This is a genomic window from Pseudomonas sp. R43(2017) (genome assembly GCF_002112345.1).
Taxonomy (GTDB): Bacteria; Pseudomonadota; Gammaproteobacteria; order Pseudomonadales; family Pseudomonadaceae; genus Aquipseudomonas; species Aquipseudomonas kribbensis.
Map to the genome: position 1 here is coordinate 399,556 of NZ_NEHJ01000002.1, position 56,697 is coordinate 456,252.

Consider the following 56,697-nt stretch of genomic DNA (forward strand, 5'->3'; position numbering starts at 1 on the left):
GGGCAGCGCCGCGAGCAAGGTCGTGGCCATGGGCCCGCAGAAACACATCGCGGTCGGCGCCATGCGCGTCGCCCGTGAAAACGGCTTCATGACCGTCAATGTGCAGTTGACCAACACCCTCAACAGCAACAAGACGTTCTACTACCGCTTTGCCTGGCTTGGCGCCGAAGGTTTCCCGATCGCCGAAGAAGAAGTCTGGAAGAGTCAGATGATGTACGGCGCCCAGACCAGCTTCATCCAGGGCATCGCCCCGACGCCGAAAGCCGTGGACTTCCGTCTGGAACTCAAGACGCCTTAAGCCCCACACCCTATTCCCGATTCAGAGAGCATTCCCATGTTTGCACGCTTTTCCTTCATCGCTGTCCTCGCCCTGCTGGCCTCCGGTTGCGCCAACACTTCGCCGACCCTGGGCAGCAAGAACATCAGCTACGGCGACACCAAGGCCGTTGAAACCGTAACCAACGAGTTCGGTTCGACCGACCTGCAGATGATCGCCGAGTCGATGACCCGTTCCCTCGCCCAGTCCGGCATTCTGCAGGGCCGCCCTGTGGTGCAGGTCTACGACGTGAAGAACAAGACCAGCGAATACATCGACACTCGCGAAATCACCACCAGCATCAAGACCCAGCTGATGAAATCCGGTACCGCCCGCTTCGCCAGCGACAACACCGCGATGCAGAGCCAGGTCGACCAGCTCAAGCTGCAAAACCAGAGCGGCCTGTACAAGAAGAGCACCGTGGCCAAGACCGGCAACATGATCGCCGCCAAATACCGTCTTGAAGGTTCGATCAGCTCGATCGTCAAGCGCAGCAGCGACTACAAGGACGTCTTCTACAAATTCAGCCTGCAACTGATCGACGTTGAAAGCGGTCTGGCCGAGTGGATGGACGAGAAAGAGATCCGCAAAACCACGGAGCGTTAATCGATGCGCGCATGGATTGGCATGATGGCCCTGGCTTGCGCGTTCAGCGCGCAAGCGGCCCCGAAAGTCGCGGTAACGGATCTGGCGTACCAGGAGCGCGTGGAGCAATACATCCACATCGTTTCGTCGAAGAACAATTACCGCGAGGGTTACTACAGCTCCAGCGGTTCTTCGAGCTACAACGAATTCGAAGCCAACACCAGTTACATCGAGCAGGCCGAACTGCGCAAATTCACCGGCGACATCAAGGGTGAAATCCTGCGCACCGGCATGTTCCAGTTGATTCAGGGCACGCCTTACACCGCCTCGTCCAAGGGTGACATCTACGATGTGATCAAGCGGATCAAGGCCGGCAACTTCAAGGGTGCCGACTATGTGCTGTTCGGTACGGTTTCCGACATCGACTTCACCCAGGACATGAACGAGCTGGCCAACACCGACAGCTATTCAGCCGTACTGGGCCTGACGCTGGTGGCGGATTTCAGCCTGATCAACACCAGGACCTACGAGATCACCTCGGCCTTCACAGCCATGGGTGAAGCGCAGGACACCAAACTGGTGAACCACCGCGACATCAAGATCTCACTCAACCGCCCACGGGTGGTGCGCGATGTCTCGAAGGCGCTGGGTGAAGACGTGGCCGGACAGCTGAGCATGCAGCTCGGCGGTGGCGGTTACGAGCAACCGCGTGAACCGCAGCAGCGCAACAATCTGCCGCGTGATACGGCGCCGGTGATTCTTCACTGACCGGCTGCCGCAAACGAATAAGGCGACCTGAAAAGGTCGCCTTTTTTATGCCTGCCCGCTTTACGCGGCAGCTTTGCGCAACGTCGCCATGAACGCCGCTGCACCGATGAACAGCCCGGCAAACGTACGGTTCATGCGTTTCTGCTGGGTCGGTGTGCGCAGCAGACGCAGCACCTTCGACGCCAGCCCGGTGTAGCCGGCCATGACGATCAGGTCGACGCAGATCATGGTCACGCCGATCACCACGTACTGGATCAGCAGCGGGGCGTGAGGATTGATGAACTGCGGCAGCACCGCCAGCATGAACACCAGCGCCTTGGGGTTGCTGATGTTCACCAGAAAGCCACGGAACACCAGCGCCATCGGCCGGCCGATCGGGCGTACGGCCGCGTCATCGCTCATGTCCATCGGCAGTGCGCGCCACTGTTTGATCGCCAGATAAACCAGGTAGGCGACGCCGAACCATTTGATCGCATGGAACGCGGTGGCCGAAGCGGTGAGGATTGCGCCGACACCGGCGCCGACGATGGCAATCTGCAGGGCCAGGCCCAGCTGCAGGCCCAGGGCGTTCCAGTAACCGCGCCAGAAACCGTATTGCAGACCGCTGGACATCGACGCAATCGCGCCGGCGCCCGGAGAAAGGCTGATTACCCAACACGCGGCAAAAAACGCCAGCCATGTTTGAAGCTCCATCGCACACCTCGACTCAGACTCGTGACAAACGTCCAAGCTAATGGGATTCGGGCGGGATGACTACCGATTTTTTTCAGGATGTTGCGGCCGCCGACCAACGTGGCCGGCGCCCGATCACTTTTCGAAACCGCTGGAAGGAAACACATCCGACCCGCGCCAGCGTCTTACCGAGCGTTGGAAGAACAGGCTGTTGGGCACCTGCACCATGGCGCTGCCGGTGCCGAGTTCTTCGGCCTCGATCAGCGTGGTGTAGAGCAGATTGATCGCCACCACCCGGCCTTTGACGCCGGGCTTGTCGGTGGTGTCCACCAGCTCCACCACATCACCCAGACGAAACGGGCCGACGGTGAAGATCAGAATCGCGCAGAGCAGGTTCGACAGCACACTCCACATGGCGAAGAACGCCACGGCGGCAACGGCGACGAAACCGGACAACGCCGTCCACAGCACGGTGGCAGAAACACCAAGACGCTCCAGCACGAAGATCAGCGCACTGCCCATGATCAGCCAGCGCAGACCACCACGCAGCGGCATCAGCAACTGCGGCGGGAACGGATACTTCTCGCCCAGCCGCGTCAGGAACCGAGCGACGACACGCTGAGCGAAGTAGCCGGCCAGCAGGATCAGCAGAATCTGCACGCCCAGCCAGATCGGCTCGATCCACACCGCCGGCAGCGGCAGCTTGAACGCCTCCATCAGGACAGCGCCTCCAGCTCCGCCTGCATGGTTTCCAGAGTTTCCAGCGCCTGCATCCACGCCTCTTCAAGCTCGCCTTCGCGGACTTTCAGCTTGGCCTGTTCGGCCAGCAGGTCGCGCAATTCGTTCTTGCGTGCCGGCTCGTAGAGGTCGCTGTCGCCGAGGCTGGCATCGACCTTGGCCAGTTTCTCGTGCAGTTTCCCGAGTTCGGCTTCGAGCTTGTCGGCTTCGCGCTTGTGCGGCGCCAGTTGCTGACGCAATGCAGCGGCGGCCTGGCGCTGGGCCTTCTTGTCGGTCTTGTCCGGGTTGACCGGCGTGTTGCTGACCGGGGCGTTGCGCTGACGGTACTCGACCAGCCAGCGGGCGTAGTCTTCGAGGTCGCCATCGAACTCTTCGACCTTGCCGTCCGCGACCAGGAAGAAGTTGTCGGTGGTGCTCTTGAGCAGATGCCGATCGTGGGAAACCACCAGCACCGCGCCACTGAATTCCTGCAGCGCCATGGTCAGCGCCAGACGCATTTCCAGATCCAGGTGGTTGGTCGGTTCGTCGAGCAGCAACAGGTTCGGCCGTTCCCAGGCGATCAACGCCAGGGCCAGACGGGCCTTTTCGCCACCGGAGAAATTCAGCACCGGCTCGTCGATCCGCGCGCCACGGAAGTCGAAACCACCGAGGAAGTCGCGCAGGGTCTGCTCGCGTTCGGTCGGCGCCAGACGTTGCAGGTGCAGCAACGGGCTGGCCTTGGCATCCAGCGAATCGAGCTGATGCTGGGCGAAGTAGCCGACCACGGTGTTCTCGCCACGGGTCAGACGCCCGGCCAGCGGCGACAGCTCGCCGGCGAGGTTCTTGATCAGGGTCGATTTACCGGCACCGTTGGGGCCGAGCAAGCCGATCCGCGCGCCGGGGGTCAGTTGCAGCTTGACCTTCTCCAGAACGGTTTTCTCGCCATAACCCAGACGCGCATCGGACAGGTCGATCAGCGGGCTGGAGATCTTGGTCGACTCGCGGAACACGAAGTCGAACGGAGAATCGACGTGGGCCGCCGACAGCTCTTCCATGCGCTCCAGCGCCTTGATCCGGCTCTGGGCCTGACGGGCCTTGGTGGCCTGGGCCTTGAACCGGGCGATGTAGCTTTCCATGTGCGCACGCTGCGCCTGCTGCTTCTCGTAGGCCTGTTGCTGCTGGGCCAGACGCTCGGCGCGGGCGCGTTCGAACGCTGTGTAGCCGCCACGGTAGAGCACCAGTTTGCGCTGATCGACGTGGGCCACGTGATCGACCACTTCATCGAGGAAATCCCGGTCGTGGGAAATCAGCAGCAAGGTGCCGGGGTAACTTTTCAGCCACTCTTCGAGCCAGATGATGGCGTCGAGGTCCAGGTGGTTGGTCGGTTCGTCGAGCAGCAGCAGGTCTGACGGGCACATCAAAGCCTGCGCAAGGTTCAGACGCATCCGCCAGCCACCGGAGAAATCTCCTACCTGACGATCCATCTGCTCGTTGGTGAAACCGAGACCGGCCAGCAACTTGCGCGCCCGCGCATCGGCGGTATAACCGTCGGCGCTGTCGAGTTCGGCGTGCAGGCGCGCCAGAGCAGCCCCATCGTGGGCCTCTTCGGCGGCTGCGAGATCACGCTGGACCTCGCGCAGGCGCAGGTCGCCATCGAGCACGTAATCGACCGCCAGACGCTCGAGGGTGTCGACCTCCTGGCGCATGTGGGCGATACGCCAGTCGGCCGGCAGCAGACAGTCGCCCGAATCCGGGTGCAACTCACCGCGGAGCAAGGCGAACAGGCTGGATTTGCCGGCGCCGTTGGCACCGATGAGGCCGGCTTTGTGGCCGGCGTGCAGGGTCAGCTCGGCGTCTTCTAGCAGACGTTGCGGGCCACGCTGTAAAGTCAGGTTCTGAAGTCGGATCATAATGGCGGCGGAGTCTACCAGCTTCGCTCACAACTGGCGCGAGTAGCACGATGTCCTCTGACCTGTGGAGCTTTGCCCTTGCCGTCTACGCCCGTCCCGGCGTGGAGGATGCCTGCCTGCGCCTGCAATCGGCAGGGGCCAGTGTGTGCCTGATGCTGTGTGGTTTGTGGCTGGAACAGCGCGATGCGACCTGCGACGAGGTACGCACGAGGCAGCTTCAAGAGCTGACCATCCCTTGGGACAAAGAGGTGGTTCAACCGCTGCGCGCGATGCGCATGCAGTGGAAAAATCTGGCCGACACCGATCCTGTGCTCAAGGGTATGCGCGAGCAGATCAAGGGGCTGGAGCTGGAGGCGGAGCGCGCGTTGCTGTCGCGACTGGAAGGCGTAGCGCAGGGATGGAAGCGTAATTCGAAGGAATCGAGTGACTGGCTGGAAGAGCTGGCCGGCCCTGCGGCCAACCTGAACCGCGACGCGCTGCAAGTGCTGCGCGTCGCGGCGACCGGCGCTTAGGAAGCGCTGGACGGGTTGCTGGCGACGCTCGACACCGGCGCCGAGGATGGCGTGGTTGCGGTGGTCGAGGTAGTGGCGGCCGATGCAGGTGCTGTGGTTGCAGCCGGGGTTGCCGGAGCGGCAGGTTTGGCAGCAGGAGCGGTGGCCGGTTTGACAGCAGCAGGCTTGGCAGCGGCTGGTTTTTTTACCGCTGGTTTTGCAGCAGGTTTTGCGGCTGGCTTGGCGGCCGGTTTAGCGGCGGTCGCTGGCTTGGCGGCGGCAGTTGCAGGCTTGGCAGCGGCAGCCGGTTTGGCGGCTGGTTTCGCAGCAGGCTTGGCAGCAGCAGGTTTAGCCGCTGCTTTTACCGCTGGCTTGGCCGCTGGTTTCGCTGCAGCTTTGGCAGCGGGTTTGGCTGCAACCGGTTTGGCAGCGGCTTTGGCCGCAGGCTTGGCAGCAGCCGTTCTGGCCGCAGGTTTTGCTGCCGGTTTGGCGGCGGTTCTGGCGGCTGGTTTAGCAGCCGGTTTGGCAGCTGCGGTTTTTGCCGGAGCCGCTTTTGCAGCAGCGGTTCGCGCAGCAGGTTTGGCAGCGGCTGGTTTTGCTGCAGCCGGCTTGGCGGCCGCTGGTTTTGCAGCGGTTGTTTTAGCCGCAGGTTTAGCAGCGCTCGCAGCTGCGGGTTTCTTCGCTGCAGGTTTTGCGGCGGCTTTTACTGGCGCTTTGGCCGGTGCTTTTGCAGCAGGTTTGGCGGCCGCTTTTTTCGTAGGCGCCGCTGCCGGTTTGGCCGAACGCAGGGACAGCGCCTTGCCGACGGCTTCCTGAACACGACCGACACCCTGGGCCAGTTTCAGGCTTTCCTGGGCATCGCGCTTGAGTTGCAGAATGTAGCTGCGGGTGTCGGACTGACGCTCCTTCAGCGCATCGAGCAAGTCTTCGAGTTCCTTCACGGCAGCCTTGGCCTTGGTCTGCGCCTTGGCTTTACCGGCTGTGGCTGCGTCCTGCAATTTGGTGCGGGATTTGTGCAGTTTTTCTTGTGCCTTGCCGCGTTGCTTTTCCAGTTTGGCGAGCAGTTTTTCAGCATCAGCCAAGGCTTGGGAGCAAGCGTTTTCCAGATGTTCGAGCAGGCTGCCCGAGAGCTGTTGGAGTAAATGCAACGGAGTGTTTACAGGCTTCTTGGTGGCCGACATGGTTTACCTCCTGGCTGACGTGAGTGCGGCTCATACTAGACCTCTGCTGCTACCGCCGCTAGGGCATGTTGACAGTATCGAATGCACTCGGTTGCAGGCTCGCGAAAAACTTCTGCACATTGCTCAAAGCAGTTCACCGTTGCAGAGCTTCGCGCTGGCATAATCCACCGCAATTCAGGACGGAGAGTGCCCATGTCGCGCTACCTTTTTTTATCCCTCTGCATGATCTTTTCGGCGGTCCAGGCCGACGAAAAAAACACCGCGAACGATGCCCACGATCTGGCCTACAGTCTCGGCGCGAGCCTTGGTGAGCGGCTGCGTCAGGAGGTTCCGCAACTGCAGATCCAGGCATTGATCGAAGGCCTGCAACAGGCCTATCAAGGCAAGCCGCTCGCCCTGAGCGAGGCGCGAATCGAACAAATCCTGGCCGATCACGAATCGCAGACGGCGGAGCATGCAGCCATGCCTTCGACTGAAGCGGCGATGGAAAACGAGCGACGCTTTCTCACCGCCGAAAAAGCCAAGCCTGGGGTGAAAGAGTTGTCCGACGGCATCCTGCTTACCGAGCTGGCGCCGGGCAATGGTGCGAAGGCCGGCCCCGACGGAAAGGTGCAGGTGCTGTATATCGGTCGACTGCCGGATGGCACCGTGTTCGACCAGAACACTCAGCCGCAGTGGTTCAATCTCGACAGCGTGATCGCCGGATGGCGCACCGCGTTGCAAAACATGCCGGTGGGCGCGAAGTGGCGGTTGGTGATTCCATCGGATCAGGCTTACGGCGCCGACGGTGCCGGCGACTTGATCGCACCCTTCACACCGCTGGTGTTCGAAGTCGAGTTGCGCGGCGCGACCAGTTGATCGCCCAATAAAAAACGGTGCGCTGTTGGCGCACCGTTCTTGTGTCTCGCGGGACCGGTTCAGGCCTGAACCGGATCCTCTTCCTTGTGGGCGGTATGCAGCACTTCGATCAGGCAGTCTTCCAGTTCGAAGCGCTCGTGGAGCAGCCCACCCAGCTCCTTGAATTTTTCGGCAACGCATTTGCCTTCATCGCAAAGATCGTTGAAGGCCAGCAGTTTTTCCGTGATGACATCGATGCGCGGGTAGATCGTCTCGGCCAGTTCCAGGCCACGCTTGTCGTTGAAGGCCTTGGCCTCGCCCGTCAGCTGTTCGTAGATTTCGAAGTGCCCGGCCGACACGTAATCGACCAGTACGCCGCAGAATTCCTGCAAGGGCTTTCGATCTTCGGACAGTGCCTGAGGTTCTGCGCCCAGCTTGTCGTAGGCAGCGATCAGTTCCTCACGCTCCTGGAGCCAGCGGTCGATCAGCAGATGAACTCCACCCCAACGTTCTTGAGCATTCTGACAACTTTCGAGCATGGCGATCTCTCTTCCCTTGTGGGTCATGCTGCCCTACACCTGCGCCCCTTCTTGTGGCTATTGCTTTGAGAGGCGTTCAGGCAGAGCGTCATCGAGCAACACAAATCCAATGACACGTGCGGGCCAGATTATGCCCGCACGCCTGTGGCTTCAAGGTACGCAGGAGAGAAAGTTCATACAAGTGTTTAATCCCTGACCAGCGCCCGGTGCGACGCTTCGCCGCTGAGCGGTCGCTGCAGAGCGCTCCAGGCCAGCCGCAGCAATTGGTAAACCGCAAGGATCGACATCGCGACGAAGAACAGCAGACTCCACTCCGGAATGCTCAGATCGAACAACGTCCAGGACATTTGCGAGCAATCCTCGCTGTCAGTGAACATCCGCGCCAGGGCGCAAAGCCACGGCAGGTGACTGAATAATTCCTCGGTGCCGGGCGCGCACTGTGCCAGATGATGCATCGAATCGCTTTGCAGGAGCACCTGCCGCCATGCCGCCATGGTCGCGCCGAGACTGGCCGCCAGCGCACCGAACCAGTAGAGCGAAAGGCCGAAGCGCCCTGGCCCATGCACCGCTGCCACACCACAGCAGGCGGTGAGAATGCTCAGGAAAAGCCGTTGCACCAGGCACAGGCTGCAAGGCACGAGACCCACCGCGTACTCGAGGTAATAGGAAGCTCCCAGCGCCAGTGTTCCCGCCGTGAAAGCCATAAAAAACAGGGAGCGTGAGCAGGTCAACGACATGGGTTATCCGTAACAATTTAGACAGGCAGTTACGGTAGAGGAAAGGGCCTCGGCCTTTCAAGGCAGGTCACTGGCGACACTTCACCAGAGATGTAGGGAAATCCCGACAGACGCGAGAGGAAAAGATGTAAGCCTCTGTAGGACTCTGCCTCAGAAGTGATACAGCGGTAACTATTCAGTCGAGAAAATGAGCGAGGGAGCGCACTCCCCCGTCCACTCAGGCGTGAGCCTGCACCGGTAAAGGCGCGGCCAGCAGGCGCTCGTCCAACAGTCCCAGACCTTCCTGGAACAACTGGTTGCTGCGCTCGGTATCGCCGAGCCGGGCCAGCAGTCGCGCCAGCTCCGCACAGGCTTCCGGATTGCGCTGCGTGCGCAGGCTGCTTTCCAGATAGTCCCTCGCCTTGCCCCACAGGCTGGCTTGCAGGCACAGTCGGCCGAGCGTCAGCAGCAGGCTCGGGTCGGCGGGATGATCCTTGAGCCAGCCCTCGGCCACCTGCAATTGACGCGTCGGATCACTGCCGCGCACCAGGCCATAGAGGCGCGCCAGGTGGCTGTCGTACTTGCGTTTGAGGGCGCCGCGCAACACCTCTTCCGCCTCGACCTGAGCACCGAGCTGACGCAGTTGCTCGGCGTAGGCCAGTACCAACGGCGACTCCTGGCGCTGTGACGAAGTCAGTTGCTGCCAGGCACGGTTAAGCGATTGCAGACCGACCGCGCCATCTTCTTCGCGATGTGCCGCCAGCGACAGATTCTCTCCCCAGGCGCGACGTTCCAGCTCGGCCAGTTCGGCAGGTGGCAGGACTTTGTCCTTGCGCAGCTCGGGCAGCATGCGGATCACCGCCGACCAGTCACCGCGCTGCTGGTGCAGACGCTGCAACTGACGCAGGGTCTGGACGTTGTGCGGATGACGCTCGCGCATGGCCTGCAAGGTCACCAACGCACCTTCGGTATCGCCACGGTCGGTTTGCAGTTGCGCATGACTCAAGGCAATCGCCAGTTCAGCCTGAGGCTGACGTTCGAGCGCGCGCTCCAGCAGACGATCACTTTCCTCGTAATTGCCTTGCTCGTTGGCGGCACGGGCGGCGCCGAGGTAATACAGCAACGGTTGGCGCTCTGCCTCGGCAGCCCGATAAAGGTGACGCTGGGCGCTGGCCCAGCGACCTTCGGCCAGATCCAGTTGACCGTGCTCGATCGCCACTTGCACACGACGACTGCGGTTGCGGCGCGACCATGGATTGACCACGCCACCCGAAGTCAGCACCAGCTCGACCAGCGCCTTGATGCCCCAGATCAGCAGCCACAACACCGCCACCAGCGCCAACGTCGCCCACAGGCTCGACTCATAGCGGAAGCTTTTGTAGGCCACCAATACGTAACCGGAATGCTCGGCAATCGCCAGACCAAGGGCCGCCGTCGCAGCGATCACCAGAAACACGATGACGTACAGGCGCTTCATGGTGTGGCCTCCTGCGCGGTGGCAGCAGGTTTGGCGAAGGGTTTCACCGAGTCTTCAGCGTTGACGTTACGGCGCTCGAGATAGGCCTGTACCGCACTGAGGGTGCCAGCCAGATCCGGCGTAACAACCGTGACCGGTTGCTTGCTCAACTCCGCCACTTGTTCGAGCATGATTTTGCTCTGCGGGTTGTCCGGGTTGAAATTACCCTTGAGCACGTCCCGCGCTTCAGTCAGTGCCTGGGTGTAGACCGCTGCCTGACCGTTGAGCGCCGCCCATTGCGCCTGCTCCAGAGAGAGACTCAGGGCCAGGCGTACCTGGCTCAGACTCTGCCCTGCCAGCAGCGGCCGTACGTTTTTATCGGCGTTGAAATCGATGCGGATGTAGCGCGAGATCTGATCCCACCACTGCGACCAGCGACTGGCACCGTCGCCATCGGAGGTCAGGCCCAGCAGCGAATCGCCGCGGTCCTTGTACTCGGGCGCCAGCTCGGTGAGCCCGATGACCTGATCGCGCAGCGCGCCCAGCTTCAGGAACAGACCGGTACGATCGGGCTGCTCGGTACTGCGCAACGCCACCAGGGTTTTCGCCACTTGTTCACGCGCGGCAAACGAACCCGGATCGTTTTGTTCCTTCAGAATATCGTCGGCACCCTGCACCAGAGCCTGAGCGCTGCTGATGTCCTGCAAGGCAGAAAGACGCAGGCTGGCCAGACGCAGCAAGTGCTCGGCCTCCGCCAGACGCCAGTCCTTGCGGCTGGCACCGAGGACCGTTTCCAGACGCTGATTGAGGCGCTGCTGATCGCCCTGCAGTTGCGTGACCAGACGCTGGCGCTCGGCGAGCTCGTCAGCGCCCGGCAGTTGTCCGAGACGCTCGGTCAGACGCTGCTCGTTGAGTTTCAGGTTCTGGGCCTGATCATTCAACGCCTGCACCTGACTCAATTGCTCCTGCGTGTTGGCTTGCAGGTGTCGCACCTGCCAGACACCCCAGCCACCCACCGCAACACCGGCGGCGCCGAGCAGCAGCGCGACAATGGCCAATCCGTTGCCTCGGCGCGGTTCAGCGGCCGGTGGCGGTGCATCAACCGGTGCATCGATCACAGGTTGAACGTCATCTTTAGGCAAGGCTGTTTCGCTCACGTATCCATCCTTTGCATTAGAGAACGGGCACGGGATGCTCCCGTAACGCCGTCAGCAAGGCCGCGGCACTGGCGCCGCGACAATCCACAACTGTTCGGGCCCCGGCGGCACGTGCCTGCTCGGCGACCCTTGGGCTTGGAACAAACAACGGCATCTGCGCAAGCACCGGCCAAGTATCACCGGCCAACTGACGCAGGTGCTCAAAACCCTGTCCACTGCTGACCACCAGCCCGTTCAGGCGTTCCGCCGCAATCCGTCGGGGCAGTTCTCGCGGCGGATAGTCCGGCAGGTCACGGCGGTACAGTTCCAGATACTCGACACTAGCACCAAGCGCGCGCAGGCGCTCGGCCAGCAGCTCGCGACCGCCCTCTCCGCGCAGGATCAACACCTGCGCGCCGGGCTGTGCAACGACCTCGAGCAGACGCGGCAATTGCAGCAAGGCTTCACTGTCATCGCCCTCGTCCGGGCAATGCGCATCGAGACCCCGATCCCGAAGAATCTGCGCCGTCGCTGCGCCAACGCTGAACCAGGGCATGGCCGGCACGGCATCGATCAATTGCCCAGCGATGCGCGCCGCCGGCTTGCTGACCACGATCACCGCGCTGTAGCGCGACAATCCGACAAAGGTCTGGCGCATTGTGTCAGAGACCGGCAGCGGCGTGATTTCCAAAAGCGGCAGGCAGCTGCTGAAAATCCCCTGCCCGGCCAGCACCTCGGCCAGCGCCTCGCAATCGTCAGCGGGGCGCGTCAGCAGCAGGCGCCAGGTCGTCACTCGTGACCTGCCTCGCCGTAGACAGCCTTGAGAATGTCGTCGGCACCCTGGCGCAGCAAATCTTCAGCGACTTGCACGCCCAGCGCTTCAGCGTCAGTGCGCGGCGCCCGGGCTTCGGCACTCAACAGCTTGCCGCCACTCGGCTCGCCGACCAGGCCACGCAGCCACAATTGCTCGCCTTCGAGCACGGCGTAGCAGGCGATCGGTACCTGGCAACCGCCATTCAAGTGTTTGTTGAGGGCACGCTCGGCGCTCACACGGTCAGCCGTATCGGCGTGATGCAGAGGTGCGAGCAAGGCGTGGATTTCAGTGTCGGCGCTGCGGCACTCGATACCGACGGCGCCCTGGCCACCGGCGGGCAGGCTATCGTCGACGCTGATCGCCGAGGTGATGCGGTCTTCGAAACCGAGGCGAATCAGACCGGCCGCCGCGAGGATGATCGCGTCGTACTCGCCGGCATCGAGCTTGGCCAGACGGGTGTTGACGTTGCCGCGCAGGAAGCGGATTTCCAGGTCGGGACGACGGGTCAGCAACTGCGCCTGGCGACGCAGGCTGGAGGTGCCGACGATGCTGCCGGCCGGCAACGCATCAAGACTGGAAAAAGTATTGGAGACAAAGGCGTCGCGCGGGTCTTCGCGCTCGCAGATGCAGAACAGGCCGAGACCTTCGGGGAAGTCCATCGGCACGTCTTTCATCGAATGGACGGCGATGTCAGCTTCGTTCTCCAGCAACGCGGTTTCCAGTTCCTTGACGAACAGGCCCTTGCCACCGATTTTCGATAACGGCGAATCAAGCAGCTTGTCGCCGCGACTGACCATGGGCACCAGCGTCACCAGCAATCCCGGGTGGGCTGCTTCCAGACGGGCTTTGACGTATTCGGCCTGCCAGAGGGCCAGTGCACTTTTGCGGGTGGCGATGCGGATTTCGCGAGAGGACATGGATCAATCCGTACTGAATAGATACGGCGGATAATAACAGCTCAGCCAAATCCACTTTGACCTGAATCAGAAACGGCGTGGCCTCCCTGGCCGGCAATGCCTGGTGAAGAGTATGGAAAGCCGCCCGACGCCCTCGGGCTAAAGCCCTTGCATCATTTTGCGCACGCCCGCCACATGGCGGCGGCTGACGATCAGCGCGTCACCGTTCAGGCCCTTTAGGAACAACTGGAAATGGCCCAGCGGCGTACGTTGCAGGCGCTCGATGCGGTCGCGGGCGACCAGCGCATTGCGGTGGATCCGCACGAATCGCTCGCCGAACTCGTCTTCCAGCGCCTTGAGCGGCTCGTCCAGCAGCACTTCACCGGCTTCGTGACGCAGGGTCACGTATTTGTGATCGGCAATGAAATACACCACCTGATCCAGCGGGATCAGTTCGATGCCTTTACGGGTGCGGGCGCTGATATGACTGCGCGGGCCATTGCCGCTTTCGGCGGCGGGACGGGTCAGGGCCGATAGCTGAGCCCGATTCGGACGTTCGGCCCTTTTCAGGGCTTCCTGCAGATGTTCGGTTCTCACGGGTTTCACCACATGGCCCACGGCGCTGGCCTGCAGGGCCTCCAAGGGAAATTCATCGATACCGGAGCAGAACACCACGGCGGGCGGGGTTTCGCGCTCGCACAGCCGGGCAGCCACTTGCAGGCCGTCGAGGCCCGGCATGCGGATATCGAGCAGCACGATATCCGGCTTGTGGCTGTCGATCAGTGCCAACGCCTCTTCGCCATTGGTGGCGCTGGGCTCCAGGACTGTGTAGCCCTCGAGCTCGCTCACCATTCGGGCGAGGCGCTCGCGGGCCAGTGGTTCGTCATCAACGATCAGGACATTCATATTGCGCTGGATTCCTGCGTGAGTCTCGCACAAGGATAGCGTAGACAAGTGGAGTGACGTCCGTCACCGCGATCCACGCTAAGACTAGCGCGAGCGCCAAAAAGTGCCGTACGTCGGCCGGCAATATTTGCCGACACCCGGGACGCACCCCTCGAAGCTCGCGTCTGTCTGCGTTTTACGCAGGGTATGCCGATGGTCAAAACACCCACCCCTCTCTTCTTATAGTCGGCGGCCAGACCTTTGCACGATCCACAGTCGCGCCGACCCTTAGTCCTACTGTAGACGCTCGCCGGGCCGATATTGCTCAATCGGAAAATATCCTTGCGCAAATCCCCCGGAACCGGCGGCGACTATGAACGCAGAGATGAGAAAAAAACGTATCGACCAGTGTCAACGACAGGATTGGCAACCCTGTTATTATCCGCGCCAGCGTTTCACGCCTTCTTTCTTCAAGCCGATACGAGCGAATTCATGAGCACTGACAAGACCAATCAGTCCTGGGGCGGCCGCTTCAGTGAACCCGTCGACGCCTTCGTCGCCCGCTTCACCGCCTCCGTCACTTTCGACCAGCGCCTGTATCGCCACGACATCATGGGCTCGATCGCCCACGCCACCATGCTGGCCAAGGTCGGCGTGCTGACGGATGCCGAGCGCGACAGCATCATCGATGGCCTGAAGACCATCCAGGGCGAAATCGAGGCCGGCCAGTTCGACTGGCGCGTGGACCTCGAAGACGTGCACATGAACATCGAGGCACGCCTGACCGACCGCATCGGCATCACCGGCAAGAAGCTGCATACCGGCCGCAGCCGCAACGACCAGGTCGCCACCGACATCCGCCTGTGGCTGCGCGACGAGATCGACCTGATCCTGGCCGAGATCACCCGCCTGCAAAAAGGCCTGCTGGAGCAGGCCGAGCGTGAGGCCGCGAGCATCATGCCGGGCTTCACCCACCTGCAGACCGCACAGCCTGTGACCTTCGGTCACCACATGCTGGCCTGGTTCGAAATGCTCAGCCGCGACTACGAGCGTCTGGTCGACTGCCGCAAGCGCACCAACCGCATGCCGCTGGGCAGCGCCGCGCTGGCCGGCACCACCTACCCGATCGACCGTGAATACACCGCACAACTGCTGGGCTTCGACGCTGTCGGCGGCAACTCGCTGGACAACGTGTCGGATCGTGACTTCGCCATCGAATTCTGCTCGGCCGCGAGCATCGCGATGATGCACCTGTCGCGCTTCTCCGAAGAGCTGGTGCTGTGGACCAGCGCGCAGTTCCAGTTCATCGATCTGCCGGACCGTTTCTGCACCGGCAGCTCGATCATGCCGCAAAAGAAAAACCCGGACGTGCCGGAGCTGGTGCGTGGCAAGACCGGCCGCGTGTTCGGCGCCCTGATGGGCCTGCTGACCCTGATGAAAGGCCAGCCGCTGGCCTACAACAAGGACAACCAGGAAGACAAGGAGCCGCTGTTCGACGCCGCCGACACCCTGCGCGACTCGCTGCGTGCCTTTGCCGACATGATCCCGGCGATCAAACCGAAACACGCGATCATGCGTGAAGCGGCGCTGCGCGGCTTCTCCACCGCCACCGACCTCGCCGACTACCTGGTGCGCCGTGGCCTGCCGTTCCGTGACTGCCACGAGATCGTCGGCCACGCCGTGAAGTACGGCGTCGATACCGGCAAGGATCTGGCGGAAATGAGCCTGGAAGAACTGCGTCAGTTCAGCGACCAGATCGAGCAGGACGTGTTTGCCGTGCTGACCCTGGAAGGCTCGGTGAATGCCCGTGACCACATCGGCGGCACTGCCCCGGCGCAGGTCAAGGCTGCCGTGGTTCGCGGTCAGGCGTTGATCGCCAGCCGCTAAAAGACAAAAAGCTAAAAGCATCGCGAGCAAGCTCGCTCCCACAGGTTCGGTGTAGAACACACAATCGTGATTCAACACTAAGACCTGTGGGAGCGAGCTTGCTCGCGAAGGCGGCCCTCAGAACAGCATAAATCTACTTCTTGGCTGCGATCATCGCCAAAAACGTCGGCATCGCCGCGTCCTTGTCCGCTGCAATTTTCTGCACATGCGGATTCTGCTCAAGTCGCTCCAGCAGTGCCTTGGCCTTCGGCATGTCCGCCAGCAGATCCAGACCGAACAGCTTATGCCCCACCGCAGCCGCCAGCGGCACGCTGTAGAGGAAGTACAGGTCAGCGATGCTCAGGCTGTCGCCCGCCACATACGGGGCGAACTTGCCGTGGCGGCCCAGCGCCGCAAAACCCAGCAGCAATTCAGACTTGGTTTTTTCCTTGATCGCCTCCGGCAGCGCCGCGCCGAAAAACGCTTCGCCGTAACAGGCTCGGGCGGGCAGCTCGATGTACAACTCGATTTCCTTGGCCACCGCCAGCACCTGGGCGCGCGCAAACGGCTCGGCCGGCAGCAGCGGAACACCCTTCTGGCTGCTTTCGAGGTATTCGAGCATCACCATCGTTTCATTGATGTAGCCACCTTCGGCCCCCAGCACCGGCACCTTGCCGCGCGGGCTGATGGCCAGAGACTCCGGCGTCGGCGTCGGGTAGAAGGTGACTTCCTCGAACGGCAGGCCCTTTTCCAGCAGCGCCAGTTTGACCATGTTGTAGTAGTTGCTGACTGAGAATCCGTAGAGCTTGAACATCACATAGCCTCCAGGCCGTGCGGGGTGGGCAGTGCCTGTTTATAGATCGCTGCGGGGAATCCCGCCAGCAGCATCACGCCGCTGAATGCGGGTAAACTGGCGCCTTTCCTTGAGGAGCCTGCCATGAGCGAGCCGACAGACATCGATAACGACGAAGAAGAGTTCACCGAGAGCACTTTGATCGAAGCCATCGAAAACCAGATCGAAAGCGACAACCCGCCCGCAGCCAAGGCCACGTTCAACAAACTGACCCTGGTCGGTTACGAGCGCGAAGACATCCTGAACCTGATGGCCCACGTGCTGGCTTACGAAATCGACGCCATGCTCGATGACGACCGCGCGTTCAATACCGAATGGTACGAAGCGGCCCTTCGTGCATTGCCTGAGTTGCCACCGGAAAAGCCGTAACCGGGCAGCCCGATGTGGGAGCTGCCTGGCTCCCACACAATTTGTCACCCTTCCATCCGGCCTTCTCCCGGCCCCTGACTACACTGGAATCCACCCCCGAGACAAAAACCCTGGCGCACACTGGACAGGCCGCGCCGGCAGGTTCACCTTAGGGGCGCTGTCGTCCAATTCCTAGAAAGTCTGGAGTCCTTATGTCGCTTACCCCTGAGTTGGTTGCCGAACTGGAAGTCCTCGCACTCTTCAACCTGGACAGTTCCCAGGAAGGTCTGAAAATTCATCAGACCGCTGCCCCGAAGCACATCGCTGCTGCCCAACGCCTCTTTGAAAAAGAACTGACAGACCAGCCTGATGGCGGTTACCTGACCAGTCTCGGTCGCGATGCCGCACAAAACGTGCAAACCGTACTGACGATTCTGAAAGAGCAACAAACCGCCTGATCCTCCCGACTTTGCCCACGGAAACCTCCGCCACGGGATTTCCGCGGGCCAGCCCGGCCGCACGCCACCGTCACGCGGTGGAAATCTGGCGTCAAAAAAGCAAATTCAGCTTAATGCTCGCGCTGCACAGGCGCTAAACTCCCTCGCATTCCGTGACCCTCTGCCTCCGAGCCCTGCGAGCCGGTTTGAGTCGACATGACCCGCACCCATGAAATCCGCCCCGACCTGGACGAGGGAATCGACCGCAAGGTACTCAGCCAGCTGCGCGCACGCTTTCTCAAACTCAACGAAGGCCGCCTGAACCGGGCCCTCGAAGGCCTGTCGACGCGCCAGCAAAGCGTGCTGACCCTGATGCCGCTGTTTTTCCACGTCAATCATCCGCTGCTGCCCGGATACGTCTCGGGCAGCACGCCGGCCGGGTTGTCGAATTACGAACCGGATGCCGATGCTCTCGCCGAAGCACAGCGCCTGACGCGCTCGTTTTCCTACAAGCCGCGCCACGGCAGCAACCCGCCGCGACCGATTCACGGCCTGTTCCTGATGGGCAGCCTCGGCACCTTGGCCCAGGCCGACCAGAGCGACATGGACGTATGGGTCTGCCACGCCCCCGACCTGAGCGACAGCGAACTCGCCGAACTGCGCAAGAAATGCCAGTTGCTCGAAGCCTGGGCCGCGAGTCAGGGGGCCGAAGCGCACTTCTTCCTGATCGACCCGGTGCGTTTCGTCAAAGGCGAGCGCGATACCCAGCTCAGTTCCGAAGATTGCGGCACCACCCAGCACTATCTGCTGCTGGACGAGTTCTACCGCACCGCGATCTGGCTGGCCGGGCGCACGCCGATCTGGTGGCTGGTGCCGGTCTACGAAGAGCGCGCATACGACCAGTACACCCACACCCTGATCTCCAAGCGTTTCATCCGCAACGATGAAACCCTCGACCTCGGCCCACTGGCGCACATTCCGCCGGGCGAGTTCGTGGGCGCCGGGTTGTGGCAGTTATTCAAGGGCATCGAGTCGCCTTACAAGTCGGTGCTCAAGCTGCTGCTGATCGAGGTCTACGCCAGCGAACATCCGCAGGTGCAGTGCCTGAGCCTGCGCTTCAAGCAGGCGGTATTCGCCAACCGGCTCGACCTCGACGAGCTCGATCCGTACATGGTGGTTTACCGCCGGATCGAGGAATACCTCACCGCCCGCAATGAACCCGAACGCCTCGAACTGGTACGCCGTGCCCTGTACCTCAAGGTCAACCGCAAGCTCACCGGCAACAGCCGCACCCAGGGCTGGCAACGCTCATTGCTGGAAAGACTGGCCAGCGAATGGCACTGGGACCAGCGGCAACTGGCTTTACTCGACAGCCGCAGCCAGTGGAAAGTGCGGCAGGTCAGTGCCGAGCGCCGGGCTCTGGTCAACGAGCTGAATTACAGCTATCGCTTCCTGACCCAGTTCGCCCGCACCGAGCAGACCGTCAGCCTGATCAACAAACGTGATCTCAATGTCCTCGGGCGGCGCCTGTACGCCGCGTTCGAACGCAAGGCCGACAAGGTCGAGTTCATCAACCCCGGCATCGCCCCGGACCTGGCCGAAGACACCCTGACCCTGGTGCAATCACCGAACAAAAAGGAGCCCGGGCAAACCCAGTGGGGCCTGTACAACGGCAGCCTGACGGCGCTGGAGTGGGAACACTTCGCGCCGATCAAGCGCAGCCGCCAGTTGCTGGAACTGCTGACCTGGTGCCACCGCAACGGCGTGATCGACAGCAGCACCCGACTGGCTCTGCATCCCGGCACCAGCGACATGAGCGAGTTCGAACTGTTCAACCTGCTCGGCAGCCTGCAGCAGAGCATCGCCCTGCCCTTGCCGACCGTTGCCGAAGAACCGCTGCTGCGCGCCAGTGTGCCGAGCGAAGTGCTGATTCTGGTGAATGTCGGCGTCGATCCGCTCAAGCATCACCGCGACCTGAACATCCTGATGACCACCGAACGCACGGACTCCCTGAGCTATGCCGGCGTGCGCGAGAACCTGGTGCTGACCCTCGATCAGGTCACGCTCAACAGCTGGAACGAAGTGCTGGTCAACCGCTTCGACGGCCCGCATGCGCTGCTCGACTGCCTGCGCGACTACCTCAACAACCTGCCGCGCGGGCCGCAACAGCCATCGCTGCGGGTGCGTTGCTTCTGCCACAACCGCGCGCAATTCATCGCCCGCCGGGTGGAAGAGATCGTCGATACCGCGCAGAACCTGCTGCTCAGCGACTTGAATCACCGCTACCTGATTCAGGTGCAGCAGCACTATCACGTGCTGGAACTGGTACCGGGCCAGGTCAGCCATGTCGCCCTCGCCACCCTGCCGGCACTGCTCGATTACCTCGGCGAGGAGCAACCGCGCTATAGCCCGCTGCACCTGGACCCGATGGCGCTGGAAGACCACGACCTCGCGCTGATCCTGCCGATGGGCCAGCCCGAATGCATTCAGGTGTTCTACCGGATCACCGAGCAGACGGCCGAGCTGTATGTGCTCGACGAATTCAACGCACTGTGGCAACAGCATTTGCCCTATCACGACGAGCAAAGTCTGCTGGTGCCGCTGCAGCGCTTCCTGCAATCGATCCAGTTCCGGCGCGAAGCACTGTTGCCGATGGATTCGAGCCACGCCGCCAGCCTGGAAATCTTGTATTACCAGTTATTGCCATCAGGGTCGGGGCGCGCACGACGGGTCGAAATGCGCCCGGCGCCGCAGACACCAGTCAACAAACCGTTCTACGACGTGCAGGCGATCATCGGCAAAGCCGCACCGGGCGAAGTGCAGGTCACGTTGTATTGCAATCAGCGGGAGTTCTGCGAACTGGAACATGGCGACCAGCTGTTCAGCGTGGTCGCCCGGGAAATCGTCGGTCAGCGCCGGGAATCCGAGCGCTACCGCTGCTACATCACCGACCTGGACCTGTCGGGCGTGATCGGTGACGGGCAGAGTTCGAGCAATCTGTATCTGCGTTACAAGGCCGACCTGGAACGCTCTCTGAACGAGGCGCTCGAGCAGGTCTGAGGCAGGGTTATTCCGGGAAGTCGCCGCCGTTGGCCGGCTGCGATTCGACTTCCAGCAAGGTCAGCTTCAGGGTCTTGCCGCCCGGGGCCGGCCAGTCAATGTGCTGGCCAACCTTCAAGCCCAGCAGCGCGCTGCCGACCGGGGCCAGGATCGAGATTTTGCCTTCATCGGCGTTGGCGTGCTTCGGATAGACCAGGGTCAGGTGGTAGTCCTTGCCGCTGCCTTCTTCGCGACAGTGCACACGGGAATTCATCGTCACGACATCGGCGGGCACTTCATCGTGGCCGACCAGGGTATCGGCGCGGTCCAGCTCGGTTTGCAGCGCGATCACGCCCGGCAGCGAGTCATCCAGGCTGTCGATCAGGCGTTCCAGACGTTGCACGTCCAGACGGGTAAGGGTGATGGAAGGTGCGGTCATGATCCGGGCAGACTCCTTTCTTCTGCACACAAAAAAAGCAAAACCCCGCCAAAAAAGACGGGGTTTTCACCAGGCCTCGATGGGTTGAGGCGTTTCCGGACACTATCACAGCTCAAAAAATATACAAGCTACGCTCCGGCGAGCTGCCTGCGTTGCATCGCCTGCGCGCAGATTACCCGACGGCGCTCGTCATCGGCCGAACGCCATTCACGGATGTCTTCGACATGGCGCATGCAACCGAGGCAGACCTTCTGCTCATCCAGCCGACAGACGCCGGTGCACGGCGAAGGCACGGCCGGGCTGACGTTGCTGTAGAGCGGCTTGGCAGGACGTGGCGCGGTCGTCATCTCAGATTTCGTCGAAATCGAGTTTTTCGCCGGCGCGCTCCCAGACGATGCGCTCCAGCATTTCGCCCAGCAACTCTTCGGTTTTCTCGCAGGTCCACTTGCCGGCCTGCTCGTCATAGTCGAAATGGAAACCACCGGAACGGTCAGCCAGCCACAGCTGACGCAGAGGCTCCTGACGGCTGAAGATCAACTGACTGCCGTTGTCGAACTTGATAGTCAGCACACCGGCCGAGTTCTCCATGTCCAGATCCAGGCCACTTTCGTCAAAGATGTCCTCCAGCGCTTGCTGGGTGGCATCGACCAGATCATGGAAACGGGCTTCGGACAAACTCATTGCGGCAACCTCAAAAAATGTCTGATCAGGCTCAAGCGCCGCAAGATACGGTCGCGGCCAGCCGATTGCAAAGGATAACGACCAAGCGCCCTGCCCGGCGACGAAATATGCACCCGCCATGCAGGAAAGTTTTCCGCGCCGCAGCCCGAGCCCCGCCGGACGGGAGTTCCGTCGCATAGGCAAGCTGCCGGGTGGCCGGTATACTCCGGCGCAATTAACGCATATTCAAGGATTTCGCCATGAAGCGCCTGATCTCTTCCCTTGCTGCGCTCGTCGCGGTTGCCTGTCTCGTTTCGGCCTGCGGTCAGAAAGGCCCGCTGTACCTGCCCGATGAAGATCAGGATCCGGCTGCACAAGCCCAGTCTTCGCAAAAGCAGCCTGTCTCCAAGGCACACAAGCACGACGTTTACTAAGGGATCGCCATGGACGCTTTTAACTACCGTGGCGGGGAGCTGTTCGCGGAAGGTGTGGCGCTGTCCGCCATCGCCGACCGCTTCGGCACACCGACCTACGTCTACTCCCGCGCCCACATCGAGGCCCAGTACCTGGCCTATGCCGATGCGCTGGCCGGCATGCCGCACCTGGTGTGCTTCGCGGTCAAGGCCAACTCCAACCTCGGCGTCCTGAATGTCCTGGCCCGCATCGGCGCCGGTTTTGACATCGTGTCCCGTGGCGAGCTGGAACGCGTCCTGGCCGCCGGCGGCAGCCCTGACAAGATCGTGTTCTCCGGCGTCGGCAAGACCCGTGACGACATGCGTCGTGCATTGGAAGTCGGCGTGCACTGCTTCAACGTCGAATCCACCGACGAGCTGGAGCGCCTGCAAGTAGTCGCTGCCGAACTGGGCGTTCGTGCACCGATTTCCCTGCGCGTGAACCCGGACGTCGATGCCGGCACCCACCCGTACATTTCCACCGGTCTCAAAGAGAACAAGTTCGGCATCGCCATCGCCGACGCCGAAGACGTGTACGTGCGTGCCGCACACCTGCCGAACCTGGAAGTGGTCGGCGTGGATTGCCACATCGGTTCGCAACTGACCACCCTGCCACCGTTCCTCGACGCGCTCGATCGCTTGCTCGATCTGGTGGACCGCCTGGGCGATTGCGGCATCCATCTGCGCCACATCGATCTCGGTGGTGGCCTGGGTGTGCGCTACCGCGATGAAGAGCCGCCATTGGCCGCCGATTACATCAAGGCCGTGCGCGAGCGCCTGGTCGGTCGTGACCTGGCGCTGGTGTTCGAACCGGGCCGCTTCATCGTCGCCAACGCCGGCGTGCTGCTGACCCAGGTCGAATACCTCAAGCACACCGAGCACAAAGACTTCGCCATCGTCGATGCGGCGATGAACGACCTGATCCGCCCGGCCCTTTACCAGGCGTGGATGGACGTGACGGCGGTCAAGCCGCGCGACACCGCTGCACGCAAGTACGACGTGGTCGGCCCGATCTGCGAGACCGGCGATTTCCTCGCCAAGGATCGCGAACTGGCGCTGGAAGAAGGCGACCTGCTGGCCGTGCATTCCGCCGGGGCCTACGGTTTTGTGATGAGCTCCAACTACAACACTCGCGGCCGTGCCGCCGAAGTGCTGGTAGATGGCGATCAGGTATTTGAAGTGCGTCGCCGCGAGACCGTGGCCGAGCTGTTTGCCGGCGAAAGCCTGCTGCCGGAGTAACCCCATGCTGCTGCGTTTTACCAAGATGCACGGCCTGGGCAACGACTTCATGGTCCTCGACCTGGTCAGCCAGCACGCGCACATTCAGCCCAAGCACGCAAAAATGTGGGGCGACCGGCACACCGGCATCGGTTTCGACCAGTTGCTGATCGTCGAGGCGCCGAGCAATCCGGACGTGGATTTCCGTTACCGGATCTTCAACTCCGACGGCTCCGAAGTCGAACAGTGCGGTAACGGTGCGCGCTGCTTCGCCCGCTTCGTGCTCGACAAGCGCCTGACCGCCAAGCGGCAGATTCGCGTCGAGACCAAGGGCGGCATCATCGAACTGGACGTGCGTAATGACGGCCAAATCGGCGTGAACATGGGTGCACCGCGTCAGGTGCCGGCGGACATTCCGTTCCAGGCGACCGAGCAGGCCCTGAGCTATCAGGTCGACGTCGACGGTACATCGGTCGAACTGGCGGCAGTGTCGATGGGCAACCCCCACGCCGTGCTGCGCGTACAGGACATCAACACCGCGCCGGTGCATGAGCTGGGGCCGAAGATCGAACACCATCCGCGCTTTCCGGCGCGGGTCAACGTCGGTTTCCTTCAGGTCATCGACCGTAACCGTGCACAATTGCGCGTCTGGGAACGCGGTGCCGGGGAAACCCAGGCCTGCGGCACCGGCGCCTGCGCTGCTGCTGTAGCTGCGATCAGCCAGGGGTGGATGGATTCACCGCTATTGATCGACCTGCCGGGCGGGCGCCTGTCCATCGAATGGGCAGGCCCCGGCCAACCGGTGCTGATGACCGGTCCGGCAGTGCGTGTATACGAAGGACAAGTCCGTCTTTGAGTGAGCACAAGCCATGACCGATAAGCCTCAGGTACCCGCCCGACAGTCCGGTGAAACAGCGTCCGAGAGCCTGGAGGCGGCAGCGGTTGCCGCGTACCTGGAGGCTCATCCGGACTTCTTCGTCGAGCACGAAGAGCTGCTGCCGTCCCTGCGCATCCCCCATCGTCGCGGCGACACCGTGTCGCTGGTCGAGCGCCAGATGTCCATCCTGCGCGACCGTAATATCGAGATGCGCCATCGCCTCTCGCACTTGATGGACGTGGCCCGGGACAACGATCGCCTGTTCGACAAGACCCGTCGCCTGATCCTCGCCCTGATGGACGCCGTCACTCTGGAAGACGTGGTGATCAGCGTTGAAGACAGTCTGCGCCAGGACTTTCAGGTGCCCTTCGTCAGCCTGATCCTGCTCGGCGACAACCCGGCTCCGGTCGGCCGCTGGGTGACCCACGCCGACGCGCAGACCGCCATCGGCGGCCTGCTCACCGAAGGCAAGAGCGTCAGCGGCAGCCTGCGCGAACACGAACTGGACTTCCTGTTCGGCGAAGAACAGCGCAAGCAGATCGGTTCCACCGCCGTGGTCGCCGTCAGCCACCAGGGCATTCACGGGATCCTGGCCATCGCCAGCCGCGATCCGCAGCACTACAAGAGCTCGGTCGGCACGCTGTTCCTCAGTTACATCGCCGAAGTCATGGGCCGCGTGCTGCCACGGGTCAACAGCTCCCTGCGCTCGGTACGCTGAGCATGGAACGACAACTGGACGCTTACTGCGAACACCTGCGCAGTGAGCGGCAGGTGTCGCCGCATACGCTGTCGGCCTACCGTCGCGACCTCGACAAGGTCCTCGGCTGGTGCAACAAACAGAACGTCGGCAGCTGGCAGGCCCTGGACATCCAGCGCCTGCGCAGCCTGATCGCCCGCCTGCATGCCCAGGGCCAGTCCTCCCGCAGCCTGGCACGCCTGCTCTCGGCAGTTCGCGGGCTCTATCACTATCTGAATCGCGAAGGCCTCTGCGATCACGACCCGGCCACCGGCCTGGCACCGCCCAAAGGCGAACGCCGCCTGCCGAAAACCCTCGACACCGACCGAGCGCTGCAACTGCTTGAAGGCGCGGTCGAGGACGACTTTCTGGCCCGACGCGATCAGGCGATTCTGGAATTGTTCTATTCCTCAGGCCTGCGCCTGTCGGAGCTGACCGGGCTCAATCTCGATCAGCTCGACCTGGCGGACGGCATGGTTCAGGTGCTCGGCAAGGGCAGCAAGACGCGTCTGTTGCCCGTCGGCAAAAAGGCCCGGGAAGCGCTGGAGCAATGGTTGCCGTTGCGAGCGCTGACCAACCCGGCAGACGATGCGGTGTTCGTCAGCCAGCAAGGCCGACGCCTCGGCCCGCGAGCGATTCAGGTGCGGGTCAAACTGGCCGGCGAGCGCGAACTGGGGCAGAACCTGCATCCGCACATGCTGCGGCACTCTTTCGCCAGCCACTTGCTCGAGTCCTCCCAGGACCTGCGCGCGGTGCAGGAACTGCTCGGCCACTCGGACATCAAGACCACCCAGATCTATACCCACCTGGACTTCCAGCACCTGGCAGCGGTCTACGACAGCGCCCACCCAAGGGCCAAACGTATGAAAGGCGACGATTCATGAGCATCCAGTTGATCACCTTCGACCTCGACGACACCCTGTGGGACACCGCCCCAGTGATCGTCAGCGCCGAAGCGATTTTGCGCGAATGGCTGAGCGAACATGCGCCGAAGCTGGGCGCGGTGCCGGTGGAACATCTGTGGTCGATCCGCGAGCGCGTGCTGGCCAGCGAACCGGGGCTCAAGCACCGCATCAGCGCGTTGCGCCGGCGGGTGCTGTTCCATGCTTTGGAAGAGTCCGGATACGCCCATGGCGAAGCGTCGGAACTGGCGGACAAGAGTTTTGAAGTGTTTCTGCATGCCCGGCATCAGATCGAGGTGTTCCCGGAAGTCGAGCCGATCCTGGAGACCCTCGCCAAACATTACGCCCTCGGCGTGGTCACCAACGGCAACGCCGATGTGCGTCGTCTCGGGCTGGCGGATTACTTCAAGTTTGCGCTGTGCGCCGAAGACATCGGCATCGCCAAGCCGGATGCGCGGCTGTTCCACGAAGCCCTGCAGCGCGGTGGCGTGAGTGCCGAGGCGGCGGTGCATATCGGTGATCATCCGGGGGACGACATTGCCGGAGCGCAGCAGGCGGGCTTGCGCGCGATCTGGTTCAACCCGGCGGGCAAGGTCTGGGAAGCGGAACGCTTGCCGGATGCGGAGATTCGCAGCCTGACCGACCTTCCCGCCGTGCTCGCCCGCTGGAACAGCCTCGGCTAGTTTTCTTTCGCCCATGAAAAAGCCCGCAGCGACGGCGGGCTTTTTCAGCAAGCAAGCGGCGCGCCTCAGATAGGGCGGCTGCCGTACTTGTTGTCCGGCTTCTTGGGCGGATCGGCGACCACGTTGGCCTCCACTTCCTGCACTTTGCCGCCACGGGCAAGGAACTCTTCCATGGCCTTGGCCAGGGCGTCGCGCTCCTTGTTCTTGGCTTCGATGCTCGGCAACTCGTCTACCGACACCGCAGCCTTGGCCTTGCCTTTGGCAGCCGGGGCCGGCGTATCGTCACCGCCATCGTCTTCAGCAACGTCTTCCGCTGCCGCTTCCAGACCGTCTTCGGCCTCGTCTTCGTCGCCTACTTCGAGGTCGTCGTTTTCCAGATCATCGTCGCTCATGTTCTACCTCATGACTTGCGAAAAGCAGATTAGTTATAGACCAGCTTTGGCGACTGTCGAAAGTCGCCGTAAAAAAATCGGTAACCATTGGTGACCAACGGTTTATGCCCCTTCACCGTGCAAGGTGGCGAGGACTTTACGGGCACCGCCATGATCGCGATGCTCGCCCAGGTAAACGCCTTGCCAGGTGCCCAGTGCCAGTCGACCCGCCGTTACCGGCAAACTGATCTGGCAGCCCAGCACGCTGGCCTTGAAGTGCGCCGGGAGGTCGTCCAGGCCTTCGTCGTTATGCTCATAGCCGTCTGTTCCTTGTGGGATCAGACGATTGAAAAATCGTTCGAAGTCGCGACGTACCGCCGGATCGGCGTTCTCGTTGATGGTCAACGACGCCGAGGTATGCTGTAGCCACAAATGCAACAGACCGACCCGGCATGCCTTGAGTTCGGGCAGTCCGGCGAGCAACTCTTCCGTTACCAGATGAAAGCCCCGGGGCCGTGCCCGCAGGGTTATCAGAGTCTGTTGCCACATACAGTTCTCCGCACGTTCGGGGCGCATTCTAGCGCGCTCTGAAAAAAAACAAAGGCCCTAATATTCCTTCAATGATGTAAGCCATTGGCCGTAGAAAAACACCCGTCGTAAACACGACCAAAGCAGTACGAAAAATCCATTCAGCCACATCAGGGATGACAAATTCCGGACAAAAAAATGCCCGGCGAACCGGGCAAGTTTTTTTGAGGCGCGTACTTACAGGTTGTAGCCGCGCTCGTTGTGTTGTGCCAGGTCCAGGCCCACCGATTCTTCTTCCTCGGTAGCGCGCAGACCCATTACGGCATCCAGCACCTTGAGGATGATGAAGGTAACGATCGCGGTGTAGATCACCGTGAAGCCGACGCCTTTGCACTGAATCCACACTTGGGAGGCGATGTCGGTAACGGTACCGAAACCACCCAGCGCCGGAGCAGCGAACACACCGGTGAGGATTGCGCCGAGGATGCCGCCGATACCGTGCACGCCAAAGGCGTCCAAGGAGTCGTCATAGCCGAGTTTGCGTTTCAGGCTGGTGGCGCAGAAGAAGCACACCACGCCAGCGGCCAGACCGATGATCAGCGAGCCCATCGGGCCCACGGTGCCGGCCGCCGGAGTGATTGCCACCAGACCGGCAACCACGCCCGAAGCGATACCCAGCGCACTTGGTTTGCCGTGGGTGATCCACTCGGCGAACATCCAGCCCAGTGCAGCGGCGGCGGTTGCGATCTGAGTGACCAGCATCGCCATGCCGGCGGTGCCGTTGGCTGCAGCAGCGGAACCGGCGTTGAAGCCGAACCAGCCGACCCACAGCATCGCCGCGCCCATCAGGGTGTAACCGAGGTTGTGCGGCGCCATCGGGGTGGTCGGGAAACCTTTGCGCTTGCCCAGTACCAGGCACGCCACCAGACCGGCGATACCGGCGTTGATGTGCACCACGGTGCCGCCGGCAAAGTCGAGCACGCCCCAGTCACCCAACAGCGAACCCGGACCGCTCCAGACCATGTGTGCAATCGGCGCGTAAACCAGGGTGAACCAGACGCCCATGAACACCAGCATCGCGGAGAACTTCATGCGCTCGGCGAAGGCACCGACGATGAGCGCCGGGGTGATGATGGCGAAGGTCATCTGGTAAGTGACGAATACTGCTTCAGGGAACAGCGCGGTCGGGCCGGTAATGCTGGCCGGGGTGACGCCTGCCAGGAAGGCCTTGCCAAAGCTGCCGACGAAGGAGTTGAAGTTGACGACGTTGGCTTCCATCCCGGTGGTGTCGAACGCCATGCTGTAGCCATAAATGAACCACAGGATGGTGACCAGGCCGGTAATGGCGAAGCACTGCATCATCACGGAAAGAATGTTTTTCGACCGCACCATGCCGCCGTAGAACAGCGCGAGGCCCGGAATGGTCATGAACAGCACAAGGGCCGTCGAGGTCAGCATCCAGGCGGTATCGCCGGAATTGAGGACTGGAGGCGCCACCGGATCTGCCGCCATAGCCAGGCCGGGCATTACGATGGACAACAGGGCGCCTAGCCCTGCGAATTTACGCAGAGTCATATTGTTTTCTCCTGGGGCGTTGGGTTTGTGGCGGCGTTTAGATCGCGTCGGTATCGGTTTCGCCGGTACGGATGCGAATCGCCTGTTCCAGATTGACCACGAAGATCTTGCCGTCACCGATCTTGCCGGTGTTGGCAGCCTTGGTTATCGCCTCGATAACCCGATCCAGATCCTTGTCGTCGATGGCAACGTCGATTTTCACCTTGGGCAGAAAATCGACCACATACTCCGCGCCGCGATACAGCTCGGTGTGACCCTTCTGCCGGCCGAAGCCTTTGACTTCAGTTACGGTAATGCCCTGCACGCCGATTTCGGACAGCGACTCGCGCACGTCGTCCAGCTTGAACGGCTTGATGATGGCAGTGACTAGCTTCATGAAACTCTCTCCCGAATTGGTGGACTTGCCCCAGGAAAACAAACCCGACTCAAGTCTAAGCGCAGTGCCTGGCTTTGTAACGCATCGTCGGCCCTACCCGCCCGACTGACGCCAGCTAACCGCTCCCGACGAAACTCCCCGTCCCGTCCGGCGCACTGCATTCGTCACAGCGACTGCATCAGTGCATGGGTCACTACCGACTAAGCAGAAATCTTGCCATCTCGCCAAAATCCCCTGATTTCAATCCCTTGGCCGCGGCCGTCGATGCCATCACCGAAATGGCACACGGGATACGCACAACAACGGTGCGCAGCCGTTCATCCTTTTGCGCGAAAAGCGTGCATCCCGGCCCGCGCGAATGACTATAGACACTGCGTGATACACTGCCGGCCATTGTTTCCAGGACATATCCCATGCTCGCGCCCAAAGACTTCCTCGACGCCCTGAGCGGCACCGCCTCCCGCCTGTTCAGCGGCGACACGCCATTGCCAAAAGCCGAAATCGAAAGCCAGTTCAAGATGCTGCTGCAAAGTGCGTTCAGCAAACTGGATCTGGTGAGCCGGGAAGAATTCGATAGTCAGATGGTGGTATTGGCGCGGACTCGCGCCCGGCTTGAGAGCTTGGAGGCGAAGGTGGCGGAGATGGAAGCGAAGCTGACGCCGCCGGCTGAGTGAGACAAGAAGCTAAAACCGCTCCTGTCGAGGCAGGAGCGGTTTCCGTCGGTTCAATTCCTACAGCGAATTATTCCAACGGTCTCGCAGAATCTCGTACAGGCGAAAAGCCCATAGCGCGATCCTGACGAGGCGCCACATATGTTTAAGAAACTTAGACATATTTTGGCCCTCCTTGCGTGGGGCCAAACCTCCGATGCTCTTTCCGGCGTACGAACACCTTCGGGACTACACACGAGTGTGCCCACCAAGGCGGCCGGGTGTGGGTCCCCCAAAACAACACCGGCACGGGTCTCACACCGCGTCGAGGAACATGAAAATCGTTATGCTCCCGACCACACTTTGCGAACACTCGATGAGTGGGCATCGTCGCAGCGGATGGTATTGCAGCCCTCAGAATGCAAATTAAACAAGTTGTATCAAGCCATTAATCGAGCGCTGGCAAAAGGATGGTTACCCCTCATTCCAGACCACAATTGGTTGGCGAAAATTTCGCTGATGCTTGCGCCAACGATCAAACATGCATAACCTCGGATTACGCGAGTGTGTCCACTAAGGATGCGCAGGCCTTGGCCTCACCGAAGCCTGCAACTAAAAACCGTCTCCTCAAGGCGGTTTTTTTTCGCCTGAAAATTAGTCATTTCTATCTCAGCAACATCCTGTGAAGCTTTGCCCAGGCAACTATTCCTTTAACCCCCTCCCCCCCAACTACCCTTAAAAAACCGCAGGAAGCGGCCCCCGATTCAACTCAAGGAACGACCATGTCCCTCGCCATTGTCCACAGCCGCGCCCAGATTGGCGTGGATGCTCCCGCCGTTACCGTTGAAGTCCATCTGGCCAATGGTTTGCCCTCGCTGACCATGGTCGGCCTGCCCGAAGCGGCGGTGAAAGAGAGCAAGGACCGGGTGCGCAGCGCGATCATCAATTCCGGGCTGCAGTTTCCGGCGCGGCGGATCACGTTGAATCTGGCGCCGGCGGATTTGCCCAAGGATGGCGGGCGGTTCGATCTGGCGATTGCGCTGGGGATTCTGTCGGCGAGTGTGCAGGTGCCGACGTTGACGCTGGATGACGTGGAATGTCTGGGTGAGTTGGCGTTATCCGGCGCAGTGCGGGCGGTGCGCGGGGTGTTGCCGGCGGCGCTGGCAGCACGCAAGGCCGGGCGGACGCTGGTGGTGCCTCGGGCGAATGCCGAGGAGGCTTGTCTGGCTTCGGGACTGAGGGTGATTGCGGTGGATCATCTGCTGGAGGCCGTGGCGCATTTCAATGGACATACACCGGTCGAGCCTTATGTCTCGGACGGGTTGATCCATGCCGCCAAACCCTATCCCGACCTGAATGAAGTGCAAGGCCAACTCGCCGCCAAACGGGCGCTGCTGATTGCTGCTGCCGGCGCGCACAACCTGCTGTTCAGCGGGCCACCGGGGACGGGCAAGACGCTACTGGCCAGTCGATTACCGGGGTTGCTGCCACCGCTGGCCGAGAGTGAGGCGCTGGAAGTGGCGGCGATTCAATCCGTCGCCAGCGGCACGCCGCTCACTCATTGGCCGCAGCGTCCGTTCCGCCAGCCGCATCACTCGGCCTCCGGACCGGCACTGGTCGGCGGCAGCTGTAGGTTTTCCAAATAAATGCGAATTTTTCGAAATAATTGCGACTGACGCGAGTATTCCCACAACGTCCTAGGTTGAAATCCTTAATCCTCCCCTGGAGGTTATCGATCTGCTCTTGAAAGGGCAGATTGCCATGAGATACTGCCATTTTATCCGTTTAGGAAGATTCAAGATGGGAAGAACCGTTCAGTACCAGTTCGATGAATGTCAGTGCAACAACGTGATGGGCAGGCCCGAATTAATTCCAGCGGGCAACTATCCCGTCGCTGAAATGGATGTGGTTACGGTTTTCATCGGATCAATAGTCCTTGACCTAAACAAGTCCGCGTTCAACTCTCTGAAGGCGGAAGGGAAAGCTCGACTGATCGGCTAAAGCCTTCTCGGTACGTCACTCCGTCCCGCCACGCTCGCCGCCGCTAGACCTTTAGTGTTGGCGCTGGCGAGTTGATAGGCACTCATCCAGATATATCTCTCTCCCACCCCGATGTAAAACGCATCAAGGCTCTCTACTAAATGCAGAAACTGACGAAGGCTTCCGGTCTTGCGATCGCTGGCGATCCAATGGATTGTGACGATTTAAATTTCCGTCAGTACGCAATTAATGGCTCCGCCGACTCACACGGAGCCCATCCATAGCTCAGCCATGTACGGCTAATCACAGAAATGTGACTTTGCGTACATAACGATTATTAGTAGCAAGATAGCCATCCCAGCTCCGTCCTCTGAGTCATACGCTGGCAACTAGCTGCAGCAGAAAGCCCGCTCAAGACCCTTATGCGGCGGATTTTTCAAGGATCACCCGACTTTTTGGATGAGAACACGACAGAACACATGCGTCCGGCCACAAAAGGCCCTGCAACCCTTAAAGCTAGTTAGCAAACTGCGTATCGCCATCTGCTTAAGCACAGCTATCAGGCTCACAAAGCATCTGCATCGCCCACAAAAAGGTGGCAATATGCCTTTCTGATATGGCTTGGATCCAAATTTCACTCCGAGCTGCAGAGATTCAAATCCCTTTCGGCGACCTGGAGTTTTAATTTGTTAGAGCCCATCATCCGTATACCGTTCTCGTACACCCGCGCGGACGTCAGGGAAAACACTGAAGTAAAGCGAATACCAGGAGACGCTATCGTTTGGTGGTATGGACCGCTCCAACAAAACCCACGCACAAGAACTATACCGCTCGTAAGTGTCGTATTTCGGAAACTAGATTCTCTGGATATTCCCTCTACTTTTATTACAGTAAAAATTGCACTCAACCACTTATCTTACTATCGAGTCGGAACTATTTGGCGAAATGGGAAGTGCGTTTCAGACTCAGAGTTTCCAAAAACTGAAAACTTAAAAGTCAATTTTTCTGAAGAAGGGTGGACGTACACCTCCCGATATTTCGCAGCACAACAGGGACTAACCGAATCTTTTTTCAATAATGACTACCCTCTTCCAAGAGCTCAAAATGATAAATGCTGGCTTTTGGATTTAAAGCTGCCCAATGGAAAAAACCTCCTTATCCCTTGCGTCGAATTCCTAGTACGCGGTTACGCAAGAAACTCTGAGATACCTAGAGCTCTTACATCGCTCCCATGGAACGATGCACTGTCCGTTTTTTATGAAGTTCCCCAGTCTGCTGAGACCCACTGGCTGATAAGACCCACTCGACATATGCGAGACGCAGACGCCGTTTTTCTAGCGCACCTTCTCTACGACAAGTACACAAATTTTCAAGCGAGATTCATTAACGCTCAACTGCTCTCCAGTGACCCCAATCAGCTGGTTCTAGTAAAGGTAGCGCCTTGGTTTCAAGGCCTCGCAGAAATAGAAGGACGTGGTTACTGGATTAACGACGAGAAAACTTTTTTGTGTCTTGATCTCTGTGGGTGCAGCGTCCCACGGGGTGAAGCCATCGAATTACAACGGCTTAAGTTTGATACAGATAACGGCGTAGACGGTAGCGGAAGAACAGTGATGCCGAGACCCATTCGGTCTACCCTAGCTGACGAGTTTGTAGCAGCCGCCGACGACATAGATCCCGATCATCACTCAGAAACACTCTTGGTTAGCACTACGCCATTCAAAGAGCTTGGACTCTCTCGTAGAGTAAATAAGACTCGCCGAACCATCCAGGCCAACGCAGGGCGACGTGGCCCAACACCGACAAAGTCTTCGACTCACTCAACAGGTGAAGGAATCGGCAGTGGCAAGGACGTTGCCAAGTTGGAGTTTATTGCAGATGCAGTTCTCGAAAGCCAAGGTTTTCTCCGTGATATATGGCGAGCCTTAAATCACATAGCAATATCAAACGCAGATTGTGTCACAGCGTTACGCTGGTATACCCCAGCAGAAGGTTTGCATTCATCCGACGCGCCTAAAATTATTAAGCTTCCTCCTCTGGATGACGAGTCAACCTCAGACACAGATGCGAAAAGCTGGTGTTTTCTTGACAAAAAAACTGGGGAGACACGCGGCCTCTTCGTGTTTTGCATGACAATTAATAAATGTAATTATTTCGGAATTGAGGTGCAGCACAAGGAAGACTCAACGTCAAAAAACCCAGAGTCTTATGCTGGAGTCATCTTCAAATCGCATGTGAATAGCGTTAGCGAACTGGAATCCTTCATCGAGCATATTTGCTTGGAAATTCGATACAAAACTGGTCGATTCAAGAAAATTTTCAGGTTATTCCCAGAAGATACAAACTTTATATACCATCGAAAAGGCACACTTGGAATTTTGTATAGGCAGTCATTGATCACAGCGTTCAAAGGATTAGGCGTGACGCTGAAGTAATAGTCTACATCGCGTTTAGCATTATAAATTCTTGACCGGCAGCTTCCGAACATAAGCTGCCAATCGTTATTTTTTTGGGGATCTTGGCCAAGTCATAGCACAATGTGTAAGTTACTTATTTGAGCCTGTAAAAAATACGAAGTTCAATATTTCAATCCTCTTCAGCGGCAAAGTCCGATCCAAGACGCTTCAGTATCCGCTTCACATCTTCTTGGCATTGAGCGGGGCAAGATTGCAGGTCCGCGGCCACACGTCGCAGATAAGCTTCACCTCCTGGCTGCTTCTTAGTAAATCGGAGTATTTTTTCTGCGTCTTCCGCTCTCCATGCAGCTAGGGCAAGATGACCGGGCTCCCAAACTGAAGTCAAAAAAGCAGAAACGAGTTCGTGCCTTGCTGTCTTGCACCGATCCCAATCAAAAAAAGGTAAGAATTTAAAAAGCTCCGGAACATCATCATTTTCCGCCAGTTCACGATATATCAGTGGGAACGCTACGGCGACTAAAGACGATACAGGCTTCCTGCGCTCATGCAATATCGTTGGCAAAAGGTATGCTGCAGCATTAAGCGCTGAACTCTGCGAGAGTTCATTAGCTTTAAAAAGCAAGAATGAACACAGATAAATCGAGTCAGCATCAAGATCAAAACTTCTTCGATTAACTATGCTCTTACAAATTTCAGAAATTGATCGCACCAGTTTAGAGAATCCAGGCTCCGAGATTGTTCCAAACGCGGAGAAATTTCGATTCACAATTTTCGCGGAACAATTTCGACCAAGACCGACATATACGAGCCAGTGGATATCAACTTCACCCTCTAGAATTTTTAGCTTATCAGTGATAAAGGCAAGTTCATCTCCGCCAAAGCTAACGGGCAGGACTCGCTGAAGAGAAAGTTTCGCAATTCTTAGTTTAATATCCCCTTTCGCTCTAGGAAGGATCAACTCAACCAGCCGAACAAACAACTCTATAGGGACATCTGAAATTAGCAATACTCGCAGAGCAAGATCTGCCCTACCGACTAGCAGCTTAACTAGCTTACCACCAATACTAGAATCTGTTACAAACTTTAATAGCTGACTATCGTCTGCAACCTCAACAACCTTAAAGACAAATCTAGATACGACCGCAGGAGAAATCTCTGAGCTGTTCAACAACCACTTTAGGTCTTCAACAGACGGGGACAATAGCGAAACAATCAAACTATCCCGCCTCGCAGACGCGTTCACACCCAAAAGGCGAGAAATAATCTCCTCTTTTTTTACGAAACCCTTTGCGCGCTTCAACATCAAACTTGTAAGTTTAACGGCCGCAAAATCCCCCGCCATCCCTAGGCTTACAAGCTTATCCAAGGATGCTTGTTTATCAACACAATCAAGAAGTGGCTCTATTACGTATGCTTGTCGATCCTCCACAACAACTGGCAAAAGCATTTTTGTTATTTTATGGAGTAATTCCAAGTTCAAAGTTGGTATCGACTCAACGAGCCGCGCCAGAACAGTTTCATTATCAACCAACCGCTCCACTACCTCTCCACCCTGAGAGATAATTAGACCTATGGCCATTGGTTCTGCATTCTCTATAGCTTTTTCTGCTCGCCCATCAAAATTTATAGCGATACCCTGGGCAATATTTGGCAGCATTTCTGAAACTATGCTCTTGTAATCACTATTCGCGAGCAAGTCCATTGCACCTGCCGGAGCACGGCCCGCAAGCATTCGAGTGCATGCTGCAATAGCGTTTTCCACATTCGTCATATGCTGCTTCTGAGTTTTTCGAGCAATTGCCCCTAAAAACTCCCATGCATCATTCTCTGGAAATTCAAAAGCTGCGCGCTTAATTGCTTCAATTAAAGTTGGCTCGATTGACCGAAGAGCCTCAACTTTGTCGAGTTTCCCTGAGTTAGCAATATCCACAAGCCCTAGCCCGACGGCAGGAGCTGTTTGTATTTTACTGAGCATCTCATTCCACAACAGTGAGATGCGTAAGGTAGCCCCACTACTTTGAACGTTAGAGTCATCTCTGATGAGCTTGATTTCAGATGGTGAGAGCAAACACGGCGATGAGCTTTTGAAGATCTTCTCGGATATGGTTGGAGTCCACCGATGTCGAGGCACCTGAGGAGAGCGCCCATCTATTCTCCGGCCTTCCCAATCTGAAAATTTTGAACGGGCATTTTTGGGGGAAAATACTAAATCAAATTCTCGACCAGCAACCTTACGAGGAGAAAGCGCAAAGGTGGAAATAGCGAATTGCTTGCGCATAGTAGGCCATAACGCTGTCAAAAGGCGTATTGCGATTACGTCTGGATCCGGTGCGTCGAATACTGCAATTGGGAAAGGATCCTCTAAGAAAAGTGCCTCTAGTAATTCAGTAGTTTGAAACTCCGGAATTTTCGGCAGTTCGGCATGGGTTGAGGTAGGAACAATTCGTTGCAGAACATCAGAAACTTGTGGAAGCTCATCATCAAATAATTGCATAAAGGGGATTAAGCTTGTAGCTTGAGCCCAAACATTTGCCGAAATAATTAGGCTGAGAGTCCGAACGCATCCCGCACGAGCAACAGTTAGGTCCTGCCAGGTTTTAGCGAGTACATAGTGTTCTCCGCTTGGAAGTGGGTAAGCAGTTAAGTATGGAGAGAACACTTCTTTAGGACGCAAAGGACCTGCGACATCTGACAATCTATCAATAACGGACTGATCTGCTTTCTGCAACTCCACAGAAGCTGCAAGCAGCTGGTGACCCTGCTTATAACCATGCAACTGAAGCTCGACGACCGTCACGATTGAGAACCTACCACCCAAGCCATAGGAAGAGTTAAATCATTGTCTCTATACCATGTGCCTGAACGATCTTGCACAGCTACCCAACCATGGCTATCGATATCACTTTCCAAAAAATCATCTCGAAAGTCAGTATCAATCTTAAGGTCTCCTCCAACAACACTTAGACCAAAAACCTTTACGTCCAAACTCTCAAGATCACGAAGGCGCCCAGCGACGAACGGATACTCTTTTTCTAAGTAGGCTACAGGACCATTTTCAAAGCACTGCGAATCGGCTAAATCCCAGGCACTGAGGACCACAGATACTCTAGGCCGTGTACCGTCAGGGCGCTGAGCCAAGGTTAGCTCGAGAAAACGGATGAGCTCACAAAGCACGACTTGGGTGGGTAATCCATCATCGGTTGCCTCTCCAATTTTACTCATCAGTTTTTGAGAGGATACCCAATCGAGGGGACGTACCGTTTGATCAGACCCGAGTCGCACGAACAAAAGAGCTCCATCGGATCGACGCATCTCTTCCATCAATTCGACAGATACCTCACAGTCTTGTACGGCGTTTTGCCAAAGCTCACCTGACATATCTGGGATAAGGATAGTAATTTCCTCCCCGCCCTGCGATTCGGTAACGGGGACCTCAAAATCTCGCCTACCATCAGCGTGTTCAGATCTTGGAGCGAAATTGCCCGAGAAAAGATGTTCGGCAACGTCCAATACAAATCGGAGATCACTTGGCTGCCTCGCAGCACGTAGCTTGCCACTCCCGTTGTCGAGAGCGGTCCAAACCCGGCCAATGTAGTTCGTTTTGCCTGAGTCCGGGCCGCCGAGTAGCAAAACAGAGCGTGTCATCGAACCCTCCTATAGGCTAAGTAAAAGCGGCCGTAGTTTTGCACCTCTCGGTGTGGCCAGAATTCAGGCTGATGCCTTCTCATAACCGTTGCATCGATCATTTCTCTTATCCCATGGCCAGGTTTCACCTGCCCATTTTCTGAGAATGGGGCGACATGGACGACTAGCGCGTCGACATGTCGTTTGGACAATTCAGCTTCGATTCGACTTTTAACTGTGTCGGGGAGATCGCCTTGATCTCGATGAGTGATAACCAAGATGAATCGAGGTACTGTGCCTTCAAACAATGTTGTCAGCCGACCTGCAAGTTGCCCAATACGGTTTATCGTACCTTGTCTTTTTTCCTTGTCCCTGAGTGTTCGCCCGTCCACCACCACCCAAATGGCCTCAGCTGATTTTAGAAAATCAAACCGATCAGCCCTCGCGGTACTGACTAAGTCAGTGGTCCACTCCCCTGGCAGATCAGGGAGTGCAAAATCGACACGCCGCCCATCAGACCGTCTCTCGAGGCGCAGATGCAGGAATCCTGGTCGACGATCGTCAGCCATCTCAGTATGCATCGTCATCTGCTCTGGCGGACGCCCTTCATTCCAGTCACGCGCTCCACGCACAATTTCTTCGAATGCCATCAGGGTTTTGCTGTCCCGGAAACTCCAATCCTCAAGTAAGTTGTTGGCAACGAGTAAATACAAGCTTGCAAGGCATGCTGTTTTCCCGGACTCGGGATCACCTAGAATCCCAACCAATGTCGTATATCTAGTCGACATCATCTGGCCAAGAACATCGGGCGCCATCGTTCGGCTAGATGGAAATGCAAGCGCCTCTTTAGGTCGTTGAAGTACGGCCCCTCCAACTACGCTTGCATCAGTAGAGTCGTTCGACTCTTCGATCTCCACTTCGCTAGCGGAAGTCGAACCTGGCTCAGCATTCCGGTGCTCGCAAGTGGCTGGGTCGTTCTCAAATGCACATACGCCTGTCTCTCCAACAGAACAGCCTTCAAAGCTGCATGCCAAGCTCACAGCTTACCAATTCCATTAGTGGAGATATTTGCAAGAGCAGCTTCAAGTAACGCTCGAGCGCCCCAGACTGATGATTTATAGCGCACATCCGATATAGAGTCGTCAGCCTCACCCGCAATCAAAGCATTTAGCAGAGGATAAACAGCTGGAGCCTCAACGATCGCATGTTCGGGCAAGTCAGCTAATAAAGCTTCTCGATCTACACCTATAAGGTCGATCAGCTCGCCGAGACTTATCTCAGGATCGCTTTGCATGGAGCGAAGTACGATCTCCTTATGGATATCACCAGGTAGACGCCGCAACAATCCAGCCCCTTCGATACCTGACGCGACTAGTCGAACAGGTTCGGGAATTTCTGCCAGTGGCCTTTCAAGTAAACGACTGTGGTTTAGTTGCCCCCACCATAAAAAATCCAATTCCTCTCGATCAAGAGCAGCATTCCGAAGCAAAGCATTTATCGTTCCCTGAACCGCCGCTTTAAAATTCGTGGAAGCTTTGCCGTCCTCGGCAATGGTGACTTCTAACTCGCGAACTGCCGGCACACTATCTCGCGCACGGGCTGCATCTGCGCTGTCTCTACTTCGCTCTCGCGCGGATGTCAGTACATCTCTTCGCAAATCCTCTCGTTTTTGATCCGAAAGGACAGGCTGAAACGACAACGCAGACCACAATGCATACGAATAGATATCTGCAGAGGTCCACCCAGAATTACCAACCTTCCCAGACATTAGCGAGACAGCCGCCATTCCCGCACAAACGCCTATTTCTAGAAAGCGCTCTGACGCTAGAAACGCTGAAGCATATTGCTGTATGGCTAGCTCAACCTCAGCTGTCAGCGATGCTGGAGGTGTACTGTCGCCGCCCACAGCATCTGCAATCTCCGCTGCTTTCGCTACTAAGATGTTGGCGTCGGCCGTTTTCGCCCATTTTGAGGAGAGATCTTTAATCGCACTCCGGCGGGAATTCACGTCATCATTACTAACCGCTAGGCCAGTTATTCTCATGTGGACTGGTAGCTTATCCATTAAAACTTCCCCCTCGCTCGCTCTGCAATCAGTTCGTCAATCTTGGCCATCAGTTGTGGAAGCTTGCCTTGGCGAGCAAGCCACTCAAATAATTTACGCTCCACACCTTGTGTCATTCTCTCGTCGGAATCTGCGGCGATGGCGTCTAGCTCAAGGAGGACTCTAAGCCTCTCGTTCTCGAGCAAATCACGAAAAAACCGAAGTAAGGTTAACTCGTAACCGGGCAGTGAAGGTGGTGCGGGGGAAACTTGTCCCTCTACGACCTCAGCTCCGACAAGCTCAACGATAGGCTCCTTCGACGTCGGCTCTTCAACTGAAGGTGTGACCGCGTTCCGGTGCCCCTTTCCGTCGCTTACTTGTTCCAACTTTCTGAAATTGGGAGATCTGAGCGTGTATGTAGGGCTCCTTCCACCAAGACGCACCTCATCAGGTTCGAAACGAGTTTTTTTGGGGTTCCAAGCACGAGGATGAATGGTGACCATCAGAGCGTCTTGGACTGGATTCCAATCAAACTCGATAATGTTGTATGTATGGGTATATGTTTCGTTTGATTTGAAAGGTACGGTTGCCCCCGCTGCAAGAGTCATCAGATCACAGCCTGTCTCGACCTCTTCAACTTTCACCGCCGGGTTGTGCTCATGGCCAGAGATGAAAACCCGCGCCCGACTCTTGATGTATCTACTAACTTCCTCTGCGTCCTTGTACCAACGTAAGGGGTGATGAACGAGTACAATATTTTCCTCACCAGAGCGACGAGGGATAGTGAACTGCCGAGCACCAATCATTAGCTCGGGATTATCGTCCCTTTCGTCACCCGTACACAGCAACGAGGAATTCATCCGAACGAAGCGGATTGCTCGGTTAGGTGCCAACTCGATTCGAAGATCTGCTGCGTACTTGGCTTCCTCATGTAGGCCGCAGTTGTAACCGATGCAGAAACGACCATACGCCTCAAAGCGAGAGAGTAGAGTCGCTCTATCTTGAGCGTTTCCAACGACTTCCTCATACTCCTCGTCTCCTCCGTTTCGGATGTAATCCAAAAGTTGACGACCTCCGACAGATAGCTTTGATCTATCCAAATCGTGGTTGCCAGGAACCATCTGCACTCTATGCGGTGGACACCCGACCTCTTCAGCGAGCGTGTCTAACCATGCTCCGGCGGCAATGTACTGCTCCCATTGTCCAGATTGGGCGATGTCACCTGTGACAATGATGCCTTGAGCTACGCCGGATGAAAGCCCCGCAACGACCTCTGCAGCGTCAATGATTAGCTGCTCTTTCACATCATTATGAATATGAATCGTTTGATCGTGCTCTTGACCAAAATGAATGTCCGATACATGGACGAAAACTGCTGGCATGATGACCCCATCTGCATTCCCTACGCATCACAAGGATATCTGGCAAGTCGCTCAACACGCTAGCACGTTGCCAGTATTTCTACATTTCGATGCAGATTCCGGTGCTAAAACCATCCAGAGACTGCCTGGTTACACCTGAGAACGGGAACACCATCGCCACATATCGGAGCCTCCGAGGCTTCGTTTTGACCACCTCTCAATGGGGCCTAAGGCCATCGAATCGCTACCCACTTTTTACTGAAGCAGTGTCGCGCGTCTGTTAGATTTTGATAAAGCTGATGATCACGCCCCCTAGTCTTGCCCGCCAATGAGGTACGCTATAAGCTGGATTGCAACTTATAACTGCGTCAACTTTTCTTGCTACTAAACGGCACCGTCCTGCCACACCGAATCAAATTAACCTCTCCGAAAAAACTAAAAATCAGGTAGAAAGCGTCACCATGGATATCGACCTAAACGTTATTGCTACTGGACTAGCAGCACCAAGCGCCATCCTCTTAGTTAAGACGCTTCTTGACTTCAGCTTGTCGCATCAAATTGTAAAATACTTATATTGGTTACCCGTGCGAGGTTTTTTTAGGGAAAAACCTCCTAAACTCGCTGGAAAATGGGAACAAACCTGGACAGCGCCTGAAAGTCAAAATTTCCATGAAGCTACGGATAGGCACAGCTATACCACCATCAGGCAGTTCGGAAAATATATATACGCGGAATTTGATTCAAAGGGAAAAAGCTATTGCCTATTTGGAATAATAAAGAACTCGTATATAACCGGAGAGTGGTATGATAAAAATGACAGTCATGCTTACTTTGGAACTCTTCACCTCAAAATCACTGATGTTAGCAACCTAACCGGCCTATATATAGGGCACTCCAGCCGAACTAGCCATGTAGGAAGCGGAGAGTGGAAATGGCTACGTAGCAACCAGTAAAAACTGCTCACAATATTTTATCTTAAGCTAACTCAGTTCTAAAACTGGCGTGACAACTTATTCCATTTGAAAATCTATCTAATACTTGCGACGGCTATATAAATCTTACTGACTAGAGCGCGATGCTGCTGGTAGCGCGACCTCGATTCAAACCGGCCGAAAACTGCCGCTAGTGACGGACGTACCCGTGGTACCCCATGGGCTGAGCAAGTGCAAATTGGTAGATAGCAATAGACCTTTATCAGCAATCTCATTAGCGGATGGCAAAAGGATATCACCTTGTGATATTGCTAAGGCTTTCTCTCCAAGCAAAGGAAATGCTCATGTCTGGCTCTAGCGGCGGCCCACACGGCCCTATTACCGATACGCCAACTGCGTGCGAACAGTTGACGTTCACCTCGCAGCTTGCCTCGCCGAAAGAAGAAATCGTCGAGCAACTGAGAGACGGCTCTATTCTGCAAATCGTGTCCGGTCAACAGAACGGCCAATCTGTCGTTCATGCCCTGTGGGACGGCGAAATCGCAGGGGGCATTGCAGACCCTCGCCTTCAGCGCCTACGGATCTGTATGGCCGAAGGCACCATGTACGAGGCCCGAGTAATCGAAATCAACAATGGGCAAGTTAGGATCTTCATCTACCCCGTCCGTTAAACAGCAAGGAGCGCTTTATGATCACCATCGCAGGAGGCGTGTATCGAGAACGCTGCATGCGTCCGAACTGGGACGAGTCTTATGGCTCTGCTGGTCGTGCAGCAACCGCTATTGCCAGATTCGGAGGCAACGTAGATCTCCATAGTTTTTTGGACAGCAACTCATTGTTCATCATGAACCAGCGAGCTGCATTGGAGGGATTCAAGCTCGTACCTTCTGAACTGGCTCAAGGCGTAACTTTCGAATACGTCCATGGGTTGTCGACCCCATCCATTGATGTTCGCTCAAGCATCTCTGGACTGTCACTTCAGATCACGGCTGAGAAGGTTCTACGCTTCGGCATGATTGAAGGCTCTGCCATCGTGGATGCCAACTATGTCGTCTACGATCCTCAGAGCGCTAGTAACCCGGAGCCGTTCACTGCCAATGGATCGAAAGCCAAGCATCTCGCGCTTGTATTGAATCGCTATGAGGCACAGATATTTTGTGGAACGCCTGACCTTGATCCAGCAGCGATGGCCAAGGACCTAGCCGCGAAAGAAAACGCGGAAGTTGTCGTAATCAAAATGGGACCACTCGGTGCGCTCGTCTATGAACGGGGCGAAGTCACCACGGTTCCTGCTTACCATACAAAGCGCGTGTGGAAGATTGGGTCGGGCGATACGTTCGCGGCACACTTTGCCTATGCCTGGCTGGAGCAAGGACTTAAAGCCCATGAAGCAGCTGCCATCGCATCCAAAGCGACTGCCTTCTATTGCGAAACTCAAGGCTATCCAACACCCAAGCAATTGCGTACTTACTCCCCAGAGCCATTGCAGGCCTCGAGACGCTACCAAGATGGCTTTAGGCCTTTGGTTTACCTAGCAGGCCCATTTTTCACCCTCGGCCAACTCTGGTTGATCCGTGAAGCCCTGAATGATCTGCAAGCGATGGGACTGCGGGTGTTCTCCCCATATCACGACGTCGGACTTGGCTCAGCCGACGATGTGGTCGAGAAGGATCTTGAGGCTATCCACGAATGCGACCTACTGTTTGCCATTGGAGATGGCCTGGACTCTGGCACTATCTATGAAATTGGCTATGCCAGAGCATTAGGCAAGCCAGTAGTGCTGTATGCAGAAAACGAGTCAACACAAGACAAGAAGATGATGGAAGGCTCGGATTGCAAACTCTCAGATGATTACGTGTCAGCTATCTATCAAACCGTCTGGGAAGCCATAAAACTATGAAAGTCGCCCTCCTGTTATCCGGCGGCATGGACTCCCTTTCTCTCGCTTGGTGGAAACGACCTGACGTGGCTTTCACCCTCAATTACGGGCAGTTGGCAGCACAAGCAGAAATCGCCGCCTCTCGAGCTATCTGCGAGCGGTTAGCGATTCCCCATCATGTGCTCGAAATCGACTGCCGTGATCTTGGGTCAGGCGATATGGCGGGGCGGAGCGCAGATGGCCTGGCACCAGCTTCCGACTGGTGGCCATACCGAAATCAAATGCTGGTTACCCTGGCGGCGATGAAAGCTATTTCGTTTGGCGTGACACATCTGTGGCTGGGAACAGTGAAATCCGATGGATTCCACCGCGATGGCTCAATCGAGTTTATGAGTGCGATCAGTCACCTGCTGTCACTCCAAGAAGGCGGCATGGTGGTGGAAGCTCCAGCCATTGAGCTATCAACTGCAGAGCTGGTTCGAGAATCAGGAATTCCCTCGGGTTATCTGGCATGGGCCCACAGTTGTCACAAGGCAGACGTTCCCTGTGGCAACTGCCGTGGATGCAACAAATACTTTGAGGTGTTTGAAGAGGTTGGCTATGACTTGGATCAACCTGGGTAATCCCATCCCCAAGCCAGTAAACACACAGCACAAACTCTACCAGTGGGAGACGGGGGAAATTCGGCGGCTTGCCGCCGGCGCTCACTCCGCCATGCCGTCGTTGTTCCAGGCGCTCGATGAGCGTCGAACGATACGTCAGTTCGCGCCCCTAGATGATGGTCGTCTGGCAGGCTTCCTCTGGCACGCATGCCGCAGCCGAGAGACCTGGGCTTCCGATTTAGGCTTCGACCTAGAACTCCGCGCCACGCCTTCAGCAGGAGCAATTCATCCAATTCACCTGATCATCCACCAACCCGGCGATCCACGTTGGTGGCTGTATCAGCCGAACGGGCATTTCCTGATTGAACTGACGGCCGCATCGCTCAAGCTAGAAGGCCTACGGGAGCAAAGTCAGCGGGTTGTCGACGCTCCGCAAGCCACTCTGCTTTTACTTGTGGCAGAGCCGGGTAAAACACTTACCAAGTACCAGGATGGTTGCAGTCTGATCTGGCGAGATGCCGGCGCGCTGATCGCCGTAATGGCCCTCACCGCGCAGGGCATGGGCCTAAACTTTTGCCCGTTGGGCACCACCGGCGAACCGTGGGCTAGCTCCCTAGCTGAGCAAGGCGAACTGGCTGGAGTTGGAATGGCTTTTCTTGGCCTTGCTCCGTGAACGACGTTCTGGAGAAGCTTGCCCCATTCCCATGATGCTGTGGACAGTGGCTGAAGAGGACATCATCTCCAACCATATCAACGCATCCAACTCCGACGCTCGTACACCTAGCCCTTTGCTGAACTGAATAAACTGATCTTCCAGCTCCAGGTAGTGCCGTTCAACGGTGAGGCTCTGCTCAAAGAACTTGCCCAGAAGGCCAGCGCGTAAAATGTGGATATCAAGGATGGCGACGTCATCAGCATCCAGCCAGTTCCGGGCGACCCAAGACGCTGTCTTGTAACCGATACCTGGAATGTCCAGCAGCCAATCCCGTAGTGCTCTACCAGAACCAAGGGGTGGATATTCCGTAGCCAGTTTTTGCAATGCGGCAGCTAGGTAACGCGCCTTTTGTTTAGCGAAGCGATAACGAACCAGACGTCCGTCCACCTGAATCGGCTCCTTCAGCCACTCAAGTAGTGTCTCTTCCGATGGGGGCAGGTCGTTGAAGGCTCCAAGCTGCTTCACATGATGGAACGCAGCAAGCCCGACACTGGCAGGAATACCGTGACCACCGAGCAGGCATGCCCCCACTTCCTCCTTGAGCGTCGCACCGAGTTTGTAATTGATCCGCTCACCCTGAAGGCGACGCGCATAAACCTGATAAGCCCAGTACGCAGGTGTAGGGAAGGCCTCGATCGCCCCCCATGGAACACCTGGAATTACCTCAGCATCCGGCGTGGGTAGTTCTAGATTAAAGACTACGTGGTCGATGAAAATAGCGCCCCGTTGCATCAGGCTGCCTCCTCGGCATGACCATAAGTTTCTTGCATCCATTGCAGTAAGTCATTTCGCTCTGCGGCACTCATACTGTCGATGCGAGTTCGCAACCGAGCCTGCCGGCGTTGAACCGTCTGGCGATCACGAAATGTGTCACCCATATATCTAGAGTCATGCAGACGAGAGGGAGGTTCAAAGTTCATCCAGACAACCTCCTCACGCACATCAGTGTGGGTCTTTGCCTGGAATCTCGCCGTGTTCCATCCGGCAAGCTCTGTCTCATAAAGATCACAGTCATAGCCGGAAAGCATGACTTTGCAAGGCAGGGTTTTCAGCAGGCGCAGCAGGCGCAAATGGTCAAAATGCGTGTAATCGCATCGGTAAACCTTGGATCGACGACGCGTTTCCGGCACATACGGGGGGTCGACGTAAACCAATTCATCGCCGGTGAACTGGAACGTCTCCAAAAACGTAACTGCGTCGATCTGTTCCAGCTCGCAAATGCCGGGCAGCTCAGCCCGCCACCGGCTGATGACCTTCGCGTCAAGGTCTAACCCAATGTTTCGCTTGGCGCCCTTCTTGTTGCGCATGACTGCGCCGCCGCCAAGGTGCGACTCAATGTATGTCTGATGCGGTGGCATCAGGTTGATCAAGCGCTGGTAGCACTTGCCTTTTCCGCCTGGATATCTCATGCAACAAGCATCGTCAGAAGTGACGATGATGTCAATAAGTGACCGCCGAACGGCGCTCCATGACTGCAATTGCCAGAGAGTGATTGGCCGCTCTCGATACACCAAGCACAGGTTTATTGATCGGTGGGAGTGACTTCGCTGTCACCATGTTTTGATTCGCAAGAGATTTTTGTCTTAACAGACATACGCCGAGGCAACTGGCCGACAACTTGCATGGAGCGAATCCTTAGACAACGGCCGATAGCGAAATTGTTCAAGTGGATACAGTTGGTGGATGATCGGTGAACTGAACGTAAAAATCTTGAGCTCATTCAGGATGATATTTTCCAAATTTTAGCTAGTGTATTGAATAGGTATGAGACGCGTAGCCCAATACCAGTAAATACAAAACATGGCGTAGCGAAAACTGATAAATCAGGCCAGGGATCTCGCAATGGTTAAGGCTAGAAAGACCTCAGATAACCGTAACCGCAACGAAAAGTCGGGCTCGGCAGTGACTGAGCGTTCATTGAGCCCCAAAAAAGACCCTGAGCTTGTTTTCGGCCTAGTGGGCCCAGTAGGCGTTAATCTTGACCCGGTGATTTCTGGGCTGAAAAATCAATTAAAAGCACTCAAATATGAGTCCTACGTTGTCCGCCTTAGTGAGCAAATAGAGACTTTCTTCGATACATCTCACAGCAGAAAAACTGAGGCTGAGCGCATAGATGCCTTGATGGCCGCAGGTACGCGTCTGAGAGTTGAAAGTGACGAGGGGGCGGCTGTGGCGATCTTGGGCCTAGCAGCTATCAGACAAATTAGGGATGTCAAAAGTAATGGTCTTCCAACTCGACAGGCATTTATCCTCCGCTCTTTAAAGCATCCAAAAGAGGTAGAAATGCTTCGTGCCGTTTATGGCAAAGGATTTTTTCTCATATCGGTTTATTCTCCGAGAGACGTCAGAGTAAGCGCCCTGGCAGAAAAAATAAGCAGGTCGCAGTTTGGCAATGGGAGTGATGCTCGCTCCAAGGCTGAAATTTTGGTGCAAAAAGACGAACAGGAAGAAAGCATACCTCTGGGTCAGGACGTAAAAGATGCATTCCCGTTAGCTGACTTATTCGTGGACGGGCGCAACAAGTCTACAACCGATCTTCAAATTGGTCGTTTCCTTCAATTATTGTTCGGAAACTCTTTTCTTACCCCTACTCGCGACGAGCACGGAATATATCACGCTCGATCTGCGGCACTCCGCTCCGCCGATCTAAATCGGCAGGTTGGGGCTGCGATACTAAGACCTGAGGGAGACATTATCGCAGTAGGATGCAATGATGTCCCAAAATCAGGAGGTGACTTGTACTGGCCCGGCGATACGGGAGACGCCCGCGACTTTCAGAAAGGCGTAGACTCTATGGCCGACGAACGAGTTCAAGTGTTAGGAGAAATACTAGAACGCTTGAACAAGCATGGGCTACTCTCAATAAAATCTAAAAAAACCGACATAAACACTCTTGTTCAAAGCTTGATCTCCGGCGGCCAGAAACAAATATTAAAAAACAGCAGAATAATGAATCTTCTTGAATTTGGTCGAAGCGTGCATGCTGAAATGGCGGCATTGATGTCAGCAGCTCGCTTAGGCATTTCCGTAGCAGGAGCAACATTATATTGCACAACTTTCCCCTGCCATATGTGTGCACGCCATATAGTAGCCAGCGGCATTAAGCGGGTAGTTTATATAGAGCCATATCCTAAAAGTAAAGCCAAACAACTGCATCAAGACTCCATCAGCATTGACGCACCAACACCCTCTAGCACCCAGGTGAATTTCGAACCGTTTCAAGGTATTGCCCCACGCCAATACCAAGAAATTTTTGAGCCAACGGAGCCCCGTAAGGACGACCAGGGACGTGCAGTCGATTGGCGGGAAACCGGCGATCAACCAAGGATTGTTAGATTCCTCGATACCTACCTTCAGCTTGAGGAACTGATAATCGGTAGAGAAATTCCGAACCTATTGACGAAGCTTGGTGTTAAACTATCATAAGAAGCATTTGGAGTTATGGATATGAAAAGGTCTAGTGATTTAGCACAACAAGTATTAAAGGCCCAAAAAGCTATCCAAGAGTGGCCAGACTCTATAAAGTCCGGAGTTAGATTAGAGAACTCGGACAGTTTCATTCTTCGTGAAGATAATGAAAAGAAGGAGCCTTTAACAAAGACTCGTGCCAAGCGATAAATTACATTGAGACCCATAGGCATGTAATTTTTTGTTATAACTTGCATGACAGACCGCGAGCAAACCTCTATGCTCACGCCCTATATATGGGATATTCCAATCGAGTACGTTTGAGCAATTAGATTACGGATGATGGGTATGTGATAAAGGAAGCTGCTTATCTCAGTATTCCGTCCCCTGCACCACGCTCTAGCTGGTGAAGGCTTACTTCACTTTCATCACTCACTATTAATATACGTACCCACTATAACAGCCACATCCTAATGCCTCTTTGATTGGCGGCTCTTAACTCGCCTGTGCAACCCAATCAATATGGAATCGGGTATTTTCAAGCAATCTCTCCTGCTGTGTGCGTCACCGCATAGCTGTCAGCGGATGGTACCCAAAAGCTGCTATCACCGAGTTCCACATCGAATCCAGCCACTTCATGGAACGTAGCTTGGCGATAGACAAGCGCTTTGCGGTTCGCCCGCCGAATTCCGTGAAAATACGCAAGTCCTTTCACTATCCACTTCGCATCAAAGGCCTCGATCTCATGGCGGCATTTGAATAGGTCGATCAGCTCTCTTTCTGCCTTTTCGTGCTTGGCGGTCTTCAACCAGCGTTCGTTCGGGCGTGGATCAAGTTTCAGGTTGTGAACCTTGTTGAGAAAGTTGATAAAACCCGTCACGGCGGCTACCTGACCGGGCGACTGCCGCCAAAACGCTTCAAGAACACGCTGATCGGGAAGCTCGCCGCGGGCGAGCTTCGCATGGTTCAAAAAATTCACGGCCGCACGAACTGACAACCGAACAGAACGTAGCTTGATGTCATGCAGACCCTGTTTGGCGATCAATGAGTGGTGATACTTGGCCAACACGTCCCTGGCCCAGTGCCCCGATACCTGAGAAAGTAGCTCATCGAGCCGTCGCTGCTCCGAATGAGCCTCGCGAACAGTGGCACTGGCATGGACTCCCTGAGTTTCTCTCAACCACCGCATCGGCACTTCGGCCCTACGCAATCCTCCGGCATGAAAGTGCTCAAGTAACGCTTCATAGGTTGGAATGTGCCCCCACAGGGCGTCCACCTGGCTGAAGAAGTCAAAATAGACGTGCACCCTGGCCGCGGCCTTTTTTACCTCCATCTCGCGCTGAAGCCATTCCCCAAAGCTCACAAACAGCGGGCCCATCACCGGCGATCTGAAACCTTGTCGATCGATCGCCAAACGACTCGTCAGCGTACGACGCCAATAGCAGTCCTCACACTCATGACCTCGGCCCGCTGCCATCTGATCACCGCAGGTGCCACAAGCCCTCGTACCTTCATCACTGCACGGCTTGCACAGCTTCCCCCCTCGCGCACTCTCCAGCAGAACCCTATGCCGCCGGCAACTGGGACAGGTGGATGCGGACCTACTGCAAGCCGGGCAGGTCAGTAAATCTGTTTGTTGGCTGCGAGCCAAACGTTGGGAGAGCTTTCCACAAACCTCGCACGGTGCAGGCTCCCGAAAATATGGTGCACATGACTTGCAGACCGGTCCGTACTGAGACATCAAACCAATTTTGAATTCGGCTTTCTCACATCGCACACAGGGACGATTACGCGCGCAGCCAGCGCATCTAGCCGCCAGGTCAAATACAGGTAGCCGGCCAAAGTTTCCACAACCGGAGCACATGCGACGCTTGAACAAACGTGGATAACAGGTCGCGCAATAGCGCTTGCCGTCATGAACTTTCTTCGCCTTGATCATCGCCTTGCCGCAATCACTGCAGGCCGTATTGGAATTTGCCCCATCAGAGACCATTTCGTTTCATCCTTCTCGTCAGTCGCAGCCACATGCGTAACACCTCCAACTGCGCGCGAGGGTGATCTAAGTCCCGCTGTTTTGATCGATGCGAGGAGTGGATTTTCAACGCACCGGCCATGCGCATCAAGATATCAGGAGCTCCGCGAGCAGGAATATGGAGGGCGGAAACAGGCAAAGACACTCGAGAAGCTTCAGACATGAAGCGTTCTGGACCTGCGACCATCATCGCCCAAGCTCCCGCGAGCAGCATCGCACGCTCAGGTCGTGCCAAGTACTCGAAAGGGAGACCGAGCAATGCAGGTTTTAGTGATGCCGTATCCACACCTAGACACTCACACAGTTGCAGTATCGATTCTGACCTCTGCCGAGCTGCAACCTGCAACAGACTGACCATCGCACGAGCAACCCGCATCCACTGCGTAAAGTCCAGAGTGACATCTCCGAACCGACCCGGGGCGGTGATCATCTGATCAGCGTACTGCTGAATGGCAAGAGCCCCTGCCAAGGGGGCGACTCGAGCGCATGCACCTAGCTCGGCGCCGCAGGCATGGCATTGTTGGAGAAAGTTCCCAGCCTGCAGCAGGCCAGGCTGCAAAGGAGCGCCACATTGGTGGCAACAGTCAATCAGACTGACCTGATGGATTTGGCAGCATGTGTGCCAGGCCAATCGCCATTGAATTCGGTAGTAAGGATTGCCCTGAGTGAAACACTCCGGGCAACACTGAAGACCACCGGCATGAAACCTGTTGCGACATCCTAATACAAGCACCCATGTCCAGACACCAGGTTGCTCCATGTGGCCACCAAGGAGCAGTTGTGCCGCTTGCCGTAATGTAGAAAGCTGCAATTCGGAGGCAGGAATGCCAACATATGCAGAGAGCTTCTCCAGCCTACTCAGCTCACTCCCACGATCAAAGTCTTGAGTCCAGATACGTAGGGTTGGCCATACCACCGCAGCCAAGCAAGTGGGTGAGCAGCCGTGGGCCAGTGCGACACGCACCAGCCACGACGAAAGCAGCTCATCTGGCATCAGTGGTTGAGAAAGTGGCCATACGGGCGCTAGCCCATGAGCTCCCGGATGCCACGCGTAGGACGAAGCCACGATTTGCTCTCGATCAATTCTCTGTCTATATGCTCCTTACCCGAGACAATTGCCTCCTTTGCACACTCGACCAACAGTCGATGAACATCGCCTGTATTCCCACCTGAAATTGAATGAATCAACTGCGCCTTATCAGCCTTAAACAACTCGGAAGGCCGCTTAAGTGGCAGAACGGCTTCGAAGGCCTTCAGCAATCGCTGAAAGTCAGCGTTCAGCTTCCACAGATCCAACTTGACCACATCAAAGCGACTGGCGTGCTGGGCATCGTGGTGCAGTACTCGAACGGCATCTGGCGTACCTACGCCGATAACAGGTATCGCCAGCTCGTTGCACAGTGCCTTTATGGCATTCATGACTTCCCTTTGCTTGATGGCTGAGCCAGTCAAAAGCGAATGGATTTCGTCGATGATCAGCATACGCACGTTCAGTTCGCGAAAGGAATGGAAGACCTGGTAGCGCAACGAAACTTTGGAGTCCGTCGTGCGATACGGCATCCACAGACGATCCAACAGAGCAATGTACAAGTCCTTTTCATCGGCAGATGGCGGTGCCTCGGCCAAGATCACGGGACGTACGGGATCTGCGTTTTCATTAACGTACCCCTCGCCGTGGGTCTTCATGAACTGTCTGACGATAGTGGTCTTGCCGTTGTTCGAATCACCCACAATCAGCAGGTTTTGCATGCGCGGCCGCTTGGGCATATCGAACAAGCAACCAAGGTTTTCCAGAATGCTGTGAGCGGCCTCGTAGCCAATCCAACGAGGTTCGCCCATGAACAAGATACGCTCCCGATCAGATAGTTGAAGTACCGGTCTGAAATCCGGCAGAAGATGCGCGTACTCATTCATGAAATGTCACCAATCAAATCAACGTCATCGAGCAACAGCCCCTCCGCCGGCGCGGGAATATCCGCAACGACCTGGGCAACAGACCTTTTGGGGGACGCGGGAGTGACGTTTTTCCCATGAACCCGGATCTTCTGAGCATCCCGGCGCGCCTTTTTGGTCATTAGAGATGCGTTATTCACCAGCTCGCGGTTTTCCAGTATGAGCCTGGATATCGTTGCCTCGTCGACATTCTCTCGGCCTTCGTCCACCGCTTTCTTCTTCGCCGCCCTGAACTCCCAGACTGTCGCAGCGGGGAAAGCCTGATTGGCTACCGGCACACGGAAATACTGTTTCAGTAGCGGGTCGTAAAACCAAATGACACTGATATCACGCGGATCACGGCGGAAAACGAACTTTCTGGCGAGACCGGTCTCTGGGTCAGTCGTGTTGATCCAGTGCCGCAATGCCTCGGAGTAGTAGAAGACATCGATCTGCACACCATAGGTTTGTACTGTGCGATGGAAGGACGGCAGAAAGTCCAGCTGTACCGTTAGCGCATCGTCCGGACGTGGTGGGACGCTGACAAGTGGATCAAGCTCACGGTTACCAAAGAAGCCCAACTGCCACTTTCGAGCAGGGCTCATGTAAATGGACGAGTGGGGGCTTTGATGGTAACGAAGGATGGCCCGTACTAACCATTTCTCAAATTCACCCATCGTCAGAGTAGCGTTCTTGTCAGAATCGTACCCATCTCTGTCGTTCGTGTTGCTGAACGTCGTGCCAGGCAGCTCATGCAGCATGCGCATGAACGTTCCAAGCAACCGTTCAATATGCCCACCGTACTTGGGCACCTTGACTGGCCGGAACACGTTCTCGATGTTGTAATTGGAACAGGAGCGACGAACGTTTTCCGCACGAAAGTCTGGCCCATTGTCGGAGTGGATAACTCGCGGAAAACCCCAAACTGGCCACTCACCCTCTACATGGTGAATATTCAGCCAATCCTCCTTGGGCAATACCGAGTGCGCAATGCACATGCCCACCGAAATTTCCGAAGGCTCTTCAAGCGCCAAGTAATACCCAACAATCATTCGAGAATGCACGTCAATTGCGACAGTCAGCCACAGGCGGCCAATTGGCTTGCGGTGAAGGTCATCAACGACGATCAGGTCAATAGGGGTATGGTCGATTTGGACTACCGCCAGCGGGTAATCAGCACCTGGAAACTTGCCCACAGACGGTGTATAGCGATTTCGGGCTTGGTCCGCAAAACCGCGCTTTCTGAGGATCTGCTTTTCGGGGATTTTGGCAATTCGAGCCCGGATTGCCGAAGCACTAGGAGGAGCCACCCCTTGAGCCTTTGCACGCATTTCCACTTCTGCAATTGTTGACTGGATGGAAGGTCTTTGCGACTTGAGGTAATGCTCATCAATGACGTCTTGAATGATCTTTTCCGCTTCAATGGTCAACCTTGATGCCCCCGATCTCCACCCGCGTTTACGGGGAACCAAAGCCAAGATCTCGTTCCAGCTCTGGTAACGCTCTAGCCATCGGTAAAGCGTCGCTGTATCGACTCCAACTTCTTTTGCCCTTTCCTCTACATTGCACCTTGGGTTGATCGTTTCCTTGATCAGTGGGCTGATAGCAGAAAAGCGCTTCTGGGCGATGGCCCAGTCATCTGAATTGATGGTGGCGATGTCATGATTCACATAAAGCCCATCCACCTTCTCCTGTTCGACGGCTCGAAGCTCTGCAACGCGCAGTGAAGCACTCACGCCGGTCTCGACCTCTACCCCGATGACCGTATCGAAGCCCAGAATTTGGAGAATCCGGTAAATGCTTTTGTCACGACGCACCATGGCCCCAACTTCGATGGAGACTCGCGACCTGGATGGCTCGAACGGGATCAGATGCTCATCGGTATCGACTTCGTAAATGTTCATAGTTCAGGTATCCACAACTCTAGAAACTGATCGAGAGGCTCCGTGATGTCGCAAGCGACTCGGCCCGTTGCAACGAGGTGCCACAAAAGAGAGACGCCCCTGTCGCGATAAATGCCGTTGAAGTGCCGTGCTAATAAATAGTGAACGGGCGAGATCTCGGTTTCGCGCAGGGTGTTGAGCACCATTTCGATATCTTCGCGATCAAAAGCCATTCGTTCGAAGCGTTCGAGAAAAATGATGTTGTCCAGAGGTAAACCACGGATCCTGGACTCGTCATAGATGCTGAAACTCCAGCCCTGTTCGCGCGCATAACGCCGAGCAGCCTTCCACTTCCGGGACCACGCTCGCCAGTGCTCGCGCCAGAGGTACTCCGGCTTCACCTCGACCAGCATTGGTTTGATGTAGTCCACGTGGCTGCGTCCAGCTTGTTGGTAGTAGACCAAGAAGTCCGGTGTGTAAGTCTGCGGTCGACCATGTGGATCGATGAAGTCGATTCTTACCGGCTGAGCAACTACTGATGACACTCGATGGGAAAACCTCATCCGCTTGAGGAAATCCCTTTCAAGCAAGGATTCAAACGGAACACCGCCGGCCCCTCGAAAAGGTAGAAAACCAGAGACACTGCGTCTCGTTGGTTTGATACGTCTGACCTGTTTAGGTTGGTCGCAGCTATTTGTAGTCATTTTCAATCCCGTCGCATTTATTTCGTTTTTTTTCGCAACAATTTCAACTGAGACCAACGGCGTTCCTTGGCCTCTAGCCTAGCTCTTTCGCAGCTATTTCAAAAGCCGACAGCAGCTCAAAACCGCAACCCGGCGAAATCACTCTCGCCCATCACGGTGTGCTGTTTCTCGATGAACTGCCGGAGTTTGATCGCAAGGTGCTGGAGGTTCTGCGCGAACCGCTGGAATCCGGCTGCATCGTGATTGCCCGAGCCAAGGAACGGGTGCGGTTTCCCGCGAGGTTCCAGTTGGTGGCGGCGATGAATCCCTGTCCCTGTGGATACCTTGGGGAGCCAAGCGGCAAGTGTTCCTGTACGCCGGACATGGTGCAGCGCTATCGCAACAAGCTCTCGGGGCCGCTGCTGGACCGGATCGACTTGCACCTGACGGTGGCGCGAGAGGCCACAGCGTTGAACCCAGCGGTGAAACCGGGAGAGGACAGTGCCAGTGCGGCGGCGTTGGTCGCCGAAGCCCGCGAACGTCAGCAAAAGCGCCAGGGCTGCGCCAATGCGTTTCTCGATTTGCCGGGGCTGAAGAGGCACTGCAAGTTATCCACAGCCGATGAAACCTGGCTGGAGACGGCGTGTGAAAGGCTGACGTTGTCGCTGCGCTCGGCGCATCGGTTGCTCAAGGTGGCGCGGACGCTGGCAGATCTGGAAACGTGCGCGGATATCAGACGCGAGCACCTGGCCGAAGCATTGCAGTATCGGCCGGCGACTCAGTAGGTGCCGAGTTTTTGGAGAGCCCAAATGCAAACAGGCTCGCTCTCACAGGACCAACACAGATCCTTTGGGAGCGAGCCTGCTCGCGATAGCTTTTTCAGAGATGCATCAGCGGAAGCGATCAACCTCGGAACGCAAATCCGCCGCCAGCTTCTCCAGCTCTTTAGCGGTTACCGCCAGATTGGAGACCACCTCACGCTGCTCGCTGTTGGCCATCGCGATGCTCTGAAGATTGCTGCTCAACAGCGTCGCGGTGCTGCTCTGCTCCTGAGTCGCGGTGGTGATCGCGGCGAACTGCTGACCCGCCGAGCGGCTCTGCTCATCGATCCGCGCCAGCGCCGAAGCGACATTGGCGTTACGCGACAGGCCTTCCTGCATCAGCACGTTGCCCTGTTCCATAGTGCTGATGGCGTTGCCGGTTTCCTGCTGGATGCTGTGGATCATCCCGGAGATTTCGTCAGTCGCCTGACGGGTGCGCGACGCCAGGTTGCGCA

55 protein-coding genes and 2 pseudogenes (2 of these 57 cut by a window edge) are annotated in these 56,697 nt (G+C 56.9%); 25 read left to right on the forward strand and 32 right to left on the reverse strand.

The genetic code is table 11. The annotated features are described in order from the left end of the window. The 3 genes in view from CAG02_RS06410 to CAG02_RS06420 are tightly spaced (at most 36 nt apart) and all read left to right on the forward strand, a layout consistent with a single transcriptional unit that may run on beyond the window. Positions 1-298 carry the 3' portion of a YcfL family protein gene (locus tag CAG02_RS06410; RefSeq protein WP_085708948.1) on the forward strand. 77 nt of this gene lie to the left of the window's left edge, so the window shows 298 of its 375 coding nt (coding positions 78-375); its start codon lies beyond the left edge, outside the window; the stop codon is at positions 296-298. A 36-nt stretch (positions 299-334) separates the two neighbouring features. Then, positions 335-922 carry a penicillin-binding protein activator LpoB gene (lpoB, locus tag CAG02_RS06415; RefSeq protein WP_007951848.1) on the forward strand — a complete coding sequence of 196 codons (588 nt, stop codon included), beginning with the start codon at positions 335-337 and terminating at the stop codon, positions 920-922. A gap of 3 nt (positions 923-925) precedes the next feature. Continuing rightward, the gene (locus CAG02_RS06420; protein WP_085708947.1) at positions 926-1,669 is read left to right on the forward strand and encodes a penicillin-binding protein activator LpoB; all 744 of its coding nucleotides are present in this window, start codon (positions 926-928) and stop codon (positions 1,667-1,669) included. 60 nt (positions 1,670-1,729) lie between these two features. Here CAG02_RS06420 and CAG02_RS06425 read toward each other — a convergent pair whose 3' ends face one another. The 3 genes from CAG02_RS06425 to CAG02_RS06435 all read right to left on the reverse strand — a co-directional run bounded on the left by CAG02_RS06425 (position 1,730) and on the right by CAG02_RS06435 (position 4,968). Further along, the gene (locus CAG02_RS06425) at positions 1,730-2,362 is read right to left on the reverse strand and encodes a LysE family transporter (protein ID WP_085708946.1); all 633 of its coding nucleotides are present in this window, start codon (positions 2,360-2,362) and stop codon (positions 1,730-1,732) included. Positions 2,363-2,476: 114 nt separating this feature from the next. Then, positions 2,477-3,058 carry a mechanosensitive ion channel family protein gene (locus tag CAG02_RS06430; RefSeq protein ID WP_085708945.1) on the reverse strand — a complete coding sequence of 194 codons (582 nt, stop codon included), beginning with the start codon at positions 3,056-3,058 and terminating at the stop codon, positions 2,477-2,479. After that, entirely contained in the window at positions 3,058-4,968 is a 1,911-nt protein-coding gene (locus CAG02_RS06435; RefSeq protein WP_085708944.1) for an ATP-binding cassette domain-containing protein, read from the reverse strand. Before CAG02_RS06435 ends, CAG02_RS06430 begins: the two co-directional genes overlap by 1 nt. A 50-nt stretch (positions 4,969-5,018) precedes the next feature. On the opposite strand from CAG02_RS06435, the gene CAG02_RS06440 reads away from it, so the two are divergent. Further along, positions 5,019-5,480, forward strand: a complete 462-nt coding sequence (locus CAG02_RS06440) for a TIGR02444 family protein (protein ID WP_085708943.1) — start codon at positions 5,019-5,021, stop codon at positions 5,478-5,480. Here CAG02_RS06440 and CAG02_RS06445 read toward each other — a convergent pair. Further along, entirely contained in the window at positions 5,477-6,640 is a 1,164-nt protein-coding gene (locus CAG02_RS06445; protein ID WP_085708942.1) for an AlgP family protein, read from the reverse strand. The two genes, CAG02_RS06440 and CAG02_RS06445, sit on opposite strands and share 4 nt — an antisense overlap. A gap of 192 nt (positions 6,641-6,832) precedes the next feature. On the opposite strand from CAG02_RS06445, the gene CAG02_RS06455 reads away from it, so the two are divergent. Then, the gene (locus CAG02_RS06455) at positions 6,833-7,498 is read left to right on the forward strand and encodes an FKBP-type peptidyl-prolyl cis-trans isomerase (RefSeq protein ID WP_085708940.1); all 666 of its coding nucleotides are present in this window, start codon (positions 6,833-6,835) and stop codon (positions 7,496-7,498) included. Positions 7,499-7,557: 59 nt separating this feature from the next. Here CAG02_RS06455 and rsd read toward each other — a convergent pair whose 3' ends face one another. From rsd to CAG02_RS06490, 7 genes are all read right to left on the reverse strand, one after another. Beyond that, positions 7,558-8,016, reverse strand: coding sequence for a sigma D regulator (gene rsd, locus CAG02_RS06460; protein WP_085708939.1), 459 nt, complete (start codon positions 8,014-8,016; stop codon positions 7,558-7,560). Between the two features lie 185 nt (positions 8,017-8,201). Beyond that, on the reverse strand, positions 8,202-8,753 hold the full coding sequence (locus CAG02_RS06465; RefSeq protein ID WP_085708938.1) for a disulfide bond formation protein B: 552 nt from the start codon (positions 8,751-8,753) through the stop codon (positions 8,202-8,204). A gap of 217 nt (positions 8,754-8,970) precedes the next feature. Then, positions 8,971-10,209 (reverse strand): heme biosynthesis protein HemY, encoded by a 1,239-nt coding sequence (locus CAG02_RS06470; protein WP_085708937.1) that lies wholly within the window; start codon positions 10,207-10,209, stop codon positions 8,971-8,973. Then, positions 10,206-11,345: a uroporphyrinogen-III C-methyltransferase gene (locus CAG02_RS06475; RefSeq protein WP_085708936.1), complete on the reverse strand. Its 1,140-nt coding sequence runs from the start codon at positions 11,343-11,345 to the stop codon at positions 10,206-10,208. The genes CAG02_RS06470 and CAG02_RS06475 overlap by 4 nt, the downstream gene beginning before the upstream one ends. A 16-nt stretch (positions 11,346-11,361) precedes the next feature. Further along, positions 11,362-12,117 carry a uroporphyrinogen-III synthase gene (locus CAG02_RS06480; protein WP_085708935.1) on the reverse strand — a complete coding sequence of 252 codons (756 nt, stop codon included), beginning with the start codon at positions 12,115-12,117 and terminating at the stop codon, positions 11,362-11,364. Continuing rightward, positions 12,114-13,055: a hydroxymethylbilane synthase gene (hemC, locus tag CAG02_RS06485; protein ID WP_085708934.1), complete on the reverse strand. Its 942-nt coding sequence runs from the start codon at positions 13,053-13,055 to the stop codon at positions 12,114-12,116. Before hemC ends, CAG02_RS06480 begins: the two co-directional genes overlap by 4 nt. Before the next feature lie 138 nt (positions 13,056-13,193). Then, entirely contained in the window at positions 13,194-13,940 is a 747-nt protein-coding gene (locus tag CAG02_RS06490; RefSeq protein ID WP_085708933.1) for a LytTR family DNA-binding domain-containing protein, read from the reverse strand. Positions 13,941-14,411: 471 nt separating this feature from the next. Between CAG02_RS06490 and argH the strand changes: the two genes are divergently transcribed. Then, positions 14,412-15,806, forward strand: a complete 1,395-nt coding sequence (gene argH, locus CAG02_RS06495; protein WP_027610449.1) for an argininosuccinate lyase — start codon at positions 14,412-14,414, stop codon at positions 15,804-15,806. Between the two features lie 133 nt (positions 15,807-15,939). On the opposite strand, the gene CAG02_RS06500 is transcribed toward argH, so the two are convergent. After that, entirely contained in the window at positions 15,940-16,599 is a 660-nt protein-coding gene (locus CAG02_RS06500; RefSeq protein ID WP_085708932.1) for a glutathione S-transferase, read from the reverse strand. Between the two features lie 123 nt (positions 16,600-16,722). On the opposite strand from CAG02_RS06500, the gene CAG02_RS06505 reads away from it, so the two are divergent. From CAG02_RS06505 to CAG02_RS06515, 3 genes are all read left to right on the forward strand, one after another. Beyond that, positions 16,723-17,007: a hypothetical protein gene (locus CAG02_RS06505; protein WP_085708931.1), complete on the forward strand. Its 285-nt coding sequence runs from the start codon at positions 16,723-16,725 to the stop codon at positions 17,005-17,007. A gap of 191 nt (positions 17,008-17,198) precedes the next feature. Then, a complete protein-coding gene (locus CAG02_RS06510) occupies positions 17,199-17,444 on the forward strand; it encodes a TIGR02647 family protein (protein WP_007951883.1) in 246 nt (81 codons plus the stop codon). Positions 17,445-17,639: 195 nt separating this feature from the next. Then, the gene (locus CAG02_RS06515) at positions 17,640-20,483 is read left to right on the forward strand and encodes a class I adenylate cyclase (RefSeq protein WP_085708930.1); all 2,844 of its coding nucleotides are present in this window, start codon (positions 17,640-17,642) and stop codon (positions 20,481-20,483) included. A 7-nt stretch (positions 20,484-20,490) separates the two neighbouring features. Here CAG02_RS06515 and rnk read toward each other — a convergent pair whose 3' ends face one another. The 3 genes from rnk to cyaY form a co-directional block, all read right to left on the reverse strand. After that, a complete protein-coding gene (gene rnk, locus CAG02_RS06520; protein ID WP_085708929.1) occupies positions 20,491-20,901 on the reverse strand; it encodes a nucleoside diphosphate kinase regulator in 411 nt (136 codons plus the stop codon). Between the two features lie 128 nt (positions 20,902-21,029). Further along, entirely contained in the window at positions 21,030-21,248 is a 219-nt protein-coding gene (locus tag CAG02_RS06525) for a DUF1289 domain-containing protein (protein ID WP_085708928.1), read from the reverse strand. A 1-nt stretch (position 21,249) separates the two neighbouring features. Next, positions 21,250-21,582, reverse strand: coding sequence for an iron donor protein CyaY (cyaY, locus tag CAG02_RS06530; protein ID WP_085708927.1), 333 nt, complete (start codon positions 21,580-21,582; stop codon positions 21,250-21,252). A 239-nt stretch (positions 21,583-21,821) separates the two neighbouring features. On the opposite strand from cyaY, the gene CAG02_RS06535 reads away from it, so the two are divergent. The 6 genes from CAG02_RS06535 to CAG02_RS06560 are packed head-to-tail and all read left to right on the forward strand — an operon-like array spanning position 21,822 to position 26,429. After that, positions 21,822-21,995: a lipoprotein gene (locus CAG02_RS06535; protein ID WP_085708926.1), complete on the forward strand. Its 174-nt coding sequence runs from the start codon at positions 21,822-21,824 to the stop codon at positions 21,993-21,995. Positions 21,996-22,004: 9 nt separating this feature from the next. Further along, the gene (gene lysA, locus CAG02_RS06540) at positions 22,005-23,252 is read left to right on the forward strand and encodes a diaminopimelate decarboxylase (RefSeq protein ID WP_085708925.1); all 1,248 of its coding nucleotides are present in this window, start codon (positions 22,005-22,007) and stop codon (positions 23,250-23,252) included. A gap of 4 nt (positions 23,253-23,256) precedes the next feature. Next, complete coding sequence (dapF, locus tag CAG02_RS06545) at positions 23,257-24,087, forward strand: diaminopimelate epimerase (protein ID WP_085708924.1); 831 nt, start codon at positions 23,257-23,259, stop codon at positions 24,085-24,087. A 13-nt stretch (positions 24,088-24,100) separates the two neighbouring features. Beyond that, positions 24,101-24,826, forward strand: a complete 726-nt coding sequence (locus CAG02_RS06550; RefSeq protein ID WP_085708923.1) for a DUF484 family protein — start codon at positions 24,101-24,103, stop codon at positions 24,824-24,826. A 2-nt stretch (positions 24,827-24,828) separates the two neighbouring features. Further along, the gene (gene xerC / locus CAG02_RS06555) at positions 24,829-25,728 is read left to right on the forward strand and encodes a tyrosine recombinase XerC (RefSeq protein ID WP_085708922.1); all 900 of its coding nucleotides are present in this window, start codon (positions 24,829-24,831) and stop codon (positions 25,726-25,728) included. Next, positions 25,725-26,429, forward strand: a complete 705-nt coding sequence (locus CAG02_RS06560; protein ID WP_085708921.1) for an HAD family hydrolase — start codon at positions 25,725-25,727, stop codon at positions 26,427-26,429. Before xerC ends, CAG02_RS06560 begins: the two co-directional genes overlap by 4 nt. A gap of 65 nt (positions 26,430-26,494) precedes the next feature. Here CAG02_RS06560 and sutA read toward each other — a convergent pair whose 3' ends face one another. From sutA to glnK, 4 genes are all read right to left on the reverse strand, one after another. Beyond that, positions 26,495-26,821: a transcriptional regulator SutA gene (sutA, locus tag CAG02_RS06565; RefSeq protein ID WP_007951900.1), complete on the reverse strand. Its 327-nt coding sequence runs from the start codon at positions 26,819-26,821 to the stop codon at positions 26,495-26,497. 102 nt (positions 26,822-26,923) lie between these two features. Further along, positions 26,924-27,349, reverse strand: coding sequence for a secondary thiamine-phosphate synthase enzyme YjbQ (locus tag CAG02_RS06570; RefSeq protein ID WP_085708920.1), 426 nt, complete (start codon positions 27,347-27,349; stop codon positions 26,924-26,926). 216 nt (positions 27,350-27,565) lie between these two features. Next, positions 27,566-28,903 (reverse strand): ammonium transporter, encoded by a 1,338-nt coding sequence (locus tag CAG02_RS06575; protein ID WP_085708919.1) that lies wholly within the window; start codon positions 28,901-28,903, stop codon positions 27,566-27,568. A 37-nt stretch (positions 28,904-28,940) separates the two neighbouring features. Further along, the gene (glnK, locus tag CAG02_RS06580; protein WP_002555808.1) at positions 28,941-29,279 is read right to left on the reverse strand and encodes a P-II family nitrogen regulator; all 339 of its coding nucleotides are present in this window, start codon (positions 29,277-29,279) and stop codon (positions 28,941-28,943) included. Between the two features lie 413 nt (positions 29,280-29,692). Here glnK and CAG02_RS06585 point away from each other — a divergent pair, with 413 nt between their 5' ends. From CAG02_RS06585 to CAG02_RS29460, 3 genes and pseudogenes are all read left to right on the forward strand, one after another. Beyond that, positions 29,693-29,953 carry an accessory factor UbiK family protein gene (locus CAG02_RS06585; RefSeq protein WP_007920416.1) on the forward strand — a complete coding sequence of 87 codons (261 nt, stop codon included), beginning with the start codon at positions 29,693-29,695 and terminating at the stop codon, positions 29,951-29,953. Between the two features lie 758 nt (positions 29,954-30,711). Continuing rightward, positions 30,712-31,563: pseudogene (locus CAG02_RS06590) on the forward strand (YifB family Mg chelatase-like AAA ATPase); the annotation flags it as partial. A 1,032-nt stretch (positions 31,564-32,595) separates the two neighbouring features. Then, positions 32,596-34,344: a hypothetical protein gene (locus tag CAG02_RS29460; protein WP_139831840.1), complete on the forward strand. Its 1,749-nt coding sequence runs from the start codon at positions 32,596-32,598 to the stop codon at positions 34,342-34,344. Between the two features lie 151 nt (positions 34,345-34,495). On the opposite strand, the gene CAG02_RS06600 is transcribed toward CAG02_RS29460, so the two are convergent. The 5 genes from CAG02_RS06600 to CAG02_RS06620 all read right to left on the reverse strand — a co-directional run bounded on the left by CAG02_RS06600 (position 34,496) and on the right by CAG02_RS06620 (position 41,376). Continuing rightward, entirely contained in the window at positions 34,496-37,102 is a 2,607-nt protein-coding gene (locus CAG02_RS06600; protein WP_139831839.1) for a hypothetical protein, read from the reverse strand. 17 nt (positions 37,103-37,119) lie between these two features. Continuing rightward, positions 37,120-37,971, reverse strand: coding sequence for a hypothetical protein (locus CAG02_RS06605; protein ID WP_085708915.1), 852 nt, complete (start codon positions 37,969-37,971; stop codon positions 37,120-37,122). Beyond that, a complete protein-coding gene (locus CAG02_RS06610; protein WP_256578218.1) occupies positions 37,968-38,867 on the reverse strand; it encodes a hypothetical protein in 900 nt (299 codons plus the stop codon). The genes CAG02_RS06605 and CAG02_RS06610 overlap by 4 nt, the downstream gene beginning before the upstream one ends. Before the next feature lie 119 nt (positions 38,868-38,986). Then, positions 38,987-40,015, reverse strand: coding sequence for a GTPase-associated system all-helical protein GASH (locus CAG02_RS06615; RefSeq protein ID WP_085708913.1), 1,029 nt, complete (start codon positions 40,013-40,015; stop codon positions 38,987-38,989). Next, complete coding sequence (locus CAG02_RS06620) at positions 40,015-41,376, reverse strand: metallophosphoesterase (RefSeq protein WP_085708912.1); 1,362 nt, start codon at positions 41,374-41,376, stop codon at positions 40,015-40,017. The genes CAG02_RS06615 and CAG02_RS06620 overlap by 1 nt, the downstream gene beginning before the upstream one ends. 440 nt (positions 41,377-41,816) lie before the next feature. Here CAG02_RS06620 and CAG02_RS29465 point away from each other — a divergent pair, with 440 nt between their 5' ends. The 5 genes from CAG02_RS29465 to CAG02_RS06640 all read left to right on the forward strand — a co-directional run bounded on the left by CAG02_RS29465 (position 41,817) and on the right by CAG02_RS06640 (position 45,441). Next, a complete protein-coding gene (locus CAG02_RS29465; RefSeq protein ID WP_139831838.1) occupies positions 41,817-42,308 on the forward strand; it encodes a hypothetical protein in 492 nt (163 codons plus the stop codon). 323 nt (positions 42,309-42,631) lie between these two features. Beyond that, positions 42,632-42,958 carry a hypothetical protein gene (locus CAG02_RS06625; protein WP_085708911.1) on the forward strand — a complete coding sequence of 109 codons (327 nt, stop codon included), beginning with the start codon at positions 42,632-42,634 and terminating at the stop codon, positions 42,956-42,958. Positions 42,959-42,975: 17 nt separating this feature from the next. Then, positions 42,976-44,187 carry a PfkB family carbohydrate kinase gene (locus CAG02_RS06630; protein ID WP_085708910.1) on the forward strand — a complete coding sequence of 404 codons (1,212 nt, stop codon included), beginning with the start codon at positions 42,976-42,978 and terminating at the stop codon, positions 44,185-44,187. After that, on the forward strand, positions 44,184-44,789 hold the full coding sequence (locus CAG02_RS06635) for a 7-cyano-7-deazaguanine synthase (protein WP_085708909.1): 606 nt from the start codon (positions 44,184-44,186) through the stop codon (positions 44,787-44,789). Before CAG02_RS06630 ends, CAG02_RS06635 begins: the two co-directional genes overlap by 4 nt. Beyond that, entirely contained in the window at positions 44,767-45,441 is a 675-nt protein-coding gene (locus CAG02_RS06640; protein ID WP_085708908.1) for a nitroreductase family protein, read from the forward strand. Before CAG02_RS06635 ends, CAG02_RS06640 begins: the two co-directional genes overlap by 23 nt. Here the strand turns inward: CAG02_RS06640 and CAG02_RS06645 are convergent. Together CAG02_RS06645 and CAG02_RS06650 are read right to left on the reverse strand one after the other, a co-directional pair. Then, positions 45,382-46,215: an 8-oxoguanine DNA glycosylase gene (locus tag CAG02_RS06645; RefSeq protein WP_085708907.1), complete on the reverse strand. Its 834-nt coding sequence runs from the start codon at positions 46,213-46,215 to the stop codon at positions 45,382-45,384. The two genes, CAG02_RS06640 and CAG02_RS06645, sit on opposite strands and share 60 nt — an antisense overlap. After that, on the reverse strand, positions 46,215-46,853 hold the full coding sequence (locus CAG02_RS06650) for a DNA adenine methylase (protein WP_256576839.1): 639 nt from the start codon (positions 46,851-46,853) through the stop codon (positions 46,215-46,217). Before CAG02_RS06650 ends, CAG02_RS06645 begins: the two co-directional genes overlap by 1 nt. Positions 46,854-47,325: 472 nt before the next feature. Here CAG02_RS06650 and CAG02_RS06655 point away from each other — a divergent pair, with 472 nt between their 5' ends. Next, on the forward strand, positions 47,326-48,909 hold the full coding sequence (locus tag CAG02_RS06655) for an anti-phage dCTP deaminase (protein WP_085708905.1): 1,584 nt from the start codon (positions 47,326-47,328) through the stop codon (positions 48,907-48,909). Positions 48,910-49,429: 520 nt separating this feature from the next. Here CAG02_RS06655 and CAG02_RS06660 read toward each other — a convergent pair. From CAG02_RS06660 to CAG02_RS06680, 5 genes are all read right to left on the reverse strand, one after another. Beyond that, positions 49,430-50,305 (reverse strand): hypothetical protein, encoded by an 876-nt coding sequence (locus CAG02_RS06660; RefSeq protein WP_139831837.1) that lies wholly within the window; start codon positions 50,303-50,305, stop codon positions 49,430-49,432. Between the two features lie 568 nt (positions 50,306-50,873). Further along, the gene (locus CAG02_RS30175) at positions 50,874-51,917 is read right to left on the reverse strand and encodes a TniQ family protein (RefSeq protein WP_085708903.1); all 1,044 of its coding nucleotides are present in this window, start codon (positions 51,915-51,917) and stop codon (positions 50,874-50,876) included. Positions 51,918-51,946: 29 nt separating this feature from the next. Further along, positions 51,947-52,837 carry a TniB family NTP-binding protein gene (locus tag CAG02_RS06670; protein WP_085708902.1) on the reverse strand — a complete coding sequence of 297 codons (891 nt, stop codon included), beginning with the start codon at positions 52,835-52,837 and terminating at the stop codon, positions 51,947-51,949. Then, positions 52,834-54,759 carry a Mu transposase C-terminal domain-containing protein gene (locus tag CAG02_RS06675; RefSeq protein WP_085708901.1) on the reverse strand — a complete coding sequence of 642 codons (1,926 nt, stop codon included), beginning with the start codon at positions 54,757-54,759 and terminating at the stop codon, positions 52,834-52,836. Before CAG02_RS06675 ends, CAG02_RS06670 begins: the two co-directional genes overlap by 4 nt. Then, positions 54,756-55,301 (reverse strand): TnsA endonuclease N-terminal domain-containing protein, encoded by a 546-nt coding sequence (locus tag CAG02_RS06680; protein ID WP_085708900.1) that lies wholly within the window; start codon positions 55,299-55,301, stop codon positions 54,756-54,758. The genes CAG02_RS06675 and CAG02_RS06680 overlap by 4 nt, the downstream gene beginning before the upstream one ends. A gap of 257 nt (positions 55,302-55,558) precedes the next feature. On the opposite strand from CAG02_RS06680, the pseudogene CAG02_RS06685 reads away from it, so the two are divergent. After that, a pseudogene (locus CAG02_RS06685) lies at positions 55,559-56,206 on the forward strand (ATP-binding protein); the annotation flags it as partial. 105 nt (positions 56,207-56,311) lie between these two features. Here CAG02_RS06685 and CAG02_RS06690 read toward each other — a convergent pair. Beyond that, positions 56,312-56,697: the 3' end of a methyl-accepting chemotaxis protein gene (locus CAG02_RS06690; RefSeq protein WP_085708899.1), read on the reverse strand. 1,591 nt of this gene lie beyond the right edge of the window; the window shows 386 of its 1,977 coding nt (coding positions 1,592-1,977); its start codon lies off the right edge, out of view; the stop codon is at positions 56,312-56,314.

Coding starts and splice junctions, on each gene's coding strand:
- lpoB (WP_007951848.1), top strand. CDS start 335: ATGTTTGCACGCTTTTCCTTCATCGCTGTCCTCGCCCTGCTGGCCTCC.
- CAG02_RS06420 (WP_085708947.1), top strand. CDS start 926: ATGCGCGCATGGATTGGCATGATGGCCCTGGCTTGCGCGTTCAGCGCG.
- CAG02_RS06425 (WP_085708946.1), bottom strand. CDS start 2,362: ATGGAGCTTCAAACATGGCTGGCGTTTTTTGCCGCGTGTTGGGTAATC.
- CAG02_RS06430 (WP_085708945.1), bottom strand. CDS start 3,058: ATGGAGGCGTTCAAGCTGCCGCTGCCGGCGGTGTGGATCGAGCCGATC.
- CAG02_RS06435 (WP_085708944.1), bottom strand. CDS start 4,968: ATGATCCGACTTCAGAACCTGACTTTACAGCGTGGCCCGCAACGTCTG.
- CAG02_RS06440 (WP_085708943.1), top strand. CDS start 5,019: ATGTCCTCTGACCTGTGGAGCTTTGCCCTTGCCGTCTACGCCCGTCCC.
- CAG02_RS06445 (WP_085708942.1), bottom strand. CDS start 6,640: ATGTCGGCCACCAAGAAGCCTGTAAACACTCCGTTGCATTTACTCCAA.
- CAG02_RS06455 (WP_085708940.1), top strand. CDS start 6,833: ATGTCGCGCTACCTTTTTTTATCCCTCTGCATGATCTTTTCGGCGGTC.
- rsd (WP_085708939.1), bottom strand. CDS start 8,016: ATGCTCGAAAGTTGTCAGAATGCTCAAGAACGTTGGGGTGGAGTTCAT.
- CAG02_RS06465 (WP_085708938.1), bottom strand. CDS start 8,753: ATGTCGTTGACCTGCTCACGCTCCCTGTTTTTTATGGCTTTCACGGCG.
- CAG02_RS06470 (WP_085708937.1), bottom strand. CDS start 10,209: ATGAAGCGCCTGTACGTCATCGTGTTTCTGGTGATCGCTGCGACGGCG.
- hemC (WP_085708934.1), bottom strand. CDS start 13,055: ATGTCCTCTCGCGAAATCCGCATCGCCACCCGCAAAAGTGCACTGGCC.
- CAG02_RS06490 (WP_085708933.1), bottom strand. CDS start 13,940: ATGAATGTCCTGATCGTTGATGACGAACCACTGGCCCGCGAGCGCCTC.
- argH (WP_027610449.1), top strand. CDS start 14,412: ATGAGCACTGACAAGACCAATCAGTCCTGGGGCGGCCGCTTCAGTGAA.
- CAG02_RS06500 (WP_085708932.1), bottom strand. CDS start 16,599: ATGTTCAAGCTCTACGGATTCTCAGTCAGCAACTACTACAACATGGTC.
- CAG02_RS06505 (WP_085708931.1), top strand. CDS start 16,723: ATGAGCGAGCCGACAGACATCGATAACGACGAAGAAGAGTTCACCGAG.
- CAG02_RS06510 (WP_007951883.1), top strand. CDS start 17,199: ATGTCGCTTACCCCTGAGTTGGTTGCCGAACTGGAAGTCCTCGCACTC.
- CAG02_RS06515 (WP_085708930.1), top strand. CDS start 17,640: ATGACCCGCACCCATGAAATCCGCCCCGACCTGGACGAGGGAATCGAC.
- rnk (WP_085708929.1), bottom strand. CDS start 20,901: ATGACCGCACCTTCCATCACCCTTACCCGTCTGGACGTGCAACGTCTG.
- CAG02_RS06525 (WP_085708928.1), bottom strand. CDS start 21,248: ATGACGACCGCGCCACGTCCTGCCAAGCCGCTCTACAGCAACGTCAGC.
- cyaY (WP_085708927.1), bottom strand. CDS start 21,582: ATGAGTTTGTCCGAAGCCCGTTTCCATGATCTGGTCGATGCCACCCAG.
- CAG02_RS06535 (WP_085708926.1), top strand. CDS start 21,822: ATGAAGCGCCTGATCTCTTCCCTTGCTGCGCTCGTCGCGGTTGCCTGT.
- lysA (WP_085708925.1), top strand. CDS start 22,005: ATGGACGCTTTTAACTACCGTGGCGGGGAGCTGTTCGCGGAAGGTGTG.
- dapF (WP_085708924.1), top strand. CDS start 23,257: ATGCTGCTGCGTTTTACCAAGATGCACGGCCTGGGCAACGACTTCATG.
- CAG02_RS06550 (WP_085708923.1), top strand. CDS start 24,101: ATGACCGATAAGCCTCAGGTACCCGCCCGACAGTCCGGTGAAACAGCG.
- xerC (WP_085708922.1), top strand. CDS start 24,829: ATGGAACGACAACTGGACGCTTACTGCGAACACCTGCGCAGTGAGCGG.
- CAG02_RS06560 (WP_085708921.1), top strand. CDS start 25,725: ATGAGCATCCAGTTGATCACCTTCGACCTCGACGACACCCTGTGGGAC.
- sutA (WP_007951900.1), bottom strand. CDS start 26,821: ATGAGCGACGATGATCTGGAAAACGACGACCTCGAAGTAGGCGACGAA.
- CAG02_RS06570 (WP_085708920.1), bottom strand. CDS start 27,349: ATGTGGCAACAGACTCTGATAACCCTGCGGGCACGGCCCCGGGGCTTT.
- CAG02_RS06575 (WP_085708919.1), bottom strand. CDS start 28,903: ATGACTCTGCGTAAATTCGCAGGGCTAGGCGCCCTGTTGTCCATCGTA.
- glnK (WP_002555808.1), bottom strand. CDS start 29,279: ATGAAGCTAGTCACTGCCATCATCAAGCCGTTCAAGCTGGACGACGTG.
- CAG02_RS06585 (WP_007920416.1), top strand. CDS start 29,693: ATGCTCGCGCCCAAAGACTTCCTCGACGCCCTGAGCGGCACCGCCTCC.
- CAG02_RS06605 (WP_085708915.1), bottom strand. CDS start 37,971: ATGACACGCTCTGTTTTGCTACTCGGCGGCCCGGACTCAGGCAAAACG.
- CAG02_RS06615 (WP_085708913.1), bottom strand. CDS start 40,015: ATGGATAAGCTACCAGTCCACATGAGAATAACTGGCCTAGCGGTTAGT.
- CAG02_RS06620 (WP_085708912.1), bottom strand. CDS start 41,376: ATGCCAGCAGTTTTCGTCCATGTATCGGACATTCATTTTGGTCAAGAG.
- CAG02_RS29465 (WP_139831838.1), top strand. CDS start 41,817: ATGGATATCGACCTAAACGTTATTGCTACTGGACTAGCAGCACCAAGC.
- CAG02_RS06625 (WP_085708911.1), top strand. CDS start 42,632: ATGTCTGGCTCTAGCGGCGGCCCACACGGCCCTATTACCGATACGCCA.
- CAG02_RS06630 (WP_085708910.1), top strand. CDS start 42,976: ATGATCACCATCGCAGGAGGCGTGTATCGAGAACGCTGCATGCGTCCG.
- CAG02_RS06635 (WP_085708909.1), top strand. CDS start 44,184: ATGAAAGTCGCCCTCCTGTTATCCGGCGGCATGGACTCCCTTTCTCTC.
- CAG02_RS06640 (WP_085708908.1), top strand. CDS start 44,767: ATGACTTGGATCAACCTGGGTAATCCCATCCCCAAGCCAGTAAACACA.
- CAG02_RS06645 (WP_085708907.1), bottom strand. CDS start 46,215: ATGCAACGGGGCGCTATTTTCATCGACCACGTAGTCTTTAATCTAGAA.
- CAG02_RS06655 (WP_085708905.1), top strand. CDS start 47,326: ATGGTTAAGGCTAGAAAGACCTCAGATAACCGTAACCGCAACGAAAAG.
- CAG02_RS30175 (WP_085708903.1), bottom strand. CDS start 51,917: ATGCCAGATGAGCTGCTTTCGTCGTGGCTGGTGCGTGTCGCACTGGCC.
- CAG02_RS06670 (WP_085708902.1), bottom strand. CDS start 52,837: ATGAATGAGTACGCGCATCTTCTGCCGGATTTCAGACCGGTACTTCAA.
- CAG02_RS06675 (WP_085708901.1), bottom strand. CDS start 54,759: ATGAACATTTACGAAGTCGATACCGATGAGCATCTGATCCCGTTCGAG.
- CAG02_RS06680 (WP_085708900.1), bottom strand. CDS start 55,301: ATGAGGTTTTCCCATCGAGTGTCATCAGTAGTTGCTCAGCCGGTAAGA.